General features: G+C 62.2%; 54 protein-coding genes and 4 tRNA genes (1 of these 58 running past the window's edge). 25 read left to right on the top strand and 33 right to left on the bottom strand.

The window, feature by feature from the left end; all coding sequences use genetic code 11:
- Window positions 1-191: 191 nt before the first annotated feature.
- A complete protein-coding gene (locus LGQ03_RS11105) occupies window positions 192-752 on the top strand; it encodes a cupin domain-containing protein (protein WP_226748445.1) in 561 nt (186 codons plus the stop codon).
- On the opposite strand, the gene LGQ03_RS11100 is transcribed toward LGQ03_RS11105, so the two are convergent.
- The 4 genes from LGQ03_RS11100 to LGQ03_RS11085 form a co-directional block, all read right to left on the bottom strand.
- Window positions 749-1,360, bottom strand: coding sequence for a hypothetical protein (locus LGQ03_RS11100; protein WP_090158898.1), 612 nt, complete (start codon window positions 1,358-1,360; stop codon window positions 749-751). The two genes, LGQ03_RS11105 and LGQ03_RS11100, sit on opposite strands and share 4 nt — an antisense overlap.
- Before the next feature lie 51 nt (window positions 1,361-1,411).
- Window positions 1,412-3,301 carry an acyl-CoA synthetase gene (locus tag LGQ03_RS11095; protein WP_226748444.1) on the bottom strand — a complete coding sequence of 630 codons (1,890 nt, stop codon included), beginning with the start codon at window positions 3,299-3,301 and terminating at the stop codon, window positions 1,412-1,414.
- Between the two features lie 108 nt (window positions 3,302-3,409).
- The gene (locus tag LGQ03_RS11090) at window positions 3,410-5,203 is read right to left on the bottom strand and encodes an ABC transporter transmembrane domain-containing protein (RefSeq protein ID WP_226748443.1); all 1,794 of its coding nucleotides are present in this window, start codon (window positions 5,201-5,203) and stop codon (window positions 3,410-3,412) included.
- Between the two features lie 99 nt (window positions 5,204-5,302).
- Window positions 5,303-5,376 (bottom strand) — tRNA-Gly (locus LGQ03_RS11085).
- Between the two features lie 138 nt (window positions 5,377-5,514).
- Here LGQ03_RS11085 and LGQ03_RS11080 point away from each other — a divergent pair.
- On the top strand, window positions 5,515-6,045 hold the full coding sequence (locus LGQ03_RS11080; RefSeq protein ID WP_226748442.1) for a hypothetical protein: 531 nt from the start codon (window positions 5,515-5,517) through the stop codon (window positions 6,043-6,045).
- On the opposite strand, the gene LGQ03_RS11075 is transcribed toward LGQ03_RS11080, so the two are convergent.
- Both LGQ03_RS11075 and LGQ03_RS11070 read right to left on the bottom strand, forming a co-directional pair.
- Window positions 6,039-6,704: an SOS response-associated peptidase gene (locus tag LGQ03_RS11075; protein ID WP_226748441.1), complete on the bottom strand. Its 666-nt coding sequence runs from the start codon at window positions 6,702-6,704 to the stop codon at window positions 6,039-6,041. The genes LGQ03_RS11080 and LGQ03_RS11075 overlap by 7 nt on opposite strands.
- An 88-nt stretch (window positions 6,705-6,792) precedes the next feature.
- On the bottom strand, window positions 6,793-8,355 hold the full coding sequence (locus LGQ03_RS11070; RefSeq protein WP_226748440.1) for a bifunctional metallophosphatase/5'-nucleotidase: 1,563 nt from the start codon (window positions 8,353-8,355) through the stop codon (window positions 6,793-6,795).
- A gap of 152 nt (window positions 8,356-8,507) precedes the next feature.
- On the opposite strand from LGQ03_RS11070, the gene LGQ03_RS11065 reads away from it, so the two are divergent.
- On the top strand, window positions 8,508-8,843 hold the full coding sequence (locus LGQ03_RS11065; protein WP_226748439.1) for a DUF952 domain-containing protein: 336 nt from the start codon (window positions 8,508-8,510) through the stop codon (window positions 8,841-8,843).
- Window positions 8,840-9,886: a quinone-dependent dihydroorotate dehydrogenase gene (locus tag LGQ03_RS11060; protein ID WP_226748438.1), complete on the top strand. Its 1,047-nt coding sequence runs from the start codon at window positions 8,840-8,842 to the stop codon at window positions 9,884-9,886. The genes LGQ03_RS11065 and LGQ03_RS11060 overlap by 4 nt, the downstream gene beginning before the upstream one ends.
- A 143-nt stretch (window positions 9,887-10,029) precedes the next feature.
- Here the strand turns inward: LGQ03_RS11060 and LGQ03_RS11055 are convergent, their stop codons facing one another.
- Window positions 10,030-11,484: a Glu/Leu/Phe/Val family dehydrogenase gene (locus LGQ03_RS11055; RefSeq protein ID WP_226748437.1), complete on the bottom strand. Its 1,455-nt coding sequence runs from the start codon at window positions 11,482-11,484 to the stop codon at window positions 10,030-10,032.
- 225 nt (window positions 11,485-11,709) lie between these two features.
- Here LGQ03_RS11055 and LGQ03_RS11050 point away from each other — a divergent pair, with 225 nt between their 5' ends.
- Genes LGQ03_RS11050 through LGQ03_RS11040 form a run of 3 tightly spaced genes read left to right on the top strand, consistent with a single transcriptional unit; the run spans window position 11,710 to window position 14,377 of the window.
- A complete protein-coding gene (locus LGQ03_RS11050; protein ID WP_226748436.1) occupies window positions 11,710-13,239 on the top strand; it encodes a TadE/TadG family type IV pilus assembly protein in 1,530 nt (509 codons plus the stop codon).
- Window positions 13,236-13,781: a TadE/TadG family type IV pilus assembly protein gene (locus LGQ03_RS11045; protein WP_226748435.1), complete on the top strand. Its 546-nt coding sequence runs from the start codon at window positions 13,236-13,238 to the stop codon at window positions 13,779-13,781. Before LGQ03_RS11050 ends, LGQ03_RS11045 begins: the two co-directional genes overlap by 4 nt.
- Window positions 13,778-14,377: a TadE/TadG family type IV pilus assembly protein gene (locus tag LGQ03_RS11040; RefSeq protein ID WP_090158909.1), complete on the top strand. Its 600-nt coding sequence runs from the start codon at window positions 13,778-13,780 to the stop codon at window positions 14,375-14,377. Before LGQ03_RS11045 ends, LGQ03_RS11040 begins: the two co-directional genes overlap by 4 nt.
- Window positions 14,378-14,392: 15 nt before the next feature.
- On the opposite strand, the gene LGQ03_RS11035 is transcribed toward LGQ03_RS11040, so the two are convergent.
- Entirely contained in the window at window positions 14,393-14,980 is a 588-nt protein-coding gene (locus LGQ03_RS11035) for a TetR/AcrR family transcriptional regulator (RefSeq protein ID WP_226748434.1), read from the bottom strand.
- Window positions 14,981-15,073: 93 nt separating this feature from the next.
- On the opposite strand from LGQ03_RS11035, the gene LGQ03_RS11030 reads away from it, so the two are divergent.
- The 9 genes from LGQ03_RS11030 (at window position 15,074) to LGQ03_RS10990 (ending at window position 26,040) form a co-directional block, all read left to right on the top strand.
- Entirely contained in the window at window positions 15,074-15,355 is a 282-nt protein-coding gene (locus LGQ03_RS11030; RefSeq protein WP_226748433.1) for a hypothetical protein, read from the top strand.
- Between the two features lie 70 nt (window positions 15,356-15,425).
- Entirely contained in the window at window positions 15,426-16,712 is a 1,287-nt protein-coding gene (locus LGQ03_RS11025) for a homoserine dehydrogenase (protein WP_226748432.1), read from the top strand.
- Between the two features lie 93 nt (window positions 16,713-16,805).
- Window positions 16,806-17,771 carry a class II fructose-bisphosphatase gene (gene glpX, locus LGQ03_RS11020; RefSeq protein ID WP_226748431.1) on the top strand — a complete coding sequence of 322 codons (966 nt, stop codon included), beginning with the start codon at window positions 16,806-16,808 and terminating at the stop codon, window positions 17,769-17,771.
- 57 nt (window positions 17,772-17,828) lie between these two features.
- Window positions 17,829-19,604 carry a single-stranded-DNA-specific exonuclease RecJ gene (gene recJ / locus LGQ03_RS11015; RefSeq protein WP_226748430.1) on the top strand — a complete coding sequence of 592 codons (1,776 nt, stop codon included), beginning with the start codon at window positions 17,829-17,831 and terminating at the stop codon, window positions 19,602-19,604.
- Between the two features lie 65 nt (window positions 19,605-19,669).
- A tRNA-Glu gene (locus LGQ03_RS11010) sits at window positions 19,670-19,744 on the top strand.
- Window positions 19,745-19,841: 97 nt separating this feature from the next.
- Window positions 19,842-21,197: an ABC1 kinase family protein gene (locus LGQ03_RS11005; RefSeq protein WP_226748429.1), complete on the top strand. Its 1,356-nt coding sequence runs from the start codon at window positions 19,842-19,844 to the stop codon at window positions 21,195-21,197.
- A gap of 127 nt (window positions 21,198-21,324) precedes the next feature.
- A complete protein-coding gene (locus LGQ03_RS11000; protein WP_226748428.1) occupies window positions 21,325-24,462 on the top strand; it encodes a CHASE domain-containing protein in 3,138 nt (1,045 codons plus the stop codon).
- Between the two features lie 119 nt (window positions 24,463-24,581).
- On the top strand, window positions 24,582-25,667 hold the full coding sequence (locus LGQ03_RS10995) for a sensor histidine kinase (protein ID WP_226748427.1): 1,086 nt from the start codon (window positions 24,582-24,584) through the stop codon (window positions 25,665-25,667).
- Between the two features lie 4 nt (window positions 25,668-25,671).
- Window positions 25,672-26,040 carry a response regulator gene (locus LGQ03_RS10990; protein WP_226748426.1) on the top strand — a complete coding sequence of 123 codons (369 nt, stop codon included), beginning with the start codon at window positions 25,672-25,674 and terminating at the stop codon, window positions 26,038-26,040.
- Window positions 26,041-26,078: 38 nt separating this feature from the next.
- On the opposite strand, the gene LGQ03_RS10985 is transcribed toward LGQ03_RS10990, so the two are convergent.
- The 16 genes from LGQ03_RS10985 to LGQ03_RS10910 form a co-directional block, all read right to left on the bottom strand.
- Window positions 26,079-26,417, bottom strand: a complete 339-nt coding sequence (locus LGQ03_RS10985) for an Hpt domain-containing protein (protein WP_226748425.1) — start codon at window positions 26,415-26,417, stop codon at window positions 26,079-26,081.
- Entirely contained in the window at window positions 26,414-27,388 is a 975-nt protein-coding gene (locus LGQ03_RS10980) for a response regulator (RefSeq protein ID WP_226748424.1), read from the bottom strand. Before LGQ03_RS10980 ends, LGQ03_RS10985 begins: the two co-directional genes overlap by 4 nt.
- A gap of 152 nt (window positions 27,389-27,540) precedes the next feature.
- Complete coding sequence (locus LGQ03_RS10975) at window positions 27,541-28,689, bottom strand: lytic murein transglycosylase (protein ID WP_226748423.1); 1,149 nt, start codon at window positions 28,687-28,689, stop codon at window positions 27,541-27,543.
- Window positions 28,690-28,922: 233 nt separating this feature from the next.
- Window positions 28,923-29,150 (bottom strand): hypothetical protein, encoded by a 228-nt coding sequence (locus tag LGQ03_RS10970; RefSeq protein WP_226748422.1) that lies wholly within the window; start codon window positions 29,148-29,150, stop codon window positions 28,923-28,925.
- Between the two features lie 428 nt (window positions 29,151-29,578).
- Window positions 29,579-29,653: transfer RNA gene (locus LGQ03_RS10965), tRNA-Phe, on the bottom strand.
- Between the two features lie 77 nt (window positions 29,654-29,730).
- On the bottom strand, window positions 29,731-29,904 hold the full coding sequence (locus LGQ03_RS10960) for a DNA gyrase inhibitor YacG (RefSeq protein WP_226748421.1): 174 nt from the start codon (window positions 29,902-29,904) through the stop codon (window positions 29,731-29,733).
- Window positions 29,904-30,923 carry a ribonuclease E/G gene (locus LGQ03_RS10955; protein WP_226748420.1) on the bottom strand — a complete coding sequence of 340 codons (1,020 nt, stop codon included), beginning with the start codon at window positions 30,921-30,923 and terminating at the stop codon, window positions 29,904-29,906. Before LGQ03_RS10955 ends, LGQ03_RS10960 begins: the two co-directional genes overlap by 1 nt.
- Entirely contained in the window at window positions 30,920-31,513 is a 594-nt protein-coding gene (locus tag LGQ03_RS10950; protein WP_226748419.1) for a Maf family protein, read from the bottom strand. The genes LGQ03_RS10955 and LGQ03_RS10950 overlap by 4 nt, the downstream gene beginning before the upstream one ends.
- Before the next feature lie 86 nt (window positions 31,514-31,599).
- Window positions 31,600-31,818, bottom strand: a complete 219-nt coding sequence (infA, locus tag LGQ03_RS10945; RefSeq protein WP_056038395.1) for a translation initiation factor IF-1 — start codon at window positions 31,816-31,818, stop codon at window positions 31,600-31,602.
- A gap of 103 nt (window positions 31,819-31,921) precedes the next feature.
- On the bottom strand, window positions 31,922-32,692 hold the full coding sequence (locus tag LGQ03_RS10940) for a glycosyltransferase family 2 protein (protein ID WP_226748418.1): 771 nt from the start codon (window positions 32,690-32,692) through the stop codon (window positions 31,922-31,924).
- A 14-nt stretch (window positions 32,693-32,706) separates the two neighbouring features.
- Entirely contained in the window at window positions 32,707-33,186 is a 480-nt protein-coding gene (locus tag LGQ03_RS10935) for an arsenate-mycothiol transferase ArsC (protein WP_226748417.1), read from the bottom strand.
- Window positions 33,176-33,655 (bottom strand): UPF0262 family protein, encoded by a 480-nt coding sequence (locus LGQ03_RS10930; RefSeq protein WP_226748416.1) that lies wholly within the window; start codon window positions 33,653-33,655, stop codon window positions 33,176-33,178. The genes LGQ03_RS10935 and LGQ03_RS10930 overlap by 11 nt, the downstream gene beginning before the upstream one ends.
- A complete protein-coding gene (gene hisD, locus LGQ03_RS10925; RefSeq protein WP_226748476.1) occupies window positions 33,652-34,956 on the bottom strand; it encodes a histidinol dehydrogenase in 1,305 nt (434 codons plus the stop codon). The genes LGQ03_RS10930 and hisD overlap by 4 nt, the downstream gene beginning before the upstream one ends.
- 83 nt (window positions 34,957-35,039) lie before the next feature.
- Window positions 35,040-35,513 carry a DUF2948 family protein gene (locus LGQ03_RS10920; RefSeq protein WP_226748415.1) on the bottom strand — a complete coding sequence of 158 codons (474 nt, stop codon included), beginning with the start codon at window positions 35,511-35,513 and terminating at the stop codon, window positions 35,040-35,042.
- On the bottom strand, window positions 35,510-36,778 hold the full coding sequence (gene murA / locus LGQ03_RS10915) for a UDP-N-acetylglucosamine 1-carboxyvinyltransferase (protein ID WP_090158928.1): 1,269 nt from the start codon (window positions 36,776-36,778) through the stop codon (window positions 35,510-35,512). The genes LGQ03_RS10920 and murA overlap by 4 nt, the downstream gene beginning before the upstream one ends.
- Window positions 36,779-36,853: 75 nt before the next feature.
- On the bottom strand, window positions 36,854-37,012 hold the full coding sequence (locus tag LGQ03_RS10910) for a hypothetical protein (protein ID WP_226748414.1): 159 nt from the start codon (window positions 37,010-37,012) through the stop codon (window positions 36,854-36,856).
- Between the two features lie 85 nt (window positions 37,013-37,097).
- Between LGQ03_RS10910 and LGQ03_RS10905 the strand changes: the two genes are divergently transcribed.
- The 4 genes from LGQ03_RS10905 (at window position 37,098) to LGQ03_RS10890 (ending at window position 41,156) form a co-directional block, all read left to right on the top strand.
- Window positions 37,098-37,172: transfer RNA gene (locus LGQ03_RS10905), tRNA-Thr, on the top strand.
- Between the two features lie 265 nt (window positions 37,173-37,437).
- On the top strand, window positions 37,438-39,540 hold the full coding sequence (locus tag LGQ03_RS10900) for a YjbH domain-containing protein (RefSeq protein ID WP_226748413.1): 2,103 nt from the start codon (window positions 37,438-37,440) through the stop codon (window positions 39,538-39,540).
- The gene (locus LGQ03_RS10895; RefSeq protein ID WP_226748412.1) at window positions 39,537-40,130 is read left to right on the top strand and encodes a YjbF family lipoprotein; all 594 of its coding nucleotides are present in this window, start codon (window positions 39,537-39,539) and stop codon (window positions 40,128-40,130) included. The genes LGQ03_RS10900 and LGQ03_RS10895 overlap by 4 nt, the downstream gene beginning before the upstream one ends.
- A 36-nt stretch (window positions 40,131-40,166) precedes the next feature.
- Window positions 40,167-41,156, top strand: a complete 990-nt coding sequence (locus LGQ03_RS10890) for a hypothetical protein (protein WP_226748411.1) — start codon at window positions 40,167-40,169, stop codon at window positions 41,154-41,156.
- 80 nt (window positions 41,157-41,236) lie between these two features.
- Here LGQ03_RS10890 and LGQ03_RS10885 read toward each other — a convergent pair whose 3' ends face one another.
- A complete protein-coding gene (locus LGQ03_RS10885; RefSeq protein ID WP_226748410.1) occupies window positions 41,237-41,650 on the bottom strand; it encodes a VOC family protein in 414 nt (137 codons plus the stop codon).
- 83 nt (window positions 41,651-41,733) lie between these two features.
- Here LGQ03_RS10885 and LGQ03_RS10880 point away from each other — a divergent pair, with 83 nt between their 5' ends.
- Window positions 41,734-43,035: an O-acetylhomoserine aminocarboxypropyltransferase/cysteine synthase family protein gene (locus tag LGQ03_RS10880; protein ID WP_226748409.1), complete on the top strand. Its 1,302-nt coding sequence runs from the start codon at window positions 41,734-41,736 to the stop codon at window positions 43,033-43,035.
- Window positions 43,036-43,054: 19 nt separating this feature from the next.
- Here the strand turns inward: LGQ03_RS10880 and LGQ03_RS10875 are convergent, their stop codons facing one another.
- A complete protein-coding gene (locus LGQ03_RS10875) occupies window positions 43,055-43,726 on the bottom strand; it encodes an SIMPL domain-containing protein (protein ID WP_226748408.1) in 672 nt (223 codons plus the stop codon).
- A gap of 108 nt (window positions 43,727-43,834) precedes the next feature.
- Here LGQ03_RS10875 and LGQ03_RS10870 point away from each other — a divergent pair, with 108 nt between their 5' ends.
- Both LGQ03_RS10870 and LGQ03_RS10865 read left to right on the top strand, forming a co-directional pair.
- A complete protein-coding gene (locus LGQ03_RS10870; RefSeq protein WP_226748407.1) occupies window positions 43,835-46,528 on the top strand; it encodes a hypothetical protein in 2,694 nt (897 codons plus the stop codon).
- 84 nt (window positions 46,529-46,612) lie between these two features.
- Window positions 46,613-48,532, top strand: a complete 1,920-nt coding sequence (locus LGQ03_RS10865) for a cation:proton antiporter domain-containing protein (protein WP_090158936.1) — start codon at window positions 46,613-46,615, stop codon at window positions 48,530-48,532.
- An 81-nt stretch (window positions 48,533-48,613) separates the two neighbouring features.
- On the opposite strand, the gene cobT is transcribed toward LGQ03_RS10865, so the two are convergent.
- The gene (cobT, locus tag LGQ03_RS10860; protein ID WP_226748406.1) at window positions 48,614-49,636 is read right to left on the bottom strand and encodes a nicotinate-nucleotide--dimethylbenzimidazole phosphoribosyltransferase; all 1,023 of its coding nucleotides are present in this window, start codon (window positions 49,634-49,636) and stop codon (window positions 48,614-48,616) included.
- 70 nt (window positions 49,637-49,706) lie between these two features.
- On the opposite strand from cobT, the gene LGQ03_RS10855 reads away from it, so the two are divergent.
- Entirely contained in the window at window positions 49,707-50,483 is a 777-nt protein-coding gene (locus LGQ03_RS10855; RefSeq protein WP_226748405.1) for an adenosylcobinamide-GDP ribazoletransferase, read from the top strand.
- Here the strand turns inward: LGQ03_RS10855 and LGQ03_RS10850 are convergent.
- A complete protein-coding gene (locus LGQ03_RS10850) occupies window positions 50,480-51,172 on the bottom strand; it encodes an FG-GAP repeat domain-containing protein (RefSeq protein ID WP_226748404.1) in 693 nt (230 codons plus the stop codon). The genes LGQ03_RS10855 and LGQ03_RS10850 overlap by 4 nt on opposite strands.
- Window positions 51,172-51,495, bottom strand: coding sequence for a 2Fe-2S iron-sulfur cluster-binding protein (locus LGQ03_RS10845; RefSeq protein WP_056038349.1), 324 nt, complete (start codon window positions 51,493-51,495; stop codon window positions 51,172-51,174). The genes LGQ03_RS10850 and LGQ03_RS10845 overlap by 1 nt, the downstream gene beginning before the upstream one ends.
- A gap of 113 nt (window positions 51,496-51,608) precedes the next feature.
- On the opposite strand from LGQ03_RS10845, the gene LGQ03_RS10840 reads away from it, so the two are divergent.
- Window positions 51,609-52,112 carry a peptidoglycan-binding domain-containing protein gene (locus LGQ03_RS10840; RefSeq protein WP_226748403.1) on the top strand — a complete coding sequence of 168 codons (504 nt, stop codon included), beginning with the start codon at window positions 51,609-51,611 and terminating at the stop codon, window positions 52,110-52,112.
- Window positions 52,113-52,166: 54 nt separating this feature from the next.
- On the opposite strand, the gene LGQ03_RS10835 is transcribed toward LGQ03_RS10840, so the two are convergent.
- The 4 genes from LGQ03_RS10835 to LGQ03_RS10820 all read right to left on the bottom strand — a co-directional run.
- A complete protein-coding gene (locus LGQ03_RS10835; RefSeq protein ID WP_404807648.1) occupies window positions 52,167-53,666 on the bottom strand; it encodes a Do family serine endopeptidase in 1,500 nt (499 codons plus the stop codon).
- A gap of 232 nt (window positions 53,667-53,898) precedes the next feature.
- A complete protein-coding gene (gene hflC / locus LGQ03_RS10830; RefSeq protein WP_226748402.1) occupies window positions 53,899-54,804 on the bottom strand; it encodes a protease modulator HflC in 906 nt (301 codons plus the stop codon).
- Entirely contained in the window at window positions 54,804-55,964 is a 1,161-nt protein-coding gene (gene hflK, locus LGQ03_RS10825) for an FtsH protease activity modulator HflK (RefSeq protein ID WP_226748401.1), read from the bottom strand. The genes hflC and hflK overlap by 1 nt, the downstream gene beginning before the upstream one ends.
- A 74-nt stretch (window positions 55,965-56,038) precedes the next feature.
- On the bottom strand, window positions 56,039-56,552 hold the 3' end of the coding sequence (locus LGQ03_RS10820; RefSeq protein WP_226748400.1) for an FAD-dependent oxidoreductase. It continues 959 nt past the right edge of the window; only the last 514 of its 1,473 coding nucleotides appear in the window; its start codon lies beyond the right edge, outside the window; it ends in the stop codon at window positions 56,039-56,041.

Here is a 56,552-nt window from a genome sequence, read left to right as displayed (position 1 = left end):
TGGGTGCTTTCGTCATCGTCTTTTTCTGTGCCATGCGACGGTCCTTTCGCGGGCTGGAGGGGGGCTGCGTTGAATATCAGTGACACCCGTTTAATATACTTGTCAACGGATATTCCCGGCGCACGAACACCCTTGTTTTCAGGGGTCGTTTGCAGGCATTGAGATGTCGGAAACAGAAGGATTTCGCATCAATGGACATCGGTGAGAGGCTGCGCCAGTTGCGCGAGAAACACGGCCTGTCGCAACGCGAACTGGCCGCACGGGCCGGACTGACGAACGGGACCATTTCACTGATCGAAAAGAATCGTACCTCACCGTCGGTGGCATCTCTGAAATCGCTTCTGGATGCCTTTCCGGTGTCGATGGGCGACTTTTTCGCCCCGCTCGAAGACGGCAGCCCGCCGCGTCATTTCTACACCGCTGACCAATTTACCGAAATCGCGCCGCAAGACGACACCCCCGGCCCGCATGTGTCACTGCGCCAGTTGGGTCGGGCCGCGGAACATGCCCTGCAAATCCTGCACGAAACCTATCCCCCCGGTGCCGATACCGGACCCGAGGCCCTGCAGCACAACGGAGAAGAAGCAGGCATTGTCGTGCATGGCGAAATTGAGGTGACGGTCGACGGAGAGACGCAAATCCTGCGCACAGGCGACGGCTATCTGTTCGATAGCCGCCTGCCCCACCGGTTCCGCAACCTGTCTGACGCGGATTGCGTCGTGATCAGCGCCTGCACACCACCGACGTTCTAGTCGCAGATGCGCACCTGCGGATCCAGCCGGGCATAGTCCCGCGCCCGGATTGTATACAGATCGTCATTGGGCACATATTGCCATTCGCGCAGGAAACGTTCCTTGATCCCGCCGCGCAGATATTTGGCGATCTGTTCGTTGCCGACGAAACCACGGTTCACATCAGCACTGTGAAACCCGATTTTCAGATGCGGCCCAAGGCAGGCATTGGGCAGCGTGGTAAAGATCACACAAGACGAATTGCAGTACCAACGGATTTCGACGGGTCCGCCCCATTGGCGCAGCATCTCGCGGTCAGCCTCGGCGCTGATGATCTGCCCGCCGCCGTCGCCTTCGATCACATAGGTGCGGTTGCCCTGCGGTTTCGGTCTGCGATCGGTACACAGCCCTGCCCCGCACAGCAGCGATGTCAGGCCGCCGGATGACTGCGCCTGACGCGTGCCACCCGTGCGCGGCGTGGGGGCGGCCTCTGGGGTGGTGGCGACCTGCGCGTTCAGCGCGGCCACATCCTCGGGGCTACAGGCCGCAAAGGCCAGACCGGCGACGGCAATGCCAGCGCCCAACAGCGCGCGACGAAAATGCTTGGTGATGGAACGGGAACGGGACATGGGCGTGACCTGCGGTTGGGAATCGGGGCGGCTGCGCGCCGCCCCCTGACATTACTCTGCCATATCCCAAGCGACGGTGTATTCCGATAGCACCGCTGCGATATCGTCTTTGGACGCGGATTTCGTCGCGATATGCGCGACCAGACCCAGCTTCTTGTCCTCGGTCACCGATTCCACATGCGCGGCGATGCCCTTGTCAGACAGGGCTGCGTCGAACACACGGGTGATCGCCCGCTTGCGCAGGTCCGGCTTGAAAATCTTGCCGACCGCCGTCTTGGGCAGCTCGTCCAAGATCTCGAGGTGCTTGGGATAGGCCGCACGTTCGTGGATCTTCGATTTGGCATAGTCCAGCAATTCGGCCTCGGTGACCGATGCGCCCGCGACCAGTTCAACGTAGGCGCAGGGAATTTCGCCCGCGTGGCTGTCAGGCTGGCCGATGGCCCCGCAGAATGCCACGGCGTCGTGCCCGGCAAGCGCCTCTTCGATTTCGGCCGGATCGATGTTGTGGCCACCACGGATGATCAGGTCCTTGGCCCGGCCCGTGATCCAGACATAGCCATCGGAATCGACGCGGCCCAGATCGCCCGTCCGCAGGTATTCGTTCTGATCGGTCTCACCGGCGTAGAACAGGTTCTTGTTCTTGTCCGCCTCGGTGTAGGTATGACCGCTAAACACGCCTGGGTTGGACACGCAGATTTCGCCGATCTCGTCGATGGCGCATTCCTCGTGGGTCTCGACGGACATGATCTTGATCTTGGTATGCGGGAAGGGAATCCCGATGGACCCGACCTTTTTCTCGCCGGCGGGTGGGTTGATCGACACAAGGCAAGTGGCCTCTGTCAGGCCGTAGCCCTCGCAGATGGTGATGCCTGCGGCCTCTTCAAAGCGGCGATACAGTTCCAGTGGCAGCGGTGCCGACCCGCAGAATGCCAGTTTCAGACTGGAAATATCGGCGTCCACCTTGCGCTGCATCAGCGCCGACATCGCAGTGGGCACGGTGATCATGAACGTCACTTTGTAACGTTCGACCAGTTTCCAGAAGTTGTCGAATACGCCATCACCCCGGTAGCCCTGCGGCGTCGGGAACACGACATGCGCGCCGGATCCCAGTGATGCGCCCAGTGACACAATGGCCGCAAAGACGTGGAACATCGGCAAAGGACAAATCTGCACGTCCTTTTCCGTGAACAACAGGCGCGCACCCAACCAGGCATTGTAGATGATGCCGGAATAGCGGTGCTGCGCGACCTTTGGCATGCCGGTCGTGCCACCGGTGTGGAAATAAGCCGCCACACGGTCTGTGGGGCTGTCCATGAACTGCAATTCGGTCGACTGCTGCGACACCGATTTGTCAAAGGGGATCACCTTGGCCTTGTGTTCCACGGGGTTTTTGGGACGGATCAGCGGCACGATCAGTTTCCTTGCACCGGTCAGATACCTGTGCAGATCGACCTCGACCACGTGCTTGACGTTGGGGGCCAGTGCGACGGCAGCCGCCGCCTTTTGGGCGACGTCGGTTTTGGGGAAACTCCGCAGCGTCACCAGCACCTTTGCGTTCGTCTCGCGCAGGATCGCCGCGATCTGTTCGGCCTCCAGCAGCGGGTTCAGCGGGTTGACGATGCCTGCAACCTGACCGCCCAGATAGGTCAGCACAGCCTCAGAACAGTTGGGCAGCATATAGGCGACCACGTCGCCTTCCTTGATGCCAAGGCTGCGGAACAGATTCGCAGTCTGTGTCGTGCGATCCTTGAGCTGCGACCAGGTAAAGGTCTCTGCCGGATCCTTGGGGCCTGAGAACAGCTGGAACGTGACCGCCGGACGGTCCGGAAATTTTGCCGCCGTGGCAGATAGCTGCGCATAGGTGGTGACCGGCATGTCCCGATCAGCCCAAGCGGATTCCTGTTCAATCGCATTGCGGTCGGCGAAGCCGGCGTATCCCATGATGTCCCTCCCAAGACGTGTGCGACCCTTAGGTGGATCGTCATTTGGCTGGTCAGGACGATGGACGCGATTGGGGGGGCAACGCAAGACTGACGCAGCGCAATTTCGCTATTCCGCAGCCAAACCTTCGGTGAATTGCAGCCGCGCAAGTCGCGCATAAAGCCCGTTTTCAGCCACAAGACTGTCATGGGTGCCCGTGGCCACGATTCGTCCGCCGTCAAACACCACGATGCGGTCCGCCTTTTTCACGGTCGCCAAGCGATGCGCGACAATCAGCGTGGTACGACTGCGGGCCAGATCATCGACGGCCTGTTGCACCAGACGCTCGCTTTGTGCGTCCAGCGCGCTGGTTGCCTCGTCCAGCAGCAGGATCGGTGCGTCGCGCAGGATCGCGCGGGCGATTGCGATGCGTTGCTTCTGGCCGCCCGACAGCATGACGCCGCGTTCCCCGACATAGGAATCGTAGCCCTCTGGCAAGGCCGTCAGGAAATCATGCGCCGCCGCGGCTCGCGCGGCCTCTTCGACCTCGGCGTCGGTCGCACCGGGTCTGCCAAACCGAATGTTCTCACGCGCCGTATCGGCAAAGATCACAGGGTCCTGCGGCACCAGCGCCACCTGTGCCCGAAAATCGGCCCGGTCCATGTCGCGCAGATCGACACCGTCCATCGTGATGCGGCCCGTGGTGGGGTCATAGAACCGCTGGATCAGCTGAATGATCGTCGTCTTGCCCGCACCTGACGGGCCGACCAGAGCAACAGTTTCGCCCGGTGCCACGTCCAGCGACACCCCGTCCAGCGCGGCCACGCTAGGCCTGCCCGGATAGCGGAACGTGACATTGTCAAAAACAATATGCCCGGTGCGCAGGTTGCCCACGGGTTTGGGATCGACCGGGTCTTGCACCGCGTCGCGCGATTCCAGCAGCTCGACCAGCCGTTCCGTAGCCCCCGCCGCGCGTTGCAATTCGCCCCAGATTTCCGTCAGTGCGCCTACGGCACCAGCCACCATGACCGAATAGATCACGAACTGGACCAGTTCGCCCACGGTCATCACCTCGGTGCGCACATCGCGCGCACCCATCCACAACACGCCCACGATCCCGGCGAAGATCAGGAAAATCACGATGGCTGTCATCCAGGCCCGCACACCGATGCGGCGGCGCGCGGCGACGAATGATTTCTCCGTCACATCCCAGAACGCCTGACGGCTGCGTTTCTCGTGGGTGAACGCCTGCACGGTCTGCACGGACAACAACGCCTCGGACGCGGACCCAGAGCTTTGGGCGATCCAATCCTGGTTTTCGCGGCTGAGTGCACGCAAACGTCGGCCCAGCAGAACGATGGGCACGATCACGGCCGGCACCAGCAGCAGGACCATGCCCGTCAGCTTGGCCGAGGTGAACATCATCAGGATCAGACCGCCAAAGAAGATTAACACGTTGCGCAAGGCGACAGAGACGGATGACCCGATGACCGACAGGATCAGAGTGGTATCTGTCGTGATCCGGCTCAGGACTTCGCCGGTCATGATTTTCTCGAAAAACGCGGGCGACATGCCGATCATGCGGTCGAACACGGCAACACGGATATCGGCCACGACCCGTTCACCCAGACGCGTCACCAGATAATAGCGCAGCGCGGTTCCCACAGCGAGCAACAGCGCGATGCCCAGCGCCGCCGCAAAATATCCATCCAGCAGAACGGCAGACGACACATCGAAATTGTCGACAACGCGGCGCACGGCCAACGGCAGGATCAGTGACACGATGGCGGTCAGCACCAATGCCGCACCCGCCAGTCCCATCATCAAACGGTAGGGCCACAGAAACGGCAACAACTGCCGCAGCGCGCCCATGTTCTTGGACTTTTCGCGCTCGGTGTCGCTGGATTTAGGGTGATCGGCCATGATGTTCGTCCTTTTGTCCGTGCGGACATAAAAGGCGGGACCGCCGGACACAAGCGCGCGAGGCCGCGACCTAAGGTGCATTTCCCTGAAGCAAAGGAGTGGAGCGGGCGACGGGAATCGAACCCGTGTCATCAGCTTGGAAGGCTGAGGTCTTACCATTACACAACGCCCGCGCTGTGTCCTTGCCGTCTCTATATCGCGCGATTTCGGGTCAGTGCAAGCCCGACAGACGCCTTAAAATCGCCCGATTGGCCCGATAGCGGAACACCAACGCCCGGACCTCGACCGGAACAAAGCGAAGTAGGAATAAAATGCGGCAGGCTTTTCTCTTGATGATCTGTGTTCTGGGTTTCGGCCCTGGCATGGCGCAGGCGCAGGCGGCAAATCAGGCCTGCGATATCAATGACGAGGTGTTCCGAATCGAACCTGACGGGATTTTCCCGCCTGAAATCTATTACGAGGAACTGACAACGCCGTGGGATTCGACCCAGGTCGATATCTGTTTTTTCAATCATTCCGACAGGAATGTGCACCTGCGCTATCAAAACGATTCCGGTCAAAAGGTGTATACCCCGCTCATCAATGACGGGGCACAATCGCCGATCCTGCTGGACAAGGGACCGTCTGAAATTCGCGCGGTCAATCTGATCACCCGGACCTATATCGACCGCTATGCCTGCGGGACGCAGCAGGTCAGGGTCTGTCTTTTCCTGGGTTACTTTTGCCGTTGGGAAACCCGCACCGTCTATTGCGAAGAGCAACGGACGGAGATCGAAGAACAGATCGTCACAGAGATCGATCCCGGAACGCTGATCGAAGGGCTCCCCACCCTGACCTATTGATCGACCGGCAGGATGAGGTCCGGGCCAGTGGCCCGGTTGCTGTTGACCGCCACCCCCACTCGCGTGAACCGCAGCGCATCATCAGCGCAGGGTTTCATCAGCGTGGCGGCACCGTGGCCGGCCTCACCCAGCCAAAGCGGCCAATCCGCAGGTGACAGGATCACCGGCAGCCGGTGATGGATCGGGGCCATTGCATCATTTGCCGTGCAGGTCACAACGGCACAGGTGGTCAGTTGCGTATCACCCCGGTCCCAGTCCTGCCAAACCCCTGCAAAAACCATCGGCCCGCCGTCACTGCGCGTAATGTACCAAGGTCGCGGTTTTGCCCCATCCTCGCGCTGCCATTCGTAAAAACCCGACGCCACGATCAGACAACGACGGACCCGCGCGGCCTGACGAAAGGCGGGTTTGTCAGCGATGGTTTCGGACCGCGCGTTGATCAGCAATGGGCCGCCGCCGGGTTTATCGTACCAGTGTGGAATGAACCCCCAGCGCATCGGGCGCAGCCGCCGCGTGCCTGCGTCACTGGTCACCGTGTGCACATCGACTGTCGGGCAGACGTTGTAGTTGGGCACGGGCGGCAGGTCGTTCGATGCCACGGCGTCAAACACCTGTATCATTGCCTCTTGGGGCAGTGTGATCGCCATACGTCCGCACATGATCCCAACCTAATCATCCCCACCAAAAACAGAAAGGGCGCAGCGGTTTCCCGCAGCGCCCCCAATCCTGAACAGCAATCCGACAGGATCAGTTCATCGTGATGCGACCGTCGGTGTAAGGCGTATAAGGCCCGTTTTCGGCGATATATTCGGCAACGACATCGGCCAGATCCGGGCCAAAGTCATAGGCGTTCTGCGCGTCCTCGAACATCGCATAGCCGTCACCGCCGTTGCGCACGTAGTTGTTGCTGACCACGCCGTAGGTGGCGGCAGGATCAATCGGCTCTCCGCCGACCATCACGTCGGAAATCCGGTTGCCCGCCTCTGCCGATGTGGTCACGGTAAAGGTCATGCCAGCGACCTGCGGGAAACGACCTGCACCGTCCGCAATTGCGCTGACACCGTTTTCGAGGGCGTCCAGCATTGCCTGACCAGTCACCTCAAAGGTCGACAGGGTGTTCTGGAACGGCAGCACCGTCAGAACCTCTCCTTGCGTCACCTCGCCCGCATCAATGCTGGCACGGATACCGCCTGCGTTGGCAATCGCGATCTGGATGCCCTGATCAGCGACCCGGTCCAGCATTGCATCCGCCACCAGATTGCCGCCCGAACATTCCATCGCACGGCAGACATCGCGGTTGCCCTCGACCACGTCGGTCGTCTCGCCGATGACCTTTTGGCGGATTTCCTCCAGCGGGCCGGCCAGTTCCCTGACGCGCGCCACGGTGGCCTCGTCTTCGGCAACAGAGGCGTCCAGCAGTTTCGGCGCGCCCGACATCGCGGTGATTTCGCCCGCATCGTCAAACGTCACGTCGATTTCGCCCAGATACTTGCCATAGGCATAGGCCTGAAAGATCGGCACGTCATTGGTCATCGTCGGATAGCTGCCCTCGGCGCCTTCCATGTCACCCAGCAGCGTATGCGAATGGCCGCCGATGATCATGTCCACGCCGGTCAGCTCCTCGGCCAGGCGCATGTCCGCGTTCAGGCCGACATGTGTCAGCAGGATGATCTTGTTCACACCGGCGTCCGTCAGCGCGTCGATTTCAGACTGCGCACCGTCCACGATGGATGAAAAGATTACCTGATCGCCGGGCGACGAGGTTTCCGGCGTATCCTCGGCCAGCACCGAAACAACGCCGACCTGAGCGCCGCTTGCGGTGTCGAGCGTCACGCTTTTCGCGACCTTGCCGGCCAGCAGATTGCTCTGGCTGACGTCGATGTTGGCCGACAGAACGGGAAAATCGACCATGTCGAGGAACGTGGCCAGCCCCTCGGGGCCGTTGTCGAATTCGTGGTTGCCGACCGCCATGGCGTCATAGTCAAGCTGCGTCATGAATTCAGCGGCAAGCTCTCCACCGTAGCGCGTGAAAAACAGCGACCCCTGAAACTGATCGCCTGCATCCAGCAGCAGCACGTCGCCCGCCGCTGCCGCGCGCGCATCGTTGATCGCAGTGACCATCCGCGCGATACCGCCAAAGCATTCGCCTGCCGCGTTGTCCTCGGCCGAACAGGTGCTGTCGAATGCGCTGATCGGCTCGAACCGATCGTGAAAGTCGTTGGTGTGCAGAATCGTCAGGCTGGTTTCGGCCTGTGCCGCGCCAGCGACAAGCGCAACAGCGCAGGTGGTGCCTAGGATACGAGAGATCATCGGTTTCCCCAATTTGGATATGTCTGACAAAAGTCTGACCCCCGAAATTGACGGTGTCAAACTTTTGCGCGGGGCCTGTGCTAATCGGCGCCTACGTCAGTTTGATGACAGGCGCGCTTGATTATTCCGCAGGCAAACGGCAAAGAAAGCCCATGTTGATCTACAAGATATTCCATGCGCCCGAATGGGCCGCACTTCAGGCTGACGGGTCCACGGCAGGCGCGCCAATCGATCTGGCAGATGGCTACATCCATTTTTCGACAGGCAGACAGGCACGCGAAACCGCGCTGAAACATTTTGCCGATGCATCCGATCTGGTGCTGGTCGCGGTCGAGGCGGATCCTCTGGGCGAACATCTGCGGTGGGAACCATCGCGCGGTGGCGACGATTTTCCGCATCTCTACCGGCCGCTGCTGCTGACGGATGTTGCCTGGCACAAACCACTGCCGCTGGTGGACGGTCTGCACCAGTTCCCCGACGATCTATGAATCTGTTGGAACAGGCCGGACTGCGGATGCTGCGGTCGATTGATCCCGAACGCGCGCACGGTCTGGCGCTGAATGCACTGCAACTGGGACTGGGTCCGCGCGGCGGACCGATTACATCCGACAGGCTGCGTATCAATCTGGCCGGGCTTGATCTGCCTAACCCGGTGGGCCTCGCTGCCGGATTTGACAAGAACGCGACCGCGATCGCGCCGCTGTCGCGCAGCGGTTTCGGTTTCATCGAGGTGGGGGCCGCCACGCCGCGCGCCCAGCCGGGCAACCCCCGGCCCCGCCTGTTCCGGCTGACGCAGGATGGTGCCGCAATCAACCGGTTCGGCTTCAACAACGACGGCATGGATGCCATCGCTGATCGGCTGGCCGGTCACGCGGGTATCGTCGGGTTGAATCTGGGCGCAAACAAGGATTCGGACGACCGCGCGGGCGATTTCGCGCGCGTGCTGACCCGCTGTGCCGCGCATGTCGCATTTGCGACGGTCAACGTGTCGTCGCCCAATACGGAAAAACTGCGCGATTTGCAGGGCAAGGCAGCGCTTGGCGCGCTGCTGGACGGGGTGATGACGGCCAATGCCGCCCTGCCCCGGCCCATTCCGGTGTTTTTGAAAATCGCGCCGGACCTGAATCCTGCCGAGATTGCAGATGTAGCAGAGGTCGCGAATGCATCGGGGATCGCAGGGCTGATTGCGACCAACACGACGTTGGATCGTGACGGGCTACACGGTCCGCATGCGCATGAAAAAGGTGGGCTGTCCGGCCAACCCTTGTTCGAAAAATCGACCCGCGTGCTGGCGCATTTGTCCGGCCTGACGCCTCTGCCGATCATCGGTGTCGGTGGCGTCGGATCGGCGCAACAGGCGTATCAGAAAATCCGCGCCGGGGCATCCGCTGTGCAGTTGTACACCGCGCTGGTCTATGGCGGGCTATCGCTGGTGGGTGACATTGTGCGCGGGCTAGACGATCTGCTGGCGCGCGACGGTTTCGAAAACGTGGCGCAGGCCGTGGGCACAGGTCGTTCGGACTGGACCTGACCTAAGGACCGGGTCACGCAGGCCCCGGTCCACAAGTATTGAGACAAAAATCAGTTCACACAGCGCCCGTTTCGGGGACTTAGATTGGCGTCCGGGGTTTCACCCGCCTTGGAGGCGAAACCCCGGACCTTAGCAATATGCCGCTAAAGCCCCTTGGCGCGGTAGCTGGCCGCGACCTTGCGGATCGACACCAGATAGGCCGCGGTGCGCAGATCCTCGACATCGTCGTTTTCGTTCCAGACCTTGCTCATGGCCTGATAGGCCGTGCGCATCGTGTCATCGAGGCCAGAGCGCACCAGTTCGATCTCATCGGCACCGCGCAGGTATTTCTCCTTGAAATCAGGTGTCATGGACCAGCGATGTTCCAGCATGTCGTCCAGACGCTCCAACTCGTCGACCAGCAGCTGGTGACGCGCCTCTTCGGCCCGGCGCTGCATCCGGCCGAACCGGATATGCGACAGGTTCTTGACCCATTCGAAATAGCTGACCGTCACACCGCCCGCGTTGGCATACATGTCGGGGATGATCACGCAGCCTTTCTTGCGCAGGATTTCGTCAGCGCCCGACGTCGTGGGACCGTTGGCCGCCTCGATGATCAGCGGTGCCTTGATTCGGTCGGCGTTGGTCATGTTGATAACCCCCTCAAGTGCCGCGGGAATCAGGATGTCGCAGTCATGCTCCAGCAGCTTTGCGCCCTGGGGTTCAAAGGTTGCCGCCGCATAACCGGTCAGCCCGCCGTTTTCCACGATATGGGCGCGGACATCCTCGACGTTCAGACCGTTCTCGTCGAACAGCGACCCGTCATGTTCGATGATGCCTGTGATCTTGCAGCCGTCCTCTTCGGACAGAAACTTGGCCGCGTGATAGCCCACGTTGCCAAGGCCCTGCACGATCACACGCTTGCCATCCAGCTTGCCGCTTAGGTTCGCCTTGGCCACATCCCCCGGATGGCGAAAGAATTCGCGCAGCGCGAATTGCACACCGCGGCCAGTTGCCTCGGTCCGGCCCTGAATACCGCCTGCGTTCGTCGGTTTGCCCGTCACACAGGCCGCACCGTTGATGTCGGTAGTGTTCATGCGTTTGTACTGGTCCGCGATCCAAGCCATTTCGCGTTCGCCCGTGCCCATGTCGGGGGCGGGCACGTTCTGGGCCGGGTTGATCAGGTCACGCTTGATCAGCTCATAGGCGAACCGCCGCGTGATCAGTTCCAGCTCGTGCTCTTCCCAATCGCGCGGATTGATGCACAGACCGCCCTTGGACCCGCCGAACGGCGCATCGACCAGCGCGCATTTGTACGTCATCAGCGCCGCCAGCGCCTCGACCTCGTCCTGGTGCACGGCCAGCGCATAGCGGATGCCGCCCTTGACCGGCTCCATATGTTCGGAATGGACGGCCCGGTAGCCGGTAAAGGTGTGGATCTTGCCACGCAGACGCACACCGAAACGCACGACGTAGGTCGCGTTGCAGACCCTGATCTTCTCTTCCAGTCCGGGGCTGAGATCCAACAGGCCCACGGCGCGGTTGAACATGATGTCCACGGATTCGCGAAAGGTCGGTTCCTGCGGGGCATCCTGGGGTGATGTATCGGGTTGAGTCATCTCTGGTTCCTTAGGTGTGGGGCGACCAGGCCGGCTCGCCCAAGCGATTGCTATACTGATTCGTGCCTGATGCCCAATTTGTTTGCAAATCGTGAACAACGGCCGTGCCGGCCATGAACACGCCCTAATTCCGTCACAGCAGTTTAGTTAAACAACCGACGGGAGACGTGCGTCCTGCGACGCCCGGCAACCGATTATGGTGAACTGACACAAGAGTTTCGCGTTATGAAATGGCTGACACATCAGATCGGAATGGCCGCTGCGGCGCTACGGCTGCGCCGCTTCGCACGCGACGAGAACGGCACGATCATCATGCTGACGCTCATACTCTTGATTCCGATGATCATCGTCGGCGGGATCGCCGTGGATTTCATGCGCTTCGAGGCGAAACGCGCGCGATTGCAGGGCATCACGGATACAGCCGTGCTGGCCTCTGCGAACCTGCGCCAGCCAACCGATGCCAAAACCCTGATCACCGATCATTTCACCAAGGCTGGTGAAGCTGCCGCACTCAAGGGCGAACCGGTCATCGTGACCGGTCGCAACGTGCGTGAGGTGACAGTCCAAAGCTATGTACAGGTGCGGATGCATTTCCTGAGCATGTTCATGCCATGGATCGGTCAGATGAACGGGCCGGACTACCTGACCGCCAATTCCCAATCCACCGCGATCCAAGGGTCCGGCAAGATTGAGGTGTCACTCGTGCTCGACCTGTCGGGTTCGATGGAATTCGGGGTTCCGGGGACCACGTTCAAACGCATGGAACTGGTGACCGACGCAGCAGAGGATTTCATCGATCAGCTGTTGGACCCCGCGCTTCAGGATCGTGTTTCCATTTCGATCATCCCCTATTCGGACAGCGTGAACGCTGGCCCGGAAATCCTGGACGCGCTTGATATCGACCCTGTCACGCAACACGGATTTTCGCACTGCATCGAATTTGATCCGGCAGAATACGCGACCACTGTCTTTGATGACGACAGAACCTACCGCCAGACACAGCCCGTGATGACGAACTCCTTTGGCAACGTGTTCGGGCGCGACGTGAACAATCCTGCGGTGACACAGCCCATTTGCCCGCGTTATGATTTCGAACGCATGGTCATCCTGAGCCAGAACGCTGACCTGCTGAAGGGCCGCCTGGCGTCATTGGAACCGCGCGCAGGTACGGCCATCCACGAGGGCATGAAATGGGCGACGACGCTGCTTGACCCGTCGTTCAACGAAGTTGTAAAGGAACTGCCAAACGGTTTTGTCGACGGTGTTTTTCGCGACCGGCCCAGCCCCTATACCCTTGTGGCCGGGGCAAATACCTCGCCCACGCTGAAATATATCGTTCTGCTGACCGATGGACAGAACTCTGCGTCCTGTCGCTTGAACGATGAATTCATCGACACGCCCAGCGAAATGCTGTTCTGGGCGAACAACAACATGCCGTTCGTCGGCAACAATCGCTTTGGTCGCTTTGGGATTGGCTGTTCGACCACCGACACCAACATTGTCTATGAACATGACGGTGCACAGGCGGATACCTGGCTGTCCAGCACCTGCACCGCTGCCAAGAACAGGGGGATCAAGGTCTATACAATTTCGGTGACAGGCAATGATACCTCGCAAGAGGCGATCGACGGCCGGACCGTGATGCGCAATTGCGCCAATGATCCATCGCAGTTCTTTGCGACCACCGGCTCGAACCTGGGGTCCATTTTCTCGGCGATCGCCGATCAGATCACAGAGCTGAGGTTGACCCAATGATCTCGCGCATCCTGAAGTTGACGCAGCGTCTTGGTGCACGACTGTCACCGGAAAGCGGCTCTGCCAGCATTCCGTTCCTTCTTGTCGCACCCGCCTTCTTTTTCATCTTCGTCAACGCATTCGAAATTCAGGTGCATTCCGTACGTCAGGTGATGGTGGACCGCGCGTTGGATTTGGCCGTGCGTGATGTCCGTGTCGGTTATCTGAAAGTACCGACGCACGACGATCTGACGGCGCGGCTATGCTACTATGCCAAGGTCATCGAAAATTGCGAACGCGACATCAGGCTCGAGATGATCAAGGTTGATCCGCGCAACTGGGTCACACCGGCTGTCAGCGCACCCTGCCGCGACCGCGAAGAAGAGGCGACCGATTTCCCGATTGGTTCGCTGGAAAACAACGACCTGATGATCCTGCGGGTCTGCATCCTGTTCGATCCGACGTTCAACTATGCGGGTGTCGGCCGCAAGATCGTAGAACCGGGCAAGGAATATTACGCCCTGCGTGCGGCGAGTTCCTATGTCGTGGAGCCTTATCAATGATCCGTCCTGGACGCGCGCTCCGCCGCCTTTTTCAGCGCGAGGACGGCAACGCCCCGATCGAGCTGCTGTTCATGTCGCCACTCTTGCTGTGGGGGCTGTTCGGAACACTGGTCTATTTCGATGCGTTCCGGGTCGAGGCGACCAGCATCAAGACGGGCCTGACCATTGCGGATACCCTGAGCCGCGAACGGGCGCTCGTGAACGATGCCTACATCGATTCGATGTACGAACTGCAAAAGTTCATGAACCTGCACGACAGGTCGCCGGGCTTGCGTGTGACCGTCGTCCGCTATCATACAAAGGATGATCTGACCGGCTTTCTGGATGCAACGCCGCACTATCACGTCGTCTGGTCAGAGGTCCGCGGCACGGACCGGGCACCGCTGACGGATCAGGATATGTCCAGCCTAGTGAATGACCTGCCGATCACCAACGATGGCGGTCGCCTGATCATCGTGGAAACATGGACGACCCATGCCCCCGCCCTGAAGGCCCTGCCGGTCACCACGATACCGACATTCACCTTTGCAGCACCGCGCGATGTGAACGTCTGTTTCAACAACGACCCAGCCAACCCTCTGACCGATTTGTGCTGACCTGATGTTCCGGCCTCAGGCTGCGACCGATTTGCGCACCAACGCGCAATAGATCGTTTCGATTTCACGCAGCGTCAGGCGGCCGGCGGGGTCATACCAATTGGTGATTCCCGTCAGTTGGGCAATCAGGGCCAATGTCGTGATGCGCGTATCATCCACGACGAATGAGCCGTCGGCGACGCCGTCGCGCAGGATCATTTCCAGCCTGTCCTCATAGGCACGGCGTTTGGCCGCAATGCGGCCGAAATTCTCTGGCGCAAGGTTGCGCAGTTCCATGTAGGACAGAAACACGGCATCCCGACGGGGCAGATGGAACCGGATATGAAACCGCGTAAACCCCTCGAGGCGTTGCAGCGGCGTACCGCTCAGCCGTGCCTGCGCCGCCGCCTCCATGACCTCTGACATATGACTGTCCAGCAGTTCGAACAGCAACGACTGCTTATCAGGGATATAGTTGTACAGCGCCCCGGCCTGCACGCCGACCTCGCCCGCGATCTGACGCATCGACACAGCTGCAAACCCGTGCTGCGCGATCAGACGCAGCGCCGCGTCGCGCACCCGCGGCCCGGTGGTATCCGCATAAGAGCCTTGTTTGCGTGCCATGGGCGCATTTAAAGGTACCCGGTAAGGCTTGAAAAGCTGTTTCGTCGCAGGACCAGGCGGCCTAGTGTGATCCGACAAACATATGGACAGCCGATGCGCGCCTTCTTGATCCTTGGTCTTTTGACACTGACGGCCTGCACGCAGCCGCCCGCAATGGTCGGCCCGATCACGCCGCAGGCAGCCGCCGCACCCTTTCCGCAATTGCAGCCGCTGGCCCCGTTGCTGGCGCAGGCGCAGGCCCCCGGTCGGGTCAATGCGCAAACCGCAGCCGATCTGGGCAGTGACGCCGACAGGCTGCGCAGACGGGCTGCCGCCCTGCGCGGTCCGGTCGTAGCACCGGATACACGCGCCCGGATGCAGCGCAGCATCCGCTAAGCCGCGTTGCGGTGGCAGCGCGATTTCGCTAACAGGCTGACGAATATCTCATCAACGACCGGAGCCCGCCATGACTGACCCACTTCGCCTTGGAATTGCGGGCCTTGGCACCGTCGGCGCGGGGATCGTCAAGATCGTTCAGACCCATGCCGACCTGCTGGCCGCACGCGCAGGCCGACCGGTCGTCATCAGCGCCGTCTCCGCCCGGTCCAAGGAAAAGGATCGCGGTGTCGACCTGTCCGACTACGCTTGGGAAAACGATCCCGTGGCATTGGCCTACCGGTCCGATGTCGACGTGGTGATCGAGGTCATGGGCGGTCATGACGGCCCCGCCAAGGACACCACAGAAGCCGCCATCGCAGGTGGCAAGGACGTGGTCAGCGCCAACAAGGCTTTGCTGGCGATCCACGGGCAGGCCCTGGCCGTGGCGGCCGAGGCCGCGGGCCGCGTCATCCGGTTCGAGGCCGCGGTCGCAGGCGGCATCCCGGTGGTCAAGACCCTGACCGAGGGTCTTGCCGGCAACGCCATCACCCGGATCATGGGTGTCATGAACGGCAGCTGCAATTACATCCTGACCCGGATGGAAGACGCGGGCCTGACCTATCAGGAGGTCTTCGATGAAGCCAATGCACTGGGCTACCTCGAGGCCGACCCCAACCTTGACGTGGGCGGTGTGGATGCGGGGCACAAACTGGCGCTGCTGTCATCCATCGCATTCGGCACACAGGTCGATTTCGACGGCGTCGCGCTGGAAGGCATCGGGTCCGTGACCATCGAAGACATCCGCCAAGCCGCCGATATGGGCTACAAGATCAAGCTGCTGGGGGTGGCCCAACTGACGGGCCGCGGGCTGGAACAGCGCATGTCGCCTTGCCTGGTGCCCGATACTTCGCCACTTGGACAACTTTCGGGCGGCACCAACATGGTCGTCCTCGAAGGCGATGCCGTAGGCCAGATCGTGATGCGCGGTGCGGGTGCGGGCGAAGGCCCCACCGCCAGCGCCATCATGGGCGACGTCATGGACATTGCACGCGGGTCGCGCCTGTCCACCTTTGGCCAGCCCGCCAGCACGCTGCGCAAGGCACGCGCCGCACAGGCAGCGGTCCCGGCTCCCTATTACCTGCGCCTGCAACTGCTGGACAAACCCGGCGCATTGGCCAAGGTCGCGACGATCCTTGGCGACGCGGGCGTCAGCATCGACCGAATGCGCCAGTATGATCACGCCGACACCGCAGCGCCTGTGCTGATCGTCACGCACAAGACGACGCGCACAGCCCTGGACGAGGCGATGGCCCGCTTTGACAGCACGGGCGTGCTGACCCAGAACCCTGTCGCGATCCGCATCGAAACAGTCTGACGGCGAGGATCGTCGGCGATTGTTAGCGTTCACGGTCTTGCTGATGTCATGTTGCACGGGCTAGGTCGCGCCCGCACAACACAGGAAGATCCGATGACCGATGCTGCGACCTTTGACGACCGAATGCTGTCCCTTGCGCTGGCCCGCGTATCAGAGGCCGCCGCGATCGCCTGTCATTCCCTGATCGGACGGGGCGACGAAAAGGCAGCGGATCAGGCCGCGGTCGATGCAATGCGCTGCGAACTCAACCGTCTTGCCATCGCCGGCACCGTCGTCATCGGCGAAGGCGAACGCGATGAGGCCCCCATGCTCTACATCGGAGAGGACGTCGGCACCGGTGCCGGTCCTGCCGTCGATATCGCGCTTGATCCACTGGAAGGGACCACGCTGACCGCCAAGGACATGGCCAATGCGCTGGCTGTCATTGCCATGGGGCCGCGCGGGTCGATGCTGCATGCGCCCGATGTCTACATGGACAAACTGGCCGTGGGTCCGGGCTATGCCGCCGGTGTCGTGACACTGGACATGGACCCGGCCACGCGGGTCAAGGCACTGGCCAAGGCCAAGGGCTGCAAGCCTGCGGAAATCACCGTCTGCGTGCTGGAACGCCCCCGGCACGAGGATATGATTCAGGCGATCCGGTCCACGGGGGCTGCCATCCGACTGATCACCGATGGCGATGTGGCTGGCGTGATGCATTGCGCGGACAGCACCCGCACGGGAATCGACATGTACATGGGATCGGGCGGCGCACCCGAGGGTGTGCTGGCGGCAGCGGCACTCAAATGCCTTGGCGGGCAGATCATGGGCCGTCTAATGTTCCGCAACGACGACGAACGCGGCCGCGCCACCAAGGCCGGAATCACCGATTTCGACCGTGTCTACGACCGTGACGACATGGTGACTGACGATGTAATCTTTGCCGCGACGGGTGTCACCGACGGCAGCCTGCTGGCAGGCGTACGCCGCGAGGGAAATTTCGTATCGGTCGAGACCCTGTTGATGCGGTCGCGCAGCGGATCGATCCGGCAAATGCGCTATCGTCGCCCGGTCAGCTAGGGTAGGACGTCCCTGCCCGGCCCCCCGGCCGGATGACCAGATCAGGCAGGACACCGCATGACCACAATAGCCGCCTATCTCGGCGTCGATGCATCCTTGACCGGACGGCGCTGGATCGGCCCCGGTGCCGAGGAAGACCGCCAGTCAGAGGCGATGGCGCAGCTCACATCACTGCGGCCTGCGCTCTGTCGCACGCTGGTGCGGCGCGGCGTCCCCCCCGAAGAGGCGGCAGGGTTTCTTGCACCGACCTTGCGCGACCTGCTGCCGGATCCCCGCAGCCTGCGCGATATGGATGTCGCCGCAGCGCGGTTTCTGGCGGCGGTCAAGGCCAAGGAACGTATCGCGATCTTTGCGGACTACGACGTGGATGGCGGGTCATCCGCCGCACTTCTGCTGGTCTGGCTGCGCCAGATGGGCCTGCGTGCCACACTCTATATTCCGGACCGCATCGACGAAGGCTATGGCCCCAACGATGCTGCGATGGCGGCGCTGGCCCGCGAGCATGATCTGATCGTCTGCGTCGATTGCGGAACGCTGTCCCATGGTCCGATTGCTGCGGCCCGAGGCGCAGACGTGATCGTGCTGGATCACCACCTGGGGACGGATACACTGCCCCCCGCCGTTGCCGTGGTGAACCCGAACCGGCAGGACGAGGACGGCAAGTTGGCCCACTTGTGCGCTGCATCCGTGGTGTTCCTGCTGCTGGTCGAGGTGAACCGCCTGATGAAATCAGACGGCGCAAGCGGTCCCGACCTGATGGCGATGCTGGATCTGGTGGCCCTGGCGACCGTGGCCGATGTGGCACCATTGGTCGGCGTGAACCGTGCGCTGGTGCGGCAGGGGCTGGTGGTCATGGCACGCCGCGACCGGGTTGGCATCACGGCACTGGCGGATGTGGCCGGGCTGGATCAGGCCCCCACATCGCATCACCTGGGGTTTTTGCTGGGTCCACGGGTCAACGCAGGCGGTCGCATCGGTGCGGCTGACCTCGGTGCCCGCCTTCTGGCGACGGACGACCCACACGAGGCGCAGGCGCTGGCCGAACGGCTGGACCTGCTGAACACGGAACGACGCGACATCGAGGCACGTGTCCGCGAGGTGGCACTGGAACAGGCCACGGCACGCGGCCTGGATGCGCCGCTGGTCTGGGCCGCAGGCGCAGGCTGGCACCCCGGCGTCGTCGGCATCGTGGCCGCCAGACTGAAAGAGGCGACGAACCGTCCCGCCATCGTCATCGGGCTGGATGATGGCATCGGCAAGGGGTCTGGCCGGTCCGTCAGCGGCATTGACCTTGGTGCCGTCATTCAGCGCGTCGCGGCCGAGGGCCTGCTGCTGAAAGGCGGCGGTCACAAGATGGCCGCGGGACTGACCGTGGCAGAGGACAGGCTGGAGGCCGCGATTGACCGCATCGCGACCCTGCTCGACCGGCAAGGTGCCGGCGCATTGGGACCCGCCGACCTGCGCCTTGATGGCGTGCTGATGCCCGGTGCTGCGACGGTGGACCTGATCCGCCAGATCGAACAGGCGGGTCCCTTTGGCGCGGGTGCGCCCGCACCGCGCTTTGCCTTTCCCGACAGCCAGATTCTCTTTGCCAAACCCGTCGGCACCGGCCACCTGAAAATCACCTTTGGCGACGGTCTGGGAACCCGTATCGACGCGATTGCCTTTGGCGCGATGGATGGCCCAATGGGGCCTGCGCTGGCAGGCCACGGCGGTGCGCGTTTTCACCTGGCCGGCAAGCTGGAAATCAACACATGGCAGGGCCGCACGTCACCACAACTGCGTCTCGAGGACGCCGCAGCAGCTGACGTAGGGGCGGTCGAAACTTTTTAGCAAAAGGGTGCAAAATGTCTCTTGCCCCCACCCCGCGGCTTGCCTAAAAGGCCCTCACCAAGCGTGGCCCGTTCGTCTATCGGTTAGGACGCCAGGTTTTCAACCTGGAAAGAGGGGTTCGATTCCCCTACGGGCTGCCACGGTTTTCCCCAGATTTTTCAGACAGTTTGCGAATTTGTCGCAGGCCGCAGCGCGGTATCTGATTGTCGTGTCGCAACACACGGCTAACTGTCTGCCATGCGCAATGATCCCAAGACATCCCGCCCGCTGTCCGTGCCTGCCCACCGGTTGTCCCGGTTGGGCCGTCTGGGATCGATGACAGCCGGAATCGCGGGCAACATGGCGGTAAACGGTGCTGCACAACTGGGTCGCGGTCAGCGCCCGACCTTGCGCGGTCTGATGCTGACGCCTGCGAACATGACCCGGGTCGCGGACCAGCTGGCCAAGATGCGCGGTGCGGCGATGAAGATGGGGCAGCTCATCTCGATGGACACCGGCGATGTTCTGCCGCCGGAATTGTCGCAGATCATGGCGCGGTTGCGCGACGATGCCCATTACATGCCGCCCGCCCAGTTGAAAAAGGTCCTAAATACCCAGTGGCCGACCGACTGGCTGGCGCAGTTCAAATCCTTTGATGTCAGACCCATTGCCGCGGCCTCGATCGGGCAGGTGCACAGGGCGCAACTGCGCGACGGGCGCGATCTGGCGATCAAGGTGCAATATCCCGGCGTGGCCGACAGCATCGACAGCGATGTTGCCAATGTGGGCGCGTTGATGCGCATGTCCGGACTGTTGCCCAAGGGGTTCGACCTGGGCCCCTATCTGGCCGAGGCCCGCAATCAGCTACACCAGGAAACCGATTACGCCCGCGAGGCAGGCCAGTTGACCCGGTTCGGCGATTTGCTGGAGGATGATACGCGTTTCGTCGTGCCGCGATGTCATGCCGACTGGAGCACGCCGCAGATCCTGAGCATGGATTTCGTCACAGGCGTTCCGGTCGAAAGCATCCTCGATCAGCCGCAGCAGGTGCGTGACCGGGTTGCCGCAGACCTGATCGACCTGACACTGCAGGAATTGTTCGTCTTTGGTCATATGCAGACCGATCCGAATTTCGCGAATTACCAATATGATCAGGGCACGGGCCGGATCATATTGCTGGATTTCGGCGCGGCGCAGGCCATTTCCGCCCAGACCGCCCGGAATTACGCCCATTTGATCAGCGCAGGTCTGCGCGATGACGTCGATGCAATGTCGCAAGCGGCGCGCGACATCGGATTTCTGACGGCACAGACCGCCGACGATCACCGCGACCGCATCCTGATGATGATGCGAACGGTCTTTGCCGCGCTGGGTCACGCATCGCGATACGATTTCAGCGACCGCAGCATGTCCCGCCAGATGCAAGCCGAGGGCGTGGCCCTCGCCGAAGCCGGATTTGTACCGCCCCCGCTTCCGATCGAGGTCCTGTTGCTGCAACGCAAATTCGGCGGCGTGTTCCTGTTGGCCGCACGTCTGGGTGCGCAGGTCGATGTCATGGCGTTGATCCACAAAAGATTGCCGCCAAATCCCGAGGTTGGCACCAAATCCGGATAAATGATTGTGCGTGCCCGCCACAGGTCCGAAAAAAGTCATAATGATCCGGCAAACCGTCTGCCACAGCCGCGCGGTATCACTACCGTAAGTTGCAACGGGAAACGAATTCCCGAAACAAGGGGTTGCGATGCAGACGTCTATCCGACAACTGGCCATACCGGTCACAATTGCGCTGACGATCTTTACGACGTGGCTAACCTACGATCTGGCCAGCAAACGCACCGCGACCGCTTTTGAATCGATCACTGCCGACAGCGAAACAGCTATTTTGCAACGTTTAGCAGCGGTGGCATTGGCACTGGATGGTGTCGCTGGTTTGTTGAATGCCTCTGACGACGTCACCCAGCAGGACTGGGTCGACTACGTCAACTCACTCGATATTTCGCGCAACCTGCCTGCCGTGTCCGGCATCGGACTGATTCAGCCGGTTAACCGCGACAATCTGACGGAATTCCTGAATGCAGCGCGTCAGGACAATGTCGGCGAACTCGTGATCCACCCGATCCGGGAGCGCTCTGAAAAGATGGTCATTCGACACATCGAACCCTACGAACCAAATGCCAAGGCGCGTGGATTGGATATCGCCTTTGAGGTCAACCGCTACACGGCCGCAGTCAACGCCCGCAATCACGGCATGACCAAATTGACCGGGCCTCTCGTGCTGGTCCAGGGCGGCAATGATCAGGTCGGTTTCCTGATGCTGCGGCCCCGGTACGCGGTGGGCATGCCGCGCGAAACACTGATGGAACGGCGTGCCGCATTTGTCGACTGGGTCTATGCCCCGATCTTTGCGGAAAATCTGCTGACCGGATTGACCGCCGGTCAGGACCAGATGTTCAACATCACCATCTACGATTCCGCCGACCCCGACACGCCGATTTTCGGTCAGCACGCCTCGGAAGAGGCGGCCTATTCACGCAGTGCGAGCCTGCGGGTCTTTGGTCGTCAGTGGAACATCGTGTGGGCCAGCACACCCCAGTTTTCACAAGCGCAGGGCCACCATGTGGCGTGGCTCGTGCTGGCGGGGGGGGCGTTTATCACGCTCCTGCTGATCGGCTACGTGTCGGCCATTACAAAATCGGAAATACTGGCGAACCGCCAGATCATTTCGAACGAGGACCGCAACCGCGCGATCGTCGACAACGCTGTATTCGGCGTTCTGGTGCTGAACCAGCAGGGCCGGATCATATCGGCCAACACGGCCGCCAAGGCGCTCTTGGGAATGAACGACGATACGCTTGAAGGGCAGCGCCTGCGGGACCTGCTCACCACGCAGGGCCTGACAAACGATTGGACATTCGCCGAGGCGACATACGCGCTGCACGGCGGCCAGACACTCTATCTGGAATTGCAGCGAAACACCTGGCGGGCGGCGAATGGTGAAATACGGCATACCGTCATTCTGCGCGACGTCACCGCACAGACCGAGAGCGCGGAAAAGCTGCGCAAGACCGAGGCACGCTGGAACCTCGCACTCAGTGGTGCCGACATCGGTGTGTTCGACGTCAACCTCGTGACGCAGACGTCGATCGTTTCGGATACCTGGCGTCGCCTTATGGAGATCGACAGCGACGTGCCGATGGACCAGGTGCAGCACATCTTCAAATCACGCATCCACCCCGATGATATCGACCAACTGGAAGCGGCTGATCGTGACTGTATCGCTGGCCTGACCCCCCGGTCGATCAGCGAGTTCCGTGTCAAATTCGACGACGGGACATGGCGCTACATGAAATCAGATGCCGTCGTGGTGGAACGTGATGCAGAGGGAAACGCACTGCGACTGATCGGTGCGCAGACCGACATTCAGGCCCAGCGCGACTTGCAGGATGCTCTTCAGGCCAGCGAGGAGCGCATCCGTCTGGCGCAGGCACATGCACCTGTCAGCATGGTCATCATCGACGGGGACGGCAGCTTGACCGACCCGAACGGCGCAATGGCCAGCCTGACCGGGCGCAGCCGCGCGGAACTGTCTCAAATGCAGCTCAGCGACTTGTTCGGCCCCGCCGAGGGGGCGGAAATCGTGCGTGCGGTCATCAACCTGCAAGGTTGCACCGAAAAGACCTATCGTGGCGAACACAAGATCACCCAGCCCAACGGCGAAATTCGCTGGGGCGTGGTCAAGGTATCCTGGGCCCCCGACCCGAATGCCCGCACAGACCTGTTTGTCATGCAGATCAGCGACGTGACCCAGGAAAAAGAAGCCGCGCGCATCAAGTCCGAATTCGTGGCCACCGTGAGTCATGAATTGCGCACACCACTGACGTCGATCAAAGGCGCGCTTGGCCTGATGGCCAAGGCCGGGCCGAACGCCCCCCCGCGCCTGCTGGATATTGCCCAGTCGAACGTGGACCGGTTGATCTACCTCGTGAACGACATTCTGGACCTCGAGAAGATCGGTGCCGGCAAGCTGGATTTCGATATCAGACCGCAAGTGGGTGTTCTGATGGCGCAACAGGCAATCGAACAGAATGCCCCCTACGCCGAACGCCACGGCGTATCATTGCGGGTTCAGGACGACACCCGCGGTGCCATGGTCCAGGCGGATGTGGACCGCGTTTTGCAAGTGCTGACGAACCTGTTGTCGAATGCCTGCAAATACGCCCCGCTGGGATCGCAGGTCGTGCTTGGCCTCAGTCGCCGGGGCAGCGACCTGCGGTTCAGCGTGACCGACCTTGGCCCAGGCGTGCCCGACAGCTTTCGTGCCCATATTTTCAAGCCGTTCTCGCAGGCCGACAGTTCTGACACCCGCACCAAGGGCGGCACCGGTCTGGGCCTGAACATTTCACGCCAGATCGTCGAGAGCATGGGCGGCCAGATCGGTTTCGATAGCATGCCTGGCCGCACGGAATTCTGGTTCACCTGCCCCATCGCGGATGGCCTTGCCCCGGCGGACATTCAGATCGTCCGGCCAAAAAACAATGTGCGCAAACGCATTCTGCATCTGGAGGATGACAAAGACTTTGCTGAAATCCTGAAACTGAGCTTGCAGGACTTTGCCGATGTGCAGGTCGTGCAATCACTGGCAGAGGTCCGCAAGGCGATGTTCGACGGACTTTTTGACACCGTGATCATTGACTGGGAACTCAAGGACGGGGACGCAGCCGAAGTGGTCGATGCCCTCGTTGATGCGCAGCCGCAGGCCCGATTTGTCGTCCTGTCATCGCACGACCGCCAGCATATCGACACGCGGATCAGCCTGTCGCTGACGAAATCACGTAAATGCGTCGAACAGGTCGTCATGCAACTGCGTGACGTCGCCTAAAGCCAATTCACGAACATGCACATTAACAGCCATTCTTTGGGCATATTTATTTGAAAAATTGATTTGAGGAAACAGCGGCAAATTTACTGCCGTTCATTCCGGAAGAATAGGAAGTATTGATGACGAGTAATTTTTCGACCGTTACCGCCCTCGGCTTTGCGGCCCAGGAATATTCCTTTGGATCTTCGTCATTGTTGGACACATTGTCCGATCCGGTCATCGGATTGGCGGCGGACCGCGACACGATCATCTACATGAACGCTGCGGCACGCGCTCTGTTTGACGCGACCGAAGTTGGCACCAGAACCCTCACATCAATTCCATTCCAGACCGGTCAGGACGCGCTGAAGGCCGCGCTTGCAAGACAGCAGACCTCCCGGAGTGAAGCGCATGTCAGCTACGCGGGTCAGCTCTATTGCATCGAATATCAGCGGTGCGGTCTCTATGACGAGGCGCCCTTCTTGTTGATCTTGCGCAACCGTCAGGCTGGGTCATCAGGCCTGAGCGATGATTTCGTGGCAACCGTCAGTCACGAGCTGCGCACACCGCTCACGTCGGTCAAGGGCGCACTTGGTCTGGCGCTGTCAGGCGCATCCGGCCCGATCACCGACCAGACCCGCAAACTGCTGGATATCGCACATCGCAACGTCGGCAGGCTGATGCTGCTGGTCAACGACATCCTGGACCTCGAAAAAATGTCCAGCGGCAACATGACCTTTGACATGGTTCCGACGGATCTGCGCGCGGTCATCGATGCGGCCTGCGAGGCGAACGCCGATTTCGCCCAAGGCTATGGTGTGAACGTCATCTGTGACATGCCGGACAATCCGGCCATGGCGCTGCTGGATGCTGATCGCATGCACCAGGTCATGACCAACCTGATCTCGAATGCCTGCAAATTCTCTCACAAGGGTGGGACGATCACCATCGTGCTCTTTACCCAAGACGACGGGTCACACCGGATCAATGTCACGGACAGGGGGATCGGTATCCCCGCGGATGCGCTGGAAACGATTTTTGAACGGTTCAATCAGGCAGGATCAATTCATCGCAACCGTTCGGGCAGTACGGGGTTGGGTCTGGCCATCGTGAAAACGATCATCGAATCGCATGACGGCAGCATTGCACTGTCCAGCACACAGGATCAGGGCACCACCGTGACAATCACACTGGCAGACGCATCGCCAAGCGACGAGGACAAGTAGCATCATGATCAAAATTCTCCACGCCGAAGACGACCCCGATATCCGCGAGATCGCCGAACTCGCACTGGGAATGTCGGGACAATTCGAAATCCTGCAATGTGCAGACGGGCAAATGGCCGTGGATCATGCAGCGGATTTCGCGCCTGATGTCCTCTTGCTTGACGTGATGATGCCGAACATGACCGGACCCGAGGTACTGGCCACCCTGCGCAAGGACCCTGCCCTGTCCGATGTGCCCGCGATTTTCATGACCGCACGGGTGCAATCCGTCGAAAAGCAGGCCTTGCTGGACCAAGGTGCCGTGGCCGTCATCGCGAAACCCTTTGATCCGATCACATTGGCAGACGACATAATGGCGGCCCTCAAGATTTGAGATGCCGCCAACTATGTCTCTGGTGGGCTTGCAACCCGCTAATGTTTGACGAAGCTTTCCGAAATATCCAGAAACTGGACCAGCACGCGGATCGCCTGCTCTGGGTCGATTTCTTCTGATTTCAACATATGGGCAATCCGTTCCTCGGCGCGTGATGCCTCGCGCCCCAAACGTTCCAGGCCCAATGTGCCAGCGGTGCCGGCGGTCCGATGCAGATTGGCCTTGGCACGGTCCAACGTCTCGCGGTCATCGCCCGAAACCCCGATCTGTAGCCCAAGCGATATCAGCTCTGCGTGCCTTTCGCGGTATTCGGTCATGAACCGATCACGCAGGCGTTCAATCGCGGCATTCATGGACGACATGGATGACTGGTTCATGCCGAACGCTCCAACATCCAGAACGCGTCCAGATCGCGTTCGCGTTTCTGCGCCTCGGCCTCGGCGTTGGCATGGGCGCGCGACAGGCATTCGATGGCCTGCTGACCCGGCCGCCAGAACAATCTGACCGCCTCACCGACGCACATGCGCAAATGCAGACGCTCGCCCGTGCTGGCATGCAGGTCCATCCGATGGATCGACAGGTTCAGCGCATCCGTGAAACGCCGCGCATCCAGGCGCGCCCCGTCCTCGAGAATGCAGACGAACGTGCCGCTGCCGACATAGGACAACAGCGGATTGAAATGCGCCAGTTCATCGCTCAGCGCCTCGGACAGGTCGGCCATCAGGCAGCGAAAATCGAATTCGGACAGCGCGGAAAAGAACCGATCCGCCTCGCGCAGCGTGACACCTACGACGCTTGAACCGTAGAGCGCGTTCCGCGACAGCTTGGTGATGTAATTTTCCAGCGCGGTCAGGGTGACGACACCATCGACATCGTGGATTTCAAACGGTTGATACAGCGCGAGAGGGCCCGCCGTTTCGCTGACCATGTGACCCGATGGTGTCTGCGTCAGGCGATCATGCGATATCTCGCGTGACGTGATACGCCAGCTGGCCAGTTCCAACTGTTCGGACAGCTCTGCCACGTCAAACGGTTTGTTGATGTAATCCGTGGCACCGGCGGCAAAGGCGCGGTCGATGTGATCCTTGTCGGCCATCGCTGTCAGCATCATGACGGGCGACCGGGCAAAACGCGGATCACGACGAATGTCGCGGCACAACTCGATTCCGTCACGTCCGGGCATCTGGATATCGACCAGAAAACACTCAATGTCCGGATTGAGATCCATCACCCGCAGTGCATCAGTCGCATCAGTAGCCGTCACCAATTGGTGCCCGTCCAGAAAGCCGACGAGGCTGACCAGAAGTTCCAGAATGAACGGATCGTCGTCGACCGCGAGAATTTTCATGACTTATACCCCAAAACACAGGCTTTCCATTTTTTGGAACAACCTAAGATTTCAGTGAACAGGGGAATTAGGTCAAAAAAGTGTTCTGACGGGGACGATTCTTCGGAACCTCAGGTTGTATGGCCTAAATCAGATCAAGTTGGCGGCAACTTTCAGCCTCGTAGCCTCAACAGCAGATCCAGTGACGGTTCTCCGGTCACGGCCAGTCCGTTGCGCTGCTGATAGGCCGTGATTGCGGCTCTGGAATTCGCGCCCAACACACCGTCGGCACCTTGTGTATCGAACCCTGCCGCCGTCAGGCGCTGTTGCAGCTCCTTGCGGGTGTCGCCCGTCAGACCATAGCGGTCGGGCGGGAAACTGCCGCGGATCGGGCCTGCACCGATGATCCGGTCGGACAGATGCCCCACGCCGATCGCGTAAGAATCGGAATTGTTGTATCGCTTGATCGCGTTGAAATTCGGCCCGACCGCGAATGTCGGACCACCGGCCTGCGGCGTCAGACGACGCGTTCCGGCTGCGGCCCCGGGCGACCCGATCTCGCCCCCCCAGGGCTCGCCCCGGCGCCAGCCTGACCGCGCGAGATACGCTGCCGTGCTGGCCAGCGCATCGGTCGGATCCTCGCCCCATATGTCGCGCCTGCCATCGCCCGTGAAATCAACGGCATATTCAAGATAGGACGTCGGGATAAACTGCGTGTGCCCCATCGCCCCCGCCCAGCTGCCGGTCATCCGATCGGGCGTAATATCCCCGCTTTGCAGGATCCGCAGCGCGCCAATCAGCTGGCTTTCAAAAAATGCACCGCGACGGCCGTCAAATGCCAGCGTCGACAAGGCGGAAATCACAGGCACATCGCCACGGCGTTCCCCAAACATGCTCTCGAGCCCCCAGACCGCCGTGACGACATGCGCCTCGACGCCGTATCGCGCCTCGATCCGGGCCAACGGATCGCGGTAGCGTGCATAATTGGCGCGCCCCTTGGCGATACGTTCCTCTGATGCGGCAATCGCCAGATATTCCTCCAGCGTGCGTGTGAATTCTGTCTGGTTCCGGTCGCGTTCGACCACGTCGGGCAGGAAACCGGCACGCGCAAATGCCCGGTCCAGTATCGCCTGCGTGATACCCGCATTGGCTGCACGACCCTGAAAACCGGCCACCCAGGCGTCATAGGCCGGATTTGCAACGGCCTGCATGGCGGGTGCAGCCGCAGGACCAGCCATCACAGTGCCGCCGCCGCGTCCACCACAGCCCGCGAGCACGCTGGCCAGCGCGCCCAGGGAAAACATTCGTCTGCTCGTCAACATGTTCGTCGCCCGTTTCTGGATATTTTACCCAACCCTATCGAAACGCGATCCCACAGGTAAGGGCGTCCGATGCCGACCCGCGGATTTCCTCTGACCGTGAAATCTTTCATTTCGCCCTTCGCACGCGGTCCGCTGCCTACGATATTTAGGCCAGAACAGACGACGATACGCCATGCAGGTGAAACGGACACATCGCGGGCCCGCATGTCTGCTGGCTACACCTGGTTCTGATTTCAGCCCCTTTTCCAGGACAGCCAGATCACAACGATGGCACCCGCAAACGTCGCTGCCGTCAGCTGGCCCCAGACCAATCCCGATTGTTGCTGATAGACGACGCCGGACTGGACATCAAAACAGCGCCCCATGGCATCAAAACAGTCACGCCAGCGGACATGCATCACATGAAAGAGAAAGGCAAAGACACCGGACAAGCCAAGCAGACTCAGCGCGACCAGCCTCACGAACATGATCCTTGCTGCATTGACGACCCTCTGCGCCTGCTCACCACATATGTCACGAAAAATAGCCGACCAAAGACAGCCATGTCACGCGGCAACACTTGATCGCTTTGGCCGCCATTTTGGGCGCGCAGGCATCGTGGCCCAAATTCACGCAAACCCGCAGATCGCATCAGCCGCATCACGCAAAAAAGGCCTCTCACGCGCATGCAGCGCAACCGGATACGCGCAATGCCTGCCTACCGACCGCAAGCGTCTGGCCCACCCACTTTCGATACCGCGACGTCTGACAAGCCAGCCGCCTTGCCAAGCAGATTTCCAATAACAAAGCCTACGGATGGACGCATTGAAGCAACCGCAAACCCAACCGGAACATCACAGGCCCAGGCCGAACACGACCCGATCCATCACAATATTTCGGTAAGTTTAAATGGTGCCCAGGGGCGGAATCGAACCACCGACACGAGGATTTTCAATCCACTGCTCTACCCCTGAGCTACCCGGGCACCGGGACGGATATTTCCGTCGGGTAGCGGCGTTCTAGGCAAGGATTGACGGGGTGTCCAGAGCCTTTTGACGCGAATTAGTGAGGTTTCTCGGAACCGTCCCAAACATCGTCGTCACCCTGCTCTTCGGGGGCGGCGGGGATGACATAGGATCCGCTGAACCAGCGGGCCAGATCGATATCGGCGCAGCGTTTGGAACAGAACGGGCGCATTTTGGGGTCGGTTTCGCGGTCACAGATCGGACAGGCCATCACGACACCTCAAACGGCAGACGTTCACGTTTGCGCTGCAACTCGAACAGGCCCATCGTGGTCCAGCCCACCAGCGATGTTTCGACCGCGTCAGCACGAAATGCCGCCCGCAAGGCCTGTTCGACCTGCCTGCGATGCGCCTTGGACATCGGTGCGAAATCAACGGCGATTTGCCCGCCGAAACCACGCAGGCGCAATGCGCGCGGCAGAAGCCGAGAGGCAGACAGGTTCGCCTTGAGCGCGGCAGCGGGCGAGGTATCGCCGCCGGTGTTCACATCCACTGCGACCAAGGCGCGTGTCGCCTCGACATACATGGACCCGCCGTCCAGTTCCACGCGTGGCTGGCCCAGGTTGTCGATCTGATCCAGCACACCCAGATCGGCAAAGCTGCCGTCACGGGTGACGACCTCGGCCGGGCGGGTCCATTCACGCCAGGCCAGCGCATGAGGTCCGTCACCTTCGGTCAGTGCCTCAGGGCCTGCGCCCTCTGCGTCATCCATCACGGCCAAGGCCAGATCATGCATCGCCGCGATATCCTCGATGATATCGGACGCTTCGGCACCCTCGCAGGAAGACCGCAGAATCAATCCCATGTCGCCGTCGTAATTTTCCAGCGCAACCAGTTTCAACCTGTCGCGTTCATCATCATCCGCGATCTGGCGCGAGATATTGACCCCCGGTTTTCCGGGCGTGACGATCGCGTAGCGGCTTTTGAACAGCACCCGGTCCGTGACAGGCACCGCCTTGCCGTCGGTGGCGTAGCCGGTCACCTGAACCAGCATCGGCTGGCCCGGCTTCAGGCCGCGGCCCTGTCGCAGGAATGCCGTCTCGCCGTCGGGCAGCCGCAGCATCATGCCGCCCTGCCCCTTGAGCGGGCGGTCGCAGATCGCGCGGAAAATGGCACCCGGTCGCGGGGCGTCGACAGCATCGACCAGCAGGTCGTCCAGCTGCCCGTCCACCATCAATGCGGCGGCTTCTGCGCCATTGAAATGATCCAGAACGATCGTGCGGCCCTTCATCGGGGGTCTCCATAAACGGGATAGCCTGCGGCCATCAGCAACGTGGCGGCCTCGGCCAGCGGCAGGCCGACGACGCCCGTGAAACTGCCGTTCAACCAAGGGATAAATGCGCCGGCGGGTCCCTGAATGGCATAACCACCAGCCTTGCCGCGCCAATCATCGGTCGCGAGATAGGCGTCCATTTCAGCCACAGACAGACGTTTCATGCGCACTGCCGTCTGCACATCCCGCGTCCAGACACGATCACCACGTTTGACCGCCATCGCGGTGATGACGTTGTGGCGACGCCCCGACAACAAGGTCAGAAATGCCCGTGCCTCGTCGACATCGGCAGGCTTGCCCATGATCCGCCGGCCAGCGGCGACAGTGGTATCGGCACAAAGCACGATGGCATCTTCAGCCGCCACGGCATCCACCTTGGCGCGGGCGATGCGCTTGACGTAGTCGCGGGGCAGCTCGCCCGCATGCACGGATTCGTCCACGTCCGGCGGCAGCACCGCGTCAGGCACCACGCCGATCTGCGCCAAAAGCTCCAGTCGCCGGGGCGAACCAGAGCCGAGGATCAGGCGGGGTTTTTGGGGGTTTGACATAACTTCACCCGTTCATGTGCCGGGTGACGGATGCAGATCGCCCTGCGATCCGCAGACCCGCACGGGCCGAAACCGTCGGTTTCGACCTATTTGAAACGATAATTGATCCGACCCTTGGTCAGATCGTAGGGGGTCATTTCGACCTGCACCTTGTCGCCAGCGAGGACACGGATGCGGTTCTTGCGCATCTTGCCAGCCGTATGTGCGATGATCTCATGGCCGTTTTCCAACTCGACCCGGAATGTCGCATTCGGCAGCAGTTCCTTCACGACGCCCGGAAATTCGAGAAGTTCATCCTTGGCCATGTGGTCTCCTGTGATTGCTTTGCCCCGGTATCCGGGGACCGCGCCTAGATGCGCCCGATTGAACGGGTTTTCAAGGGGAAATACGGGCCAGAGGTGTGGGACGTCAGGACGCGCGGCCCTGTCCCGACACAAACGGCACGAACTGACGCAGCTTGGACAGGTTCTTGACCGCGATCGTGCCCCATCCCCCGATGCCGTTTCGCCGCAAGGCCAGACGGTCCTCGCGCATTTTCAACAGGATTCGGTCCAGCGACCGGTTGCTTTCCCCGCCGACCCGCATCTTGACCAGCACGCGTGGCAGATAGACCGGCTGAACCGTGGTCGTGCTGAAATAGCGCAGGATCAGGTCATAATCCGCCGCGATCCGCAGCGCTGGATCATAGCCACCGATCCGGTCAAAGACCGCGGCCCGCAGGAACAGGGTCGGATGCGGCGGCATCCAGCCGCGCCGCAGTCGGGCCGGACGATACGCACCTGCCTGCCAATGCCGCACGATCCGGCGCGTATCGGATTTCTGAACATAGTCCAGATCACCATAAACCGCCTCGACCGCCGGATCTGCAAAGATGGCCGCAATATCGGACAGGACATGATCATCGGCCAGATAATCGTCCGCATGAACGACCCCGATCACATCCCCGGTGGCGCGGGCGATCCCCTTGTTGATGGCGTCATAGATGCCGCGATCCGCCTCGGATATCACAATGCGTCCGCCCTGCCCCATGCCCGCGATGACCGCCAGCGTGTCGTCTTGCGACAATCCGTCGACAATGATGTGTTCCACATCCACACCCGTCTGCGCATCAACGCTGGCAACCGCCTGCCCCACGGTGGCCGCCGCGTTATACACCGCAGTGATGATCGAGATTTTCATGCAGGCCGGCTCGGTCATTCCGCGCAGGGCGGGCCGAACCGCTCTTGCAGGTGGCGCACGATCTGGTCGCGGGTCTGACGATAGAGCGCGAGTTTTTCCTCGCGATTGTCCCCCATGCCGGTCGGGTCCAGCAAAGGCCAGTATTCCACGTCCAGATGATAGAACTGCGTCAGATCCAGCGCGCGCCGCTGACTTGCAGGCGACAAGGCCAGCACCAGATCGAACGACGACAGATCATCGCCCCAGTCTTCCATCTCGTCGAAACTGCGCGACCGGTGGCGTTCCAGCTCGACCCCGATTTCGGCGCAGACGGTGATTGCGAAACCGTCGATTTCCATGTCGTTGTTGACACCGACGGACTGGATGTAGGCACGGGTGCCATACATCTTTTTCATGATGCCCTCGGCCATGGGCGAACGCACGGCGTTGTGGTCGCAACAAAACAGGACCGATTGCGGCAGGCTTGCCGCCGGAGGTTTGCCGTCAGCCGCCAAAATGCAACACGCAGATCAGCGTGAACAGACGACGCGCCGTGTCGATGTCGACCTCGGCCTTGCCATCCAGACGTTCCTGCAACACGCGCGCGCCTTCGTTGTGAATGCCGCGCCGCGCCATATCGATGGTTTCAATCTGGCTGGGGGCCGCGGTTTTCACCGCATCGAAATAGCTTTCGCAGATTTGGAAATAGTCTTTGACGACCTGACGGAATGGTCCCAGCGACAGATGAAACGCGCCCGCCTCACCCAGATTGGCGTCCCTAACATCGAACACCAGCCTGCGGTCCCGGATCGACAGCGCCAGATCATATGGACCCGGCGGGACCTTGCGACCGTCCTTGGCGGGCAGCACAAAGGTGTTGTCCTCCAGCAGATCGAAAATCGCGACCCTGCGTTCCTGCTCGATTTCGGCAGAGGGTGCCGGCAGCCCGCTGTCATCGAGATTGATGGTGACGATCCGGCTCATGACTGGTTCAACCGGTCCAGCCGGGCCTGCACGCTGAGGCCGTGCGCCTCCAGGCTCTCGGAGGTGGCCAGTCGCACGGCAGACGGCCCGACAGCCGCCAGTGCCTGCGGCGTCATGCGGGCGATGGTGGTGCGTTTGACAAAATCCATCACGGACAATCCACTTGAAAACCGTGCTGACCGAGCAGTGGGCAGCACGTGGTTCGGACCTCCAATGTAGTCGCCGATCGCCTCTGGCGTCCAGCCACCGACAAAGATTGCGCCCGCGTGCGTGATCCGCGCCGCCAGCGCCTCGGCGTCATTCACGCACAGTTCCAGGTGTTCGGGCGCGATCCGGTCCGACAGGGCAACCGCAGCGTCCAGATCAGGCACCGTGATGATCGCCCCGAAATCGCGCCAGCTGGCCCCCGCGATCTTGCGCCGTTCCAGCGTCTGCAGCCGTGCATCCACCGCATCCGCCACCGCACGGCCAAAGGCTGCGTCGGTCGTGATCAGGATGGATTGCGCGCTTTCGTCATGTTCGGCCTGCGACAGCAGGTCCAGCGCGATCCAGTCGGGATCGTTGTCCGCATCTGCGATGACCAGAATTTCGGACGGGCCCGCGATCATGTCGATGCCGACCTTGCCGAACACCCGGCGTTTGGCCGCCGCGACATAGGCATTGCCCGGTCCCGTGATCTTGTCCACCGGCGCGATGGTTTCGGTCCCATAGGCCAGTGCCGCAATCGCCTGCGCGCCGCCGATCCGGTAGATTTCATCGACGCCCGCGATGCGTGCCGCCATCAACACCAGCGGGTTCAGCACACCGTCCGGGCTGGGCACGACCATCGCCAGACGCCCCACGCCCGCCACCTTGGCCGGAACCGCATTCATCAAAACGGACGACGGATAGCTGGCCAGCCCCCCCGGCACATAGAGACCCGCGGCAGACACAGGCGTCCAGCGCCAGCCCAGCGTTGCGCCGGCCTCGTCCTCCCACTGGGCATCCTCGGGCAGTTGGCGTGCGTGATAGGCCCTGATGCGTGCCGCCGCCAGTTCCAGTGCGGCCCGGTCGTCATTGCTGACCTGTGCACAGGCTGCATCGACTTCGGCGGTTGAAATCCGCAAGGTATCCGGCGTCAGCGTCAAACGGTCGTATTTTTCGGTCAGCGCAATCAGCGCCGCATCACCCTGCGCCCGAACCTGGGCAATGATGGCGGCGACAGCATCGTCCACATCGGGCGAATCCTCGCGTTTGGCTGTCAGCAGCGCCAGAAAACGGGTTTCGAAATCGGCGTCATCGTAGTTCAGAAAATCGGGCATCGGGTCCCTCATCAGGCACCTGTGGTGCCGCTGGGCAAATCAACAATCATGCGCGGCACAGCCGCCAGTCAGATCAAGCGCAGTCAATCCGGATGATGCGGAACCTTGCCTGAAACCGCGACATAGGGCCGGGTCACATCTTTCAACACGACGCCCAGCGCCTCAACGCCGCAGGAAATCACACCGTCCCCCGCCAGCGTCAGCACGACCGCGCCCGTGCCGTCCGGGCCGAGTTCGAATGTGATATCCAGCAACGACAGGATCGTGTCGGCATCGCCCTTGGGCACGCCCTGGCTTTTGACGCCCGTCACGTCCTCGATCAACAAGACCGACTGAACCCGTTCCGGCCGGTGACCGGGTGCCAGGCTGCCCTTGTCCTCCCAGCGGAACCGGTTGAGCAATACTGCAAAACGGCGTTCGGCTGGGGTCCAGCGCATTTCGGACGCCGGAAAAACCGAATCCTGCGAAAGCGAGGCCACGACCTGCAAATCGGCCGCATCCCAGGCCATCAGGCGCAGCGGCTTTTCCGCGCCATCCTCGAATCTCGCATCCGTCATACGCCCGGCACCCTTGCGATCTGTGCGCCCACGGCGCTCAGCTTGTCTTCGACATGCTCATAGCCGCGATCCAGGTGGTACACCCGGTTCACGGTTGTCTCGCCCTCGGCGGCCAGTCCGGCCAGGATCAGCGACACGCTGGCGCGCAAATCGGTGGCCATGACCGGCGCGCCCTTCAGACGGTCGACCCCGCGCACGGTCGCCTGACCGCCCTGCACCTCGATATCGGCCCCCATGCGGATCAGCTCTGGCGCGTGCATGAACCGGTTTTCGAAAATCTTTTCTTCCAGCACGCTGGTGCCATCCGCAAGGCACAGCATCGCCATCATCTGCGCCTGCAAATCGGTCGGAAAACCTGGGAAAGGTTCCGTGACCACATCGACCGCCCGGGGACGGTCGCCGCGCAGCTTTACCTTCAGACCTGCTTCGGTTTCGGCCACATCGACACCCGCCAGATCCAGCTTTTCGGCAAATGCCGTCACCAGCTCCATCCGGCCGCCCAGGCATTCCACCTCGCCGCCGCAGAACACCGGGGCCAGCATGTAGGTGCCCAGTTCGATCCGGTCTGTCACCACGGGGTGCGTTGCAGCACCAAGCCGGTCGACCCCCTGGATTTCGATGGTTGACGTGCCCTCGCCCGCGATCTGCGCGCCCATCGCCCGCAGACACCGCGCGAGGTCCACGATTTCCGGCTCGCGCGCTGCGTTCTCGATCACGGTCGTGCCCTTGGCCAGTGTGGCGGCCATCAGCACGTTTTCCGTGGCACCGACGCTGGCAAAGCGCAACGGGACCCGTGCGCCCTTCAACCCGCCGCTGGCGGTGGCATGCAGATAGCCGTCGCGCAGTTCGATCGTGGCACCCATCAGTTCCAGTGCGTCGATATGAATGTCCATCGGCCGCGCCCCGATTGCACAGCCACCGGGCAGAGACACCACCGCCTTGTGGTGCCGCGCCAGCAGCGGACCAAGCACGAGGTTGGACGCCCGCATCTTGCGCACGATTTCATAATCGGCCGTGGTCGAGGTCATGTCGTGGCTCGACAGGACTTGCACCTTGCCGCCCTGCATCGACGTCACCTCGACGCCCAGCGATTCAAGCAGGGCCGTCATTGTCTTGATGTCCGACAGGCGCGGCACATTGGTCAGCGTCAGCGGCTCTTCGGACAGCAGGGTCGCGGGCATCAGTGTCAGCGCCGCATTCTTGGCCCCCGCAATCGGAATCTGCCCGTTCAACGGCTTGCCGCCCGTGACGACGATGGAATCCATGTGATTGCCCTAACTTGGTCTATGTCTGCCGCGCGGTGTTACAGCGACAGCAGCCGCAGGTCCAGCGCAGGCGGGTCAGTCGTCGTCGCCCGCCTCCTGCGCCGCACGCGCCCGTGCCTGCGCCTTGCGCTTGGCCATATTCGCCTTGAGGGCGGCCTTGAGCCGTTCCTCGCGCGTCAGAGCCTTATCGGGGCGCAGGGCGCGCGCCTGTGGTGCCGGTGATTTCTCTGTCATGTCGTTGTTCTAGCCTTCCCGTGAAAAAGCGTCCAGACGGGGCTTGCACCCCGCAAAGCTATTCGCTAATTCCCCGCCCACGGATGCTGTGGTAGCTCAGTGGCAGAGCACACCCTTGGTAAGGGTGAGGTCGAGAGTTCAATCCTCTCTCACAGCACCATCCCCCATTTCATCCTGACGTACGTAATTGGTCGGTCATGCGGCGCATCAATGTGCAGACTGTGCCGGGATAACGTCACACAGAAACGAAAAGCCATTTTTTTGCAAACAGGCGTTCAAACCTGCCGTCACGATGGTTAGCAAGAGGCGGGTGCGATGTGGCGGTCGGTGTGCACAGCGCCGGACACCACGGGTCACGAATGGGGTTGAGCCAAGTGAGACAGCAAAACGGCAGTGTTGGTACGGCAACCGCGTGGGCGCGTGCGATGTGCGGCGCAGTTATGGCGGCCTTGGTTGCGACAGGCGCGCAGGCGCAACAGCTGTCGTATGGCACCAACCTGCGTGGCACGCCCGGCCTGATCGACATGCCCTCTGCACATTCGCCCGCCGACGCCGAAATCGGACTGTCCTACACCAGGTTCACCAACACCACGCGCAGCGCGCTGACGTTTCAGCTGACGCCGCGTCTGTCCACCAGCTTTCGCTACAACCAGCTGTATGACATTCGCCCGGGCGGCAGCGGTTCAAACCGCGCTGTCTTCGATTTCGTCTTCGACCGCAGCTTTTCGTTGCACTACCGTATTATGGACGAGGGCCGCTACCGCCCGGCCGTTGCCGTCGGTCTGAACGATTTCCTCGGGACCGGATTTTTCGAGAGCGAATACATCGTCGCATCCAAGACCCTGACCCCCAGCCTGCGTGCCACGCTGGGGTTGGGATGGGGCCGGTTCGGCACCCAAGGCGGTTTCGAAAACCCGCTGGGTGCCCTGTCCGGCAGTTTCGATGCGCGCGGTGCCCGCACCGTGTCCAACACCGGCGGCGAGGTCGACAGCATCGAATGGTTCCGCGGCGATGCGGCCCTGTTTGGCGGTCTGCAATACCAGATCAACGACCGGACGCTGGCGACCGTGGAATATTCATCCGACGCCTATCCGTTCGAGGACGGCACGGCCTTTGACGTGAAATCACCGGTCAACGTGGCCGTCAGCTATGACCTTTATCCCGGCCTGCGCCTGACGGGTGCCTACCTCTATGGGTCAGAGGCCGCGATCAACCTCAGCTACAACATCAACCCCAAGGTCAGGCGCGACGGCAACATCAACAACACAGCCCCCCTGCCCGTGCGCCCACAAGGCACCGGTGTGGCCGCCAGCTGGGATGCAGCGACCGACCCTCAGGCGCGCGGCCCGCAGACCGCAACCGCCACGGCCCTGTCCGAACAGGATATCGCGCTCTACGGTCTGACGCTCAGCGGTGACCTCGCCCGCGTGGCCATCGTCAACGATACCTACCGCACCGACAGTCAGGCCATCGGCCGCACCGCACGCACCCTGACCTACACCCTGCCCGACAGCATCGCCCGCTACGAGATCGTGGTCATGCGGCGCAACCTGCCCGTGGTCAGCGCGACGCTGCGCCGGTCGGACCTGACTGATCTGGAATTCGACGCCGATGCCGCATTCGCAAGCTATGCCCGCGCCGGGATCGACACGAGCCCCGCCGCAGTGCCGCCGACGGCCGATCCGTTTCCGCGCCTCGATTTCGGGGTCGCACCGTTCATCAGCACCTCGCTGTTCGATCCGGATTCTCCCGTCCGACTGGCGGGCGGGCTTAGCCTGACTGGTGATCTGGACCTCGCGCCCGGTTTGCGGCTGTCTGGCGACGTCCGCAGCAAACTGCTGGGCAACCTCGACGACGCGACACGGCGATCGAATTCGGTCCTGCCGCGCGTGCGCAGCGAAAAGAACATCTATGACCGCGAACAGACGACGCTGAACCGTCTGACCGCGTCCTACCTGTTCCGCCCCGGCACGGATCTTTATGGCCGCGCCACGGCGGGCTATCTGGAATACGGTTTTGCCGGTGTCTCTACAGAACTGTTGTGGGCCCCTGCCGGGCGGCGTTACGCGCTGGGTGCCGACCTCAACCGGGTGCGCCAGCGTGATTTCGACCAGCGGCTAGGTCTGCGCGACTACACGGTGACGACAGGCCATCTGTCGGCATACTATGATTTCGATGACGGGTATTTCACCCAGCTCGACCTTGGTCGTTATCTGGCCGGTGACGACGGCGGCACCCTGACCGTGGGGCGCCGGTTCGACAACGGCTGGAACGTCGAGGCCTATGCCACGCTGACCGACGTCTCCTTTGACGATTTCGGCGAAGGGTCATTCGACAAGGGAATCCGCGTCACCATCCCGTTCGATTTCCTGACAGGACAGGACATGCGCCGGTCGCGGCCTGTGCTGATCCAGCCCATCTTGCGGGACGGCGGCGCGCGGCTGTCGGTGCAGGACCGCCTGTATCCGCTGATCGAGGACAGCCGCACCGACGACCTGCAACGGACCTGGGGGCAATTCTGGCGATGACCAAGATGATCCAAATCCTCGCCCTTGCCACCTGCGGTCTGACCGCCTGTGCACCGGCCCCCTATTTCGACCTGCGCGCGCGGGTCACGCCCGCGTTCATCGCGTCGGTCACGACACCGATGGTCCTGATCGAGTTGCCGCAAAAACCCTACGCCGCAACGATCGTCCCGGCCGCGGCAAACGGTCCGGTGACGACCTGGGCGACGCCGGATGCGATCACCCTGTCGATGATCAACGGCGTGGTGACGGCAACGCGCGGCATGGGCACCGACCTGATGCACAGCGACATCGACGGCACGGTCGCGGCACTGGCGGGTGGGCCGCGCGTCTATGACCGCAGGTTCAGCTATCAGAACGCCGAAAACCAGACCGTGTTGCGCGCACAGCGCTGCACCATGTCAGGCCCCGCGGATCAGGCGCTGACGCTCTATGGCACGACCTATGTTGCGCAGATGTGGACCGAAACCTGCACAGGCAACGACCAGCAGATGCCCAACATCTACTGGACGGCGGGCGGCCGAGTCGTCCAATCGCAGCAGTTCATTAGCGCAGCCGTCGGACCGATCATCACCGAAACAATCCGGAACTGACCATGAACCGGCGCGCGCAAAACACGGGGTGATGGCATGACCACCCGGCAGCCATTCAACATCATGATCGTCGGACAGCGCGGTCGCCTGCAATACGAGGCGCTCTTGTTCGTTGCCTCGTTGCGGGCGCGCGCGCCGTCCTTTGCCGGGCGCGTCATCGTGGCCGAACCGCAGCCCGGCCCGCTGTGGCCGGATGATCCGCGCATCGAACCCGACATCGCAGAGGCACTGATCGAACTGGGGGCCGAGATCGTCCCGTTCCACGGCAACCACTTTGGCGCCGCCTACCCATACGGCAACAAGATCGAAGGACTGGCGACCCTCCCCCCCGGTGAGCCGTTCATCTTTTTCGACAGTGATACGCTGATCCTCGACGACATCGGGGCCATGCCGATCGATTTCACCCGGCCTACGGCCTCGATGCGGCGCGAGGGGACTTGGCCGCAGGAAGAGCTTTACTGGCCGGGCTACACCGCGATCTGGAAATCGCTCTACGACAAGTTCGGGCTGGATTTCGAAAGCAGTCTCGATACCGATCACCCGGACGAATACTGGCAGCGCTACCTGTATTTCAACGCAGGCTGGTTTCTGGGGTCCGATCCGCAGGCATTTCTGGCACGGTTTTTGGATATGTCCCTTGCGATCCGCGATGACCGCCCGCCAGAGCTGGTGATCCAGCCGCTGGACCCATGGCTTGATCAGGTGGCGCTGCCGCTGGTGGTCCACAGCCTTGGCGGTGGCAGGCCAGGACCCGAGCTTGACGGTCTGGACGGAGACATCACCTGCCATTGGCGGTTGATGCCGCTGATGTATGCCCGCGAGAGCGACAAGGCGATTGCCGTCCTCGAAGAGGTCAGCGCGCCCAACAGGATCAAGAAACACCTCAAGAAGCACGAAGCGTTCAAGCGGATGATCTATCAGTCTCGCGGCCAAAAGGTCCGCGAGATGTTCGACCAAGACGATCTGCCGCGCCGCGAACAACAGCTGCGCAACCGGATCAAATCCGCAGGCTTCTGGATCCGGTAGCCGATTTTTCGCGAAAAATCGGACCGCGCCCGGCAACACCCCGCGTGACCCCTGATTTTTCGCAGAAAAATCAGCCTGCCTTAGGTGGCGAAAATCCCGCTCGTGGCGGCGTAGCCCTTGATTTCAATCGGGTTTCCGGACGGATCGCGGAAAAACATCGTCCATTGCTCGCCCGGCTCGCCCTTGAACCGCACGGATGGCGCAAGGATGAAATCGGTCTGTTCCTCTTCCAGCCGTCCGGCCAGCGCCGTCCATTCATCCAGCGGCAGCACGACACCGAAATGCGGCATCGGCACCATGTGATCGCCCACCTTTCCCGTTGGCGCATTCGCAAATGGCTCGCCCAGATGCAGGCTCAACTGATGACCGTAGAAATCAAAGTCGACCCAGGTCTGCGTCGACCGCCCCTCTGCAGCACCCAGCACACCACCATAGAACGCCCGCGCAGCATCCAGATCCGTGACGTGATAGGCGAAATGAAACGGAACGGGCATGGCAGGACCTTTTTGGATGGGACGTTGAATTGATGCTGGCGTGGCGCTAGCGTGCCGCCAACCATAAGCCCGGAGGAAACCCCATGTCCACAGACCCCAACGGCCCCAGCTACGGCTTTGACACGCTGCAAATCCACGCAGGCGCGCGCCCTGACCCCGCTACCGGCGCGCGGCAGGTCCCGATTTATCAGACAACCGCCTACGTGTTCCGCGATGCGGATCACGCAGCAGCGCTCTTCAACCTCCAGGAGGTCGGCTATATCTACTCGCGGCTGACCAACCCCACGGTTGCAGCACTTCAGGAACGGATCGCCACGCTCGAGGGCGGCATCGGCGGCGTCTGCTGCGCGTCAGGTCACGCAGCGCAACTGATGGCACTGTTTCCGCTGATGGCACCGGGCAAGAACATCGTGGCCTCCACCCGCCTGTACGGCGGCACGGTCACGCAGTTCACCCAGACGATCAAACGGTTCGGCTGGTCCGCGACATTCGTCGATTTCGATGACCTCGACGCGATCAAGGCCGCCATCGACGACAACACCCAGGCCATTTTCGGAGAGGCGATCGCCAACCCCGGCGGCTATATCATGGACGTGCGCGCCGTAGCCGATATCGCCGATGACGCCGGCATTCCCCTGATCATCGACAACACGACGGCGACCCCTTACCTGTGTCGCCCGATCGAGCATGGTGCGACGCTGGTCGTCCATTCCACCACGAAATACCTGACCGGCAACGGCACCGTCACCGGCGGTTGCGTCGTGGATTCGGGTAAATTCGACTGGGCCGCATCGGGCAAGTTCCCGTCCCTGTCCGAACCCGAACCCGCCTATCACGGCCTGAAATTCGCGGAAACCTTCGGACCCATGGCCTTTACATTCCACGGGATCGCCATCGGTCTGCGCGACCTGGGCATGACGATGAACCCGCAGGCGGCGCATTACACGTTGATGGGGATCGAGACGCTGTCGCTGCGCATGGACCGCCACGTCCAGAACGCCGAAAAGATCGCAAAGTGGCTCGAGGACGACCCCCGCGTAGATTACGTCACCTATGCTGGCCTCAAGAGTTCCAAGTACTTCGACCGGGTCGCGCAGGTCTGCCCCAAGGGCGCGGGTGGCCTGTTCACATTCGCGGTCAAGGGCGGATACGAGGCCTGCATCAAGCTGATCGACAGCCTCGAGATCTTCAGCCACGTGGCCAACCTTGGCGATACGCGCAGCCTGATCATCCATCCGGCCAGCACCACGCACCGCCAGTTGCAGGAAAACCAGCAGCGCGCGGCGGGTGCCGCCCCCGAAATCGTGCGCGTCAGCATCGGGATCGAGGACGCGGACGACCTGATCGCGGATCTGGATCAGGCCCTGTCCAAGGCCACGGCCTGACCACCGATGCAGGACGGCCCTAGCGGTCGTCCTGCATGTCCTCGCCCCATGTCATCGTGACACTGGCACTGATCGTGACCTCGCCCTCGGCAATCGGCACAGACATCGCGTCTTCCATCGCCATGCGCATCATCGGCGCGGGGGCCGCGTTCATACCGGCCTCACTCAAGCTAGTCAGCCTTCCAAGTGCGACATCGGCGGCATCGGTGTACAGGGCGGCCTTGCGCATGGCATCTGCCACCGCCGCGCGGCGGGCTTCATCCAGCAGCGTCTGACGGTTCGACACGTCGAAGGTCAGACCGTTCATCTGGTTTGCCCCACTCTGGACCACCGCGTCCAGAACTTCTCCCAGACGGTCAAGCGCGGTGACGGTCACGCTGACATCCGTGCTGGCGCGATAGCCGGTGACGCGCGAAACATTGTTGTCCCGGTCATAGTCCTGGATCACGTCCAGCCGCAATGCGCTGGTCTGCACATCCGCGCCGGTGATCCCGGCATCGGACAGGCTGGCCAGAACCGCCGTCATATCCGTCGACATCTGCGCCAGCGCCGCCGCCGCCGTCGGGGCCTGATGCGACACCCCCAGGCTGACCCGCGCCAGATCGGGTGTGGCACTGACCTCGCCGGTGCCCTGCATGGTGACGCGCGCCGCCTGTGCGAATGCCGGACCCGCCAGGATACCGGTCGACAATGCTGCGCAGAAAACCAGCCATCTTGGACCCGGCGATAACTTGCTATACCATGACTGTGAATGAGATTTGTCGTTTTCCGATGAATGACAGGCTGCTAGGACCATCTTATGACGCCTCGTTTTGCTTTGCTTCTTTCATCCGATGGTATCCGCCTGCTGCACCGCGTGCCAGAAGGCTGGAACCGCGTTGGCAATGTCCCGCTTGAGACCGATGACCTGCCTGGTGCCTTGGCCAAGCTGCGGGCCGACGGGCTGACCCTGGAACCCGAAGGGCTGACCACAAAGCTGGTGATCCCCGAGGATCAGATCAGGTTCATGTCGCTCGAGGGCGCGCAGACCAGCGTCGCGGATGTCCGGCAAGCGCTTGACGGTGCGACGCCTTATGCGGTCGACGACCTGTCGATCGATTTCGACCGGTCCGGCGGGATGACCCATATCGCGGCCGTCGCCCGCGAAACACTGGCCGAGGCCGAAGCCTTTGCGCTGGATCATGATTTCAACCCGGTCTGCTTTGTGGCCGTGCCCCCGCCCGGCACCTTTGTGTCAGAGGTCTTTTTCGGCCCGACCCAATCGGCCAGCGGGACCTTGGCCGAACGATCAAGCCAACCGGTCGAGGAAACCGGTATCGCGGATCTGACAGCAAAGATGCCCGGCAAAGAGGCCGCGACGGACACGGTATTGCCCGACCCGCCGCAGGATCCCGCTGCAGACACGCCAGACGCTGCCGACACGACGGACGCCCCTGCGCCGGAAACCCCATCCGACGATCCGCCGCTGTTCACCGCGCGCAGCAGACCCGTGTCCGGCGCCATGGCAGCCGCTGCGATGCCGGGCGGGGCGGCCCCCGGCGACACCACACCCGCGACCGCACATGATCCCGCGCGCGCCGCAGGCCCTGCCATGCCTGTCAGCCCGGCGCCGTCGGAACAGACCGACAGGACTGAACCGAAACAGGTCCAGAAACCGGCCCTCACCGCAACCCGCGCAACCCCCGTCGCAGGTGCCCCCGAAGAACCATTGTTCACCCGGCGCAAGGAACCGCCACCCCCCATCGCAGGCAAGGGCAAGGCTGCATCGCCAACCGCCCTGCGGGCAGAGGCCCCGTCGGCACCTGACGCAGTTCCCGCAATGGTCGCCGCCCCCCGCGCGCCCCAGGCGCCGCAACCGACCACTAAACCCGCGCAGGAAACCCCCGATGCACTGGCAGGTCTCGCGCCTGCGCGCAGTGGCAAGCCGCGTTTTCTGGGCCTGATCCTCACGGCGGTGCTGCTGGTCGTGCTTCTGATCATGGGGTTCTGGGCCTCGACCCTGCCCGACGAAGGGATCGCATGGCTCTGGGGCGACCAGGAAGAGGTCGCAGCGGCCCCTGCAACCGCACAAGAAACATCTGACGAAACTGACATTGCGGCCGTAGCGCCAGCGCTCCAGCCAGCCACACCCGATGCAATCCCCGCACCATCGGCACTGACCGATGCGCCTACACCCGAATTGCTGGCGACACCTGCGCTGCCGGTTGTGCGGGCACCGACATCCGGTGTGTTGACCCCGGCAGAGGCTGACCGGATCTATGCCGCGACAGGCGTCTATCAGCGCGCGCCACGCCTGCCCGTCACGCCACGCACCACGATCGAAGAAGCCCAGCGCCCGGTCCCGGTGGCGCTGACCGGCATGTCGTGGAATTCGGCCCCAGCAATGCCCGATCCGACACAGACCGCCCCGGATTCTGTGATCGCGGCCCAGATCGATCCCCCAGCCGCCGATGTGGTCTTTGCACGCGATCTGCGCGGGCGCATCCTCGCGACCCCGACAGGAACAATCGTACCCAGCGGTGCCATCGTCTATGCGGGTGCGCCAGACATCCGCCCACAGGTCCGCCCGGGCACACCGACGCAGACCCCGACCAGCACAACCGTTACAACCGATCCGGATGCGCCGGAAACGGTGCGGCTGATTGCGGGCACGCCACCGGTCCAGCCGCGCGCACGCCCGGCTGACCTTGCACCCGTCCTGACGCAGGACCCGCAGATCGCGGCGGTCCCTGACCTGCGGCCCGTCGTGCGGCCGGGCGATGTCGCCCCCGCACAGTCAGATGAAGCCGACACATCAGACCCCGCCACGCCCGAGGTTACGGAAACCGACGCCGCAACGCCGACCGTCATCACGGGCGCACCGGACCTGCGACCCACCTTGCGGCCCGCCAGTTTTGCCAGCCGGTCGCCGGTCGTTGCGGTCCCGATCGATCCGCGTGTCGCCGATGCACGCCCCGCGCTGCGCCCCGAGGGGCTGGCCCCCGCAGCACCCGAACCTGACCCAACACCCGACATCAACGCGATTGCAGCGGCCATTGCCTCTGCCGCACCGCAGTCGGCGTTCAGCAACCGCACGGCCCGGGCCGTGGGAATCGCGCCGCGTCCGGCGACACGCCCGCGCAACTTTGACCAGGTGGTTGCCCGTGCCACGGCAGCGCCCGTGCAACGCCAGACCGCTGCCGTCGTGCAGCGTCCGGCAACCACACCGCAGGTCGCAGCCCCCGCTGTCGTGGCCCCGACAGGCCCGGTGCCGGGTGGCGTCGCCCGTGCCGCGACTCAGGAAAACGCGATCCGCCTGCGCGACATGAACCTGGTCGGTGTCTATGGACGCCCCAATGCGCGCCGTGCCTTGGTCCGTCTGGGCAACGGCCGCTATGTCAAGGTCGAGGTCGGCAGCGCCCTCGACGGTGGTCGCGTGACCGCCATCGGCGATTCCGCGCTGAATTTCGTCAAGCGCGGGCGCACCTACGCGCTGCAACTACCCACGGGCTAGACAGTGCTGCGCGATGCCGCAGTTGTTTGCGATCTGGCCTGCCTGCCCCATTGCCTTGTGCGCAGTGACGTTTAAGACAGCCGCATGGATACCTTTCTGCTACAGGCCACAATTTATCTGGGTGCCGCCGTGCTTGCGGTGCCTTTTGCCGCGCGACTGGGACTTGGGTCCGTTCTGGGATATCTGGCCGCCGGGATCATCATCGGCCCATTGACCGGCTTGGTCGGGACCGAGGCACAGGACATTCAGCATTTCGCCGAATTCGGTGTGGTGATGATGCTGTTCCTGATCGGACTGGAACTGGAACCGCGCGCGCTGTGGGACATGCGGGATCGTTTGATCGGCCTGGGCGGACTTCAGGTCGGCGTAACCACGCTGCTGATAGCGGGGGCCGCCATCGCGCTGGACTACGACGTCGTGACAGGCATCGCGATCGGCATGATCTTTGCCTTGTCATCCACGGCAATCGTGCTGCAAACCCTGTCCGAAAAGGGGCTGATGCAAACCGGCGGCGGGCGGTCGATCTTCTCGGTATTGCTGACGCAGGATATCGCCGTGATCCCGATGCTGGCCCTGCTGCCGCTATTGGCATCACCTGCCGCGCGCGTGGCAATAGCCCCCGACGGGTCCATGCAACGCGCCGGAACAACCGATGAGGCCCACCACGGCCTGTCACTCGTCGAAGGGCTACCCGGCTGGGGCGTGACGCTGGTCACCATCGGTGCAGTGGCCGCCGTGATTCTGACCGGGATTTACCTGACCCGGCCGGTTTTCCGCTATATCCATCAGGCCAAGCTGCGCGAGATGTATACCGCGCTTGCCTTGCTGATGGTCGTGGCGATTGCCGTCCTGATGGAAACTGTCGGCCTGTCGCCTGCGCTGGGGACGTTCCTCGCCGGTGTGGTGCTGGCGAACTCGGAATTCCGTCACGAACTCGAAAGCGACCTTGCACCGTTCAAGGGCCTGCTGCTCGGTCTGTTTTTCATCACTGTCGGTGCCGGAATCAACTTCGAACTGCTCTTTGCGCAACCGACCCGCGTGGCGACCTACGTGCTGGGAATTATCGTGATCAAGGGCGCGGTGCTCTATGCGCTGTCGCTCTTGTTCAAGATGAAAGGCAAGGACCGCTGGCTGTTCACACTGGGCCTGGCACAGGCCGGTGAATTCGGGTTCGTGCTGATCTCTTTCTCGCGCAGCCAGGGCGTCCTGACGGGACCTGTGTCGGAACTGCTGCTGCTGGTGACAGCGCTGTCGATGCTGGTCACGCCGCTGATGTTCATCGGCTACCACTACCTGACGCACCGCATGGAAGAGGAAGAGGACCACGAACACGACGAGGTCGACGAAACAGGAACCGTGATCATCGCGGGCATCGGACGCTTTGGCCAGATGGCGAACCGGCTCATCCAATCGGCCGGGTTCTCGACCGTCGTGATCGACAATGATCTTGCCGCCGTCCAGACCATGCGCAAGTTCGGCTATCGCGGGTTCTTTGGTGACCCGACGCGCCCTGACCTGCTGGCCGCGGCCGGCATCGACGAGGCACGCGTGATGATGGTCTGCCTTGATAATAGGGCAACCGCCTGCCAGCTGGTCGCCTATGTGCGCAAGGTGCGCCCCGACATTCACATCATCGCCCGGGCCTATGACCGCGTGCACAGTTACGAGCTTTATGCGGCGGGTGCCGACGATATCGTGCGTGAAATGTTCGACAGCTCGCTGCGCGCCGGGCGCTATGCGCTTGAAAATCTGGGGCTGACGGAATTCGAGGCGGCCGAGGCGGAAACCATGTTCTATCATTCCGATCGCGGCATGGTGCGGGAACTGGCCGAGCTGTGGAAACCGGGCGTCGCCATTGCGGACAACGCCGACTACGTGGCCCGCGCACGCAAGCTGGACAGTGATCTGGAAACGGCGCTCGCAAGTCGTGTGCAAAACCGCGATTCCTCGGACGAGGCGCTGCCGCCGCGCCGTCCTGGCGACACCTCGCGCGGCAACCGCTAGGACCCCGATTTTTCGCGAAAAATCGGACAGCACCTGCCATCATCAGGGGGGACAACGATTTTTCGCAGAAAAATCGGTGGATCAGGCCGATTTGCCTGCGACGGCTGCTTCTTCGAAGGTCGCCATGCCGCTGTGACATGCGACAGCGGCCTGTACGATGCCGATCGCTACGGCAGCACCGGATCCCTCGCCCAGCCGCAATCCCAGATCCAGCAGTGGGGTCTTGCCCAGCGCATCCAGCATGCGGCCATGCGCCGCTTCAGCCGAAACATGGCCTGCAACCGCGTGATCCAGCGCGCCAGACACCGCGCGGTCGAGAACAAGGGCCGCCGCCGTGCAGATGAATCCATCCAGAACCACCGGGATACCCGCAACGCGCGCCCGCGCGATCGCCCCCGCCATCCCGGCGAGTTCGCGTCCGCCAAGGCAGCGCAAGACCTGCAATGGATCAGCCAGTACATCCGCGTGACGCGCGAGGCCCGCAGCCACGACCTGCGCCTTGCGGGCCACACCGGCATCGTCAACGCCACTGCCCCGCCCGACCCAATCCGCAGGATCGCCCCCCATCAGGGCAGCACCCAGTGCCGCCGCCACGGTCGTGTTGCCAATCCCCATCTCACCCACCACCAACAGGTCGGTATCGCGCGCAACCGCGTCCCAACCCGCGCGCAAGGCCGATACGACCTCGGCCTCTGACATGGCGGGGCCGGTGGTGAAATCGTGCGTCGGCGTCTCCAATTCCAGCGGGACCACCGACATGGTTGCGCCATACGTCCGGGCCAGCTGATTGATCGCCGCACCGCCCGCGCTAAAATTGCCGACCATCTGGGCCGTCACCTCAGGCGGAAAGGCTGACACACCCTGGGCGCAGATCCCGTGATTGCCCGCGAACACGATAATCTGCGGGGCCGCGATAACGGGACGCGCGTTGCCTTGCCAGCCTGCGACCCAGATCGCCAGATCCTCCAGGCGGCCCAATGCGCCCGGCGGCTTGGTCAATGCGCCATTGCGTGCCGCGGCCCCGTCGCGGGCGGCTGTATCCGCACCCCCGGCTGCCGCCAGCGCGGCGCGAAAGCTGTCAAGGCTCGTGAATGCTGCGGTCATGGGCCGTCCTCGTTGCGTATTTCCCTGCCCCTGTCTAACCATGCGACACGGAATGAAAAGAGGCCGCATCATGCAAAACACCACCGGCCCACAGCCCCGCTTTGCCTTGTCCGATGTGGCGGCTGCAGTGGGGTTGATGACCCGCCTGCCCGTGCGTGTCGATACGGACCGCGCAACACGGCGGGGAGCACGCGCGGCATGGGCGTGGCCGGTGGCGGGCCTGTTGGTCGGAGGGCTGGCGGCGCTGCTGGCCAGTCTTGCGCTTTGGCTGGGCCTGCCGCCTGCCCTTGCGGCCATTCTGCTGATCGCCACGCAGATCACGCTGACCGGTGCCCTGCACGAGGACGGTCTGGCCGACAGCCTGGACGGTCTGTGGGGCGGCTGGACGCGCGACCGGCGGCTCGAAATCATGAAGGACAGCCGGATCGGTGCTTACGGTGTCATCGGATTGATCCTGACCTTGCTTTTGCGCTGGCAACTTTGGTCATTGATCATCGCGAACGACGCGCTCTGGGCTGCTGCATTGATCATGGGGGCCGTCAGCCGCGCGCCGATGGCGGCCCTGATGGTCTGGCTGCCCCCGGCCCGAACCTCGGGCCTCAGCCGACACGTGGGGCGACCTGCGCCTGTCACGGCAATCGCCGCAGGTATGCTGGCCGGGGTGGTCACGCTTTTGCTGTGGCCTGTTGCATTGCTGGCATTGGGTCTCGCCGTGGCCTCCACGGCTTACGGCTGGGGCCGCATTGCGCATGCGCGAATTGGCGGGCAAACCGGCGACATCCTCGGGGCTGGGCAGCAACTGTGCGATATCGCGGGACTGCTGGTGCTGGCAGTTCTGCTGACCTAACGCGGGCAGGCCAGCGCCGCGTCAACCGCCCCCGGCCCGTTTGGCCCCAGATCCCGTGCAACAGGCACACCGCCGTCAAAACGCACACCGATCACACGGCCCCAGTCCCCCGACAGCAAAACCGCCGTGCGTCCGTCGCAGGCAACACCACCGGGAATGACTGCATCCCCGATCCGGTGGTTCGTTACACCCGGCAGGGCCGCAACCAGTTCCATCACGCCCTCCGCCGGTCGCCAGAACTGCAAGGTCCGTGCCAGATGGGGCCGGTCGACCAAGGCGACCTCGATCCGTCCGTCGCCGTCGAAATCAGCAGCACCCAAAGGCGCAAGCCAGCGTTGGGTCTGGCCGATGTAGGGGGTCGCGGTGATCGCCTGCGGCACACCATCCACTAGCCCGAACACCAGCAAACGCGCGCCGCGCGCGATGTCGGTCTGCACGACGACGACATCTGGCAGGCCGTCGCCCGTCACATCCCACAGACGCGGGACAAGGTCCTCGTAGACCTGCTGTTCCGGCAGGGTGAAACGGTACGACCCATTCGTGGTAACGATCCGCAGATCGCCCCATTCCACGGCATCCCCCAGCACGCCGTGGTCATAGCGCGTCGTGGGGGCTTCAAACTGGGCGGCGGTGATCTGCTGTGCCGTCGCGGGTCCGGCCAGCATGCAGGCCACCGCCGCCCATTTCATCAGATCTGCTTTTCCGGCATCTGCACGCGCAGACCGTCCAGCGCATCAGAAACCTTGATCTGACAGGTCAGCCGCGACCGGACAGGATCGGGTTCATAGGCGAAATCCAGCATGTCCTCTTCCATGCCGTCCTTGGCAGGCAGCTTTTCCACCCAATCCTCGGCCACATAGACGTGGCAGGTCGAACAGGCGCAGGCACCGCCGCAATCGGCCTCGATGCCCGGAATGCCGTTGTCGCGTGCGCCTTCCATGACGGTCATGCCGTTGGCAACCTCGACGACGTGTTCTTTGCCACCGTGTTCGACATAAGTGATCTTGGCCATTGGTTTTCCTCAGAATGGATGCAGTGTCGGCGCGCACCTTAGGCCGTCACCGGGGCGCATGCCAGTCCCATCACAGGGCTATCGCCGCGACATTCTTGCGGCTATGTAGTGGCATGATCCGCCTCCTGCCCATTTTGCTCGTCCTTTCCGCCTGTGCGCCTGTCCCGCCGACAGACGCACCCGCCACCGTGCTGATCGCCAGCGGCGGGATCGAAACTGATACCGCCGGGCGCTGTTTTGCGCGTACTGCACCGCGCACCCGCGTGGACATCGTCGACCGCGTGGAACAGGTCGCACCCGCCCGCCGGGATGCCGCAGGCACCATCATCGACCCACCCGTGTTTCGCACCGTATCAGAACCCACCGCGCGCACCGTCGGCGAAGGCACCCGGTTCGAGGCGGTCTGCCCGCCCGTTCTGACGAACGAGGCCTTTGTCCAGAGCTTGCAACGCGCCCTGCTGATACGCCGCGCCTATGATGGCCCCATTAGCGGCGTCTATGATCCCGCGACCCGTGCCGCCGTCCAGCAGCTCCAGCGGAACGGCGACCTTGACAGTCCGGTGCTGTCCGTGGCCACCGCGCGTGATTTGGGGATTTTCGCCCAGGCGCGCCCCTGAAACGCAAAACGCCCCGCATAACTGCGGGGCGTTTCTGTTTCGCTTGGTGCAGGCTCAGTCGTCCAGCGACAGTGCGACGAACCGCGGGTCACCACCGCGCCGCACCAGCAGCAGCAACGATGTGCGACCAGCCTCGGTCGCTGCATCGATCTGGGTTTGCAGATCTTCGACACTGGCGATGTCCTCTTGCCCGGCCTCGGTAATCACGTCACCGGCGACCAGACCCTTGGTGGCGGCATCTGACTCCGGCGCGATAGCCGTGATGACCAGACCTTCCTCGACCTCCAGACCGTATTCTTCGGTCAGGGTGTCATCGACGGGTGCCAGTGTCAGACCCATCAGTTCGACTTCGGCATCCTCTTCGGCATCTGCATCGGGTGTCATGTCGGGAAATGCGATCGATTCCTCGGTCTCGCGACGACCAAGGGTAACCGTGCGTTCGATCTCTTCGCCGTTGCGCAGGACCAGCATCACGGCCTCCTTGCCGACTGGCGAATTGCCGACCATCCGCACCAGTTCACGCGTATCGGGCACGTCGTTGCCGTCAAACGTCAGGATCACATCGCCGGATTCCAGCCCCGCGTCAGCCGCAGGCCCCGGAGGCACATCCGTGACCATCGCCCCGCGCGCCCGGTCCAGCCCGTCGATCGCGGCCACCATATCAGGGGTCACGTCCTGGATACGCACACCCAGCCAACCGCGCCGCGTCTCGCCGAATTCGCGCAGCTGATCGACCACATCGGTCACCACAGCCGCCGACATCGCGAAACCGATACCGATGGACCCGCCGTTGGGCGACAGGATCGCCGTGTTCACGCCGATCACCTCGCCCGCCATGTTGAACAATGGCCCGCCAGAGTTGCCCCGGTTGATGGCGGCATCGGTCTGGATGTAGTCATCATAAGTGCCCTGCAACGAACGGTTGCGGGCGGACACGATGCCGGCGCTGACCGAAAACCCCTGCCCCAGCGGGTTGCCCATCGCCATGACCCAGTCACCGACGCGGGCACCAACGGCGTTGCTGTCACCGAATTCGACGTAGGGCAGCGGGCTGTCGAATTCGACCTTCAGCACGGCGATATCGGTGTTGGGATCGGTCCCGACCAGTTCCGCGGGTAGAAACTCGGTCGGTTGACCGTCGCCCGGAAAAAACTCGATCTCGATCTCGTCGGCATCCTCGATCACGTGGTTGTTGGTGACAATATAGCCATCGGAACTGATGACGAAACCGGACCCCAATGCGGACGACCGGCGCGGCGCGCCCGGACCGTCCTGCATGTCGTTAAAGAAATCCTCGAAAGGCGATCCTTCCGGCACCAGGCCACGGGGGCCGGTGCGTTCGGCCACCATCGTAGAGGTCGTGATGTTCACCACCGAAGGGCTGACCTGTTCGGCCAGATCGGCAAAGGTCGCGGGCCGATCCATCGGCGTCATCAACTGCGCCTCGACCGCCTCGGTGGTCTGGGCAAATCCGGGCATCGACTGCGCTGCAAACAGTGCCGCAATCAGGGCAAGACCGCTGATCATGCCCGTCCGGGGCGTCAGGGCGGTCATGGGGCGGGTCCGTGCAATGGCCTGTGAAGTCAAGTCGTGCTCCCTCGTCGTGAACGCCGCGCGCGGCGCTGTGATCAACTATCTGCGCATGAACATAGACCGCAGCGACACGGACGCAATGCACGTGATGTTTTGTCACGTGGCCGTGAAACGCATTGATTGAAAACCGACACCTCAAAATGCAAGGGGCCGGTCACACGACCGGCCCCCTGACGACGTTGACTGATGACGCTTACTGACCGGCGATTGCCGCGGCCGCGTCGTTTGCGGCACGACCCTGATCGGATTGCAGATAGTTGAAAAACTCTGAATCCGGGCTCAGCACCATCGACGACCGACCGGACGCGGCAAAGCGTTCGTAAGCTGTCATCGACCGATAGAACTCAAAGAATTCCGGGTCAGCGCCAAAGGCTTCGGCAAAGATTGCGTTCCGTTCGGCGTCGGCCTCACCCCGGGTGATCTCGGCCTGACGGTTGGCGTCGGACGTCAATTCCACCACGGTCCGGTCGGCACCGGCGCGGATCCGTTGTGCGGCCTCGTTACCACGGGCGATTTCGTCGGCAGCTTCGCGTTCACGCTCTGCCTTCATCCGCTCGTAGGTCGCGTTCAGGTTTGCGGGCGGCAGGTCGGTCCGCTTGAGCCGCACGTCAATCACCTCGAGCCCGAGGCTACGCGCCTCTGCAATCGCGTTGTTGCGGATACGCAGCATCAGCGCCGCACGGTCCGTGGACAGGATATCGTTGGACGATACCGTACCCAGCACGTTCCGCGTGGTGTCGCGCAGGATACCGTCCAGACGGCGCGACGCGACATCCAGACCGCCTGCACCGACGGCTTGGCGGAACTGTTCCACATCCGAAATCCGGTAGCGGGCGAATGCGTCGACAACCAGACGGCGATCATCAGAAGGTGTGACTTCCAGCGGGTCCAGATCGCGGCTGAGGATACGGTCGTCATAGTTCACGACCTCCTGGATAAAGGGCAGCTTGAACCCCAGACCCGGTTCTTCCTGAACCTTCACGATCTGACCGAATTGCAGGACCAGCGCCTTTTCACGCTCGTCCACGATGAACACAGAGCTCAGCGCGACGATCAGGATGACAACCAGTGCGGGCAGCAGAAATATAGACTTGCGCATCAGTTCGTCCCTCCGGTGGTCGTGCGCGGGGCGCGGTTGCCCAGCTCGTTCAGTGGCAGATACGGCACGACACCGTTGCTACCGCCGCCTTGTTCATCCAGCAGGATGATATCCATTCCACTCAGGACATTTTCCATCGTTTCCAGATAGATACGCTTACGCGTAACCTCGGGTGCCTTGCTGAATTCGTCCAGAACGGCGGTAAAGCGTGACGCCTCACCCGATGCCTCGTTCACCACGCGTGCGCGATAGGCTTCGGCCTGCTCCAGTGTCTGGGCGGCCTCACCGCGCGCTTCTGCAACCACGCGGTTGGCATAGGCGTCGGCCACGTTCGTCAGCCTGTCGCGTTCCTGTTCGGCGTCCTGCACCGCGCGGAATGACGCGATCACCGGCTCTGGCGGATCGGCCTTGTCAAAGTTGACACGGACGATGTTCACACCGGAATTATAGCTGTCCAGCGTGCTTTGAATTTCGCTGCGCAGACGGTCTGCAATGGCACCACGGTCCCGGTTCAGGATCGGTGCCAGATTGCTCTGTGCGATGATCTCGCGCATCACGGATTCCGAAACGGCCTCGATTGTCTGCGGCGGATCGGCCAGGTTGAACAGGTATTCCTGCGGGTCGATGATGTTCCAGACGACCTGGAAATCGATGTCGACGATGTTCTCGTCGCCGGTCAGCATCAGGCCCGCGTCCATGCCGGATTGGCTGGTGCCAATGTCGATGCTCCGCTCGGACGTGACCTGCAACACTTCACGGGTCACGATCGGCCAGGGGGCAAAGTTCAGACCCGGGCCGTTGGTCGACAGATAATCACCCAGCATCAGCTCGACCGCCTGTTCTTCGGGGCGCACGGTGTAAAACGATGCCATCCCCCACAGGATCACTGCACCGATGACGCCCAGACCGATGGTGCCGCGAGTAAAAGCCGGCCCGCCGCCGCCGGACCCACCGGACCCTGTGCCGCCGCCTTTGCCGCCCATCAGGACGCGCAGCTGTTCACGGCCCTTGTTTACCAGTTGATCGATTTCGGGGATTTGCGGCCCCTCACCCGGCCTGCGTGGCGGGCGTGGCGGCTCGTTGCCGCCGCCGTTTGCCCCGTTGCCACGGTTTCCGTTATCGCCGCCACCCCCCCAGGGGCCTCCGGTATTGCCTGCCATCGTGTGTAGGTCTTCCTCTGTTTGATGCCCGCATCGGGGCCTTATGACTAAAGTGGGCGTTCAGCCCGACCGGTTCAAGTTGTCCGCACCGGTTCGCGCATGGTCACCAGTTCCTCGGAAATGGTCGGATGCACGGCGCAAGTGCGGTCAAAGTCCTCTTTTGTAGCGCCCATCTTGACCGCGATGCCGACCATCTGGATCAATTCACCCGCATCCGGTGCGACGATGTGACAGCCCAGAACCTTGCGCGTTTCAGCGCAGACGATAAGTTTCATCAACACGCGGGACGTGCCGTCGATGAATGCCTGGTTCATCGGGCGGAAACTGGTCGAATAGACCTCGATCGGACCGTTGCGGGCCGCATCATCCTCGGTCAGGCCAACGGTGCCCAGTTCGGGCTGGGTAAACACGGCAGAGGCGATCAGGTTGTGATCGACCGGTGTCGGCGTACCCTTGAACACCGTATCCACAAACGCCATGCCCTCGCGGATCGCCACGGGTGTCAGTGCCACGCGGTCGGTCACATCACCGATGGCATAGATCGACGGGATATTGGTCTGGCTGTATTCATCAACGGCAATCGCCCCG

Origin of the sequence: Loktanella gaetbuli, from assembly GCF_020531945.1 — a bacterium.
GTDB lineage: Bacteria > Pseudomonadota > Alphaproteobacteria > Rhodobacterales > Rhodobacteraceae > Loktanella > Loktanella gaetbuli.
Note: the sequence above shows the minus strand (reverse complement) of the source record. Positions and strands in the feature narration are given on the sequence as shown.

Excerpts from the sequence above, each read along its gene's own strand:
- LGQ03_RS11105 (WP_226748445.1), top strand. The coding sequence starts at position 192 with ATGGACATCGGTGAGAGGCTGCGCCAGTTGCGCGAGAAACACGGCCTG.
- LGQ03_RS11100 (WP_090158898.1), bottom strand. The coding sequence starts at position 1,360 with ATGTCCCGTTCCCGTTCCATCACCAAGCATTTTCGTCGCGCGCTGTTG.
- LGQ03_RS11095 (WP_226748444.1), bottom strand. The coding sequence starts at position 3,301 with ATGGGATACGCCGGCTTCGCCGACCGCAATGCGATTGAACAGGAATCC.
- LGQ03_RS11090 (WP_226748443.1), bottom strand. The coding sequence starts at position 5,203 with ATGGCCGATCACCCTAAATCCAGCGACACCGAGCGCGAAAAGTCCAAG.
- LGQ03_RS11080 (WP_226748442.1), top strand. The coding sequence starts at position 5,515 with ATGCGGCAGGCTTTTCTCTTGATGATCTGTGTTCTGGGTTTCGGCCCT.
- LGQ03_RS11075 (WP_226748441.1), bottom strand. The coding sequence starts at position 6,704 with ATGTGCGGACGTATGGCGATCACACTGCCCCAAGAGGCAATGATACAG.
- LGQ03_RS11070 (WP_226748440.1), bottom strand. The coding sequence starts at position 8,355 with ATGATCTCTCGTATCCTAGGCACCACCTGCGCTGTTGCGCTTGTCGCT.
- LGQ03_RS11065 (WP_226748439.1), top strand. The coding sequence starts at position 8,508 with ATGTTGATCTACAAGATATTCCATGCGCCCGAATGGGCCGCACTTCAG.
- LGQ03_RS11060 (WP_226748438.1), top strand. The coding sequence starts at position 8,840 with ATGAATCTGTTGGAACAGGCCGGACTGCGGATGCTGCGGTCGATTGAT.
- LGQ03_RS11055 (WP_226748437.1), bottom strand. The coding sequence starts at position 11,484 with ATGACTCAACCCGATACATCACCCCAGGATGCCCCGCAGGAACCGACC.
- LGQ03_RS11050 (WP_226748436.1), top strand. The coding sequence starts at position 11,710 with ATGAAATGGCTGACACATCAGATCGGAATGGCCGCTGCGGCGCTACGG.
- LGQ03_RS11045 (WP_226748435.1), top strand. The coding sequence starts at position 13,236 with ATGATCTCGCGCATCCTGAAGTTGACGCAGCGTCTTGGTGCACGACTG.
- LGQ03_RS11040 (WP_090158909.1), top strand. The coding sequence starts at position 13,778 with ATGATCCGTCCTGGACGCGCGCTCCGCCGCCTTTTTCAGCGCGAGGAC.
- LGQ03_RS11035 (WP_226748434.1), bottom strand. The coding sequence starts at position 14,980 with ATGGCACGCAAACAAGGCTCTTATGCGGATACCACCGGGCCGCGGGTG.
- LGQ03_RS11030 (WP_226748433.1), top strand. The coding sequence starts at position 15,074 with ATGCGCGCCTTCTTGATCCTTGGTCTTTTGACACTGACGGCCTGCACG.
- LGQ03_RS11025 (WP_226748432.1), top strand. The coding sequence starts at position 15,426 with ATGACTGACCCACTTCGCCTTGGAATTGCGGGCCTTGGCACCGTCGGC.
- glpX (WP_226748431.1), top strand. The coding sequence starts at position 16,806 with ATGACCGATGCTGCGACCTTTGACGACCGAATGCTGTCCCTTGCGCTG.
- recJ (WP_226748430.1), top strand. The coding sequence starts at position 17,829 with ATGACCACAATAGCCGCCTATCTCGGCGTCGATGCATCCTTGACCGGA.
- LGQ03_RS11005 (WP_226748429.1), top strand. The coding sequence starts at position 19,842 with ATGCGCAATGATCCCAAGACATCCCGCCCGCTGTCCGTGCCTGCCCAC.
- LGQ03_RS11000 (WP_226748428.1), top strand. The coding sequence starts at position 21,325 with ATGCAGACGTCTATCCGACAACTGGCCATACCGGTCACAATTGCGCTG.
- LGQ03_RS10995 (WP_226748427.1), top strand. The coding sequence starts at position 24,582 with ATGACGAGTAATTTTTCGACCGTTACCGCCCTCGGCTTTGCGGCCCAG.
- LGQ03_RS10990 (WP_226748426.1), top strand. The coding sequence starts at position 25,672 with ATGATCAAAATTCTCCACGCCGAAGACGACCCCGATATCCGCGAGATC.
- LGQ03_RS10985 (WP_226748425.1), bottom strand. The coding sequence starts at position 26,417 with ATGAACCAGTCATCCATGTCGTCCATGAATGCCGCGATTGAACGCCTG.
- LGQ03_RS10980 (WP_226748424.1), bottom strand. The coding sequence starts at position 27,388 with ATGAAAATTCTCGCGGTCGACGACGATCCGTTCATTCTGGAACTTCTG.
- LGQ03_RS10975 (WP_226748423.1), bottom strand. The coding sequence starts at position 28,689 with ATGTTGACGAGCAGACGAATGTTTTCCCTGGGCGCGCTGGCCAGCGTG.
- LGQ03_RS10960 (WP_226748421.1), bottom strand. The coding sequence starts at position 29,904 with ATGGCCTGTCCGATCTGTGACCGCGAAACCGACCCCAAAATGCGCCCG.
- LGQ03_RS10955 (WP_226748420.1), bottom strand. The coding sequence starts at position 30,923 with ATGAAGGGCCGCACGATCGTTCTGGATCATTTCAATGGCGCAGAAGCC.
- LGQ03_RS10950 (WP_226748419.1), bottom strand. The coding sequence starts at position 31,513 with ATGTCAAACCCCCAAAAACCCCGCCTGATCCTCGGCTCTGGTTCGCCC.
- infA (WP_056038395.1), bottom strand. The coding sequence starts at position 31,818 with ATGGCCAAGGATGAACTTCTCGAATTTCCGGGCGTCGTGAAGGAACTG.
- LGQ03_RS10940 (WP_226748418.1), bottom strand. The coding sequence starts at position 32,692 with ATGAAAATCTCGATCATCACTGCGGTGTATAACGCGGCGGCCACCGTG.
- LGQ03_RS10930 (WP_226748416.1), bottom strand. The coding sequence starts at position 33,655 with ATGAGCCGGATCGTCACCATCAATCTCGATGACAGCGGGCTGCCGGCA.
- hisD (WP_226748476.1), bottom strand. The coding sequence starts at position 34,956 with ATGCCCGATTTTCTGAACTACGATGACGCCGATTTCGAAACCCGTTTT.
- LGQ03_RS10920 (WP_226748415.1), bottom strand. The coding sequence starts at position 35,513 with ATGACGGATGCGAGATTCGAGGATGGCGCGGAAAAGCCGCTGCGCCTG.
- murA (WP_090158928.1), bottom strand. The coding sequence starts at position 36,778 with ATGGATTCCATCGTCGTCACGGGCGGCAAGCCGTTGAACGGGCAGATT.
- LGQ03_RS10910 (WP_226748414.1), bottom strand. The coding sequence starts at position 37,012 with ATGACAGAGAAATCACCGGCACCACAGGCGCGCGCCCTGCGCCCCGAT.
- LGQ03_RS10900 (WP_226748413.1), top strand. The coding sequence starts at position 37,438 with ATGTGCGGCGCAGTTATGGCGGCCTTGGTTGCGACAGGCGCGCAGGCG.
- LGQ03_RS10895 (WP_226748412.1), top strand. The coding sequence starts at position 39,537 with ATGACCAAGATGATCCAAATCCTCGCCCTTGCCACCTGCGGTCTGACC.
- LGQ03_RS10890 (WP_226748411.1), top strand. The coding sequence starts at position 40,167 with ATGACCACCCGGCAGCCATTCAACATCATGATCGTCGGACAGCGCGGT.
- LGQ03_RS10885 (WP_226748410.1), bottom strand. The coding sequence starts at position 41,650 with ATGCCCGTTCCGTTTCATTTCGCCTATCACGTCACGGATCTGGATGCT.
- LGQ03_RS10880 (WP_226748409.1), top strand. The coding sequence starts at position 41,734 with ATGTCCACAGACCCCAACGGCCCCAGCTACGGCTTTGACACGCTGCAA.
- LGQ03_RS10870 (WP_226748407.1), top strand. The coding sequence starts at position 43,835 with ATGACGCCTCGTTTTGCTTTGCTTCTTTCATCCGATGGTATCCGCCTG.
- LGQ03_RS10865 (WP_090158936.1), top strand. The coding sequence starts at position 46,613 with ATGGATACCTTTCTGCTACAGGCCACAATTTATCTGGGTGCCGCCGTG.
- cobT (WP_226748406.1), bottom strand. The coding sequence starts at position 49,636 with ATGACCGCAGCATTCACGAGCCTTGACAGCTTTCGCGCCGCGCTGGCG.
- LGQ03_RS10855 (WP_226748405.1), top strand. The coding sequence starts at position 49,707 with ATGCAAAACACCACCGGCCCACAGCCCCGCTTTGCCTTGTCCGATGTG.
- LGQ03_RS10850 (WP_226748404.1), bottom strand. The coding sequence starts at position 51,172 with ATGAAATGGGCGGCGGTGGCCTGCATGCTGGCCGGACCCGCGACGGCA.
- LGQ03_RS10845 (WP_056038349.1), bottom strand. The coding sequence starts at position 51,495 with ATGGCCAAGATCACTTATGTCGAACACGGTGGCAAAGAACACGTCGTC.
- LGQ03_RS10840 (WP_226748403.1), top strand. The coding sequence starts at position 51,609 with ATGATCCGCCTCCTGCCCATTTTGCTCGTCCTTTCCGCCTGTGCGCCT.
- LGQ03_RS10835 (WP_404807648.1), bottom strand. The coding sequence starts at position 53,666 with ATGACCGCCCTGACGCCCCGGACGGGCATGATCAGCGGTCTTGCCCTG.
- hflC (WP_226748402.1), bottom strand. The coding sequence starts at position 54,804 with ATGCGCAAGTCTATATTTCTGCTGCCCGCACTGGTTGTCATCCTGATC.
- hflK (WP_226748401.1), bottom strand. The coding sequence starts at position 55,964 with ATGGCAGGCAATACCGGAGGCCCCTGGGGGGGTGGCGGCGATAACGGA.